This is a genomic window from Vibrio sp. FF145 (assembly GCF_041439075.1).
Lineage (GTDB): Bacteria > Pseudomonadota > Gammaproteobacteria > Enterobacterales > Vibrionaceae > Vibrio > Vibrio tasmaniensis_A.
This window is the reverse complement of record NZ_JBGONH010000036.1, coordinates 1-53750: the sequence shown is the minus strand read 5'-3', so window position 1 is coordinate 53750 and position 53750 is coordinate 1. Positions and strand designations below refer to the sequence as shown.

General features: G+C 43.4%; 38 protein-coding genes and 1 pseudogene. 24 read left to right on the top strand and 15 right to left on the bottom strand.

Annotated elements, in window-relative coordinates:
* Positions 1-168 precede the first annotated feature (168 nt).
* Positions 169-2442, bottom strand: coding sequence for an ATP-dependent Clp protease ATP-binding subunit ClpA (gene clpA / locus ACED42_RS14410; protein WP_371703035.1), 2274 nt, complete (start codon positions 2440-2442; stop codon positions 169-171).
* A gap of 39 nt (positions 2443-2481) precedes the next feature.
* Positions 2482-2802 carry an ATP-dependent Clp protease adapter ClpS gene (gene clpS / locus ACED42_RS14405; RefSeq protein WP_009846337.1) on the bottom strand — a complete coding sequence of 107 codons (321 nt, stop codon included), beginning with the start codon at positions 2800-2802 and terminating at the stop codon, positions 2482-2484.
* 589 nt (positions 2803-3391) lie between these two features.
* Here clpS and cspD point away from each other — a divergent pair.
* Complete coding sequence (gene cspD, locus ACED42_RS14400) at positions 3392-3613, top strand: cold shock domain-containing protein CspD (RefSeq protein ID WP_009846336.1); 222 nt, start codon at positions 3392-3394, stop codon at positions 3611-3613.
* 317 nt (positions 3614-3930) lie between these two features.
* Here cspD and ACED42_RS14395 read toward each other — a convergent pair whose 3' ends face one another.
* On the bottom strand, positions 3931-6156 hold the full coding sequence (locus tag ACED42_RS14395; RefSeq protein ID WP_371703033.1) for an NADP-dependent isocitrate dehydrogenase: 2226 nt from the start codon (positions 6154-6156) through the stop codon (positions 3931-3933).
* 339 nt (positions 6157-6495) lie between these two features.
* On the opposite strand from ACED42_RS14395, the gene ACED42_RS14390 reads away from it, so the two are divergent.
* Positions 6496-7224: a pseudouridine synthase gene (locus ACED42_RS14390; protein WP_102248921.1), complete on the top strand. Its 729-nt coding sequence runs from the start codon at positions 6496-6498 to the stop codon at positions 7222-7224.
* Positions 7225-7322: 98 nt separating this feature from the next.
* Here the strand turns inward: ACED42_RS14390 and ACED42_RS14385 are convergent, their stop codons facing one another.
* Together ACED42_RS14385 and ACED42_RS14380 are read right to left on the bottom strand one after the other, a co-directional pair.
* On the bottom strand, positions 7323-7988 hold the full coding sequence (locus ACED42_RS14385) for a DUF2057 family protein (protein ID WP_371703032.1): 666 nt from the start codon (positions 7986-7988) through the stop codon (positions 7323-7325).
* A 91-nt stretch (positions 7989-8079) separates the two neighbouring features.
* Positions 8080-9069: a porin gene (locus ACED42_RS14380; protein ID WP_371703031.1), complete on the bottom strand. Its 990-nt coding sequence runs from the start codon at positions 9067-9069 to the stop codon at positions 8080-8082.
* Positions 9070-9581: 512 nt separating this feature from the next.
* On the opposite strand from ACED42_RS14380, the gene dinG reads away from it, so the two are divergent.
* The 5 genes from dinG (at position 9582) to ACED42_RS14355 (ending at position 14487) form a co-directional block, all read left to right on the top strand.
* Positions 9582-11657: an ATP-dependent DNA helicase DinG gene (gene dinG / locus ACED42_RS14375; protein WP_371703029.1), complete on the top strand. Its 2076-nt coding sequence runs from the start codon at positions 9582-9584 to the stop codon at positions 11655-11657.
* A gap of 128 nt (positions 11658-11785) precedes the next feature.
* Complete coding sequence (locus ACED42_RS14370) at positions 11786-12565, top strand: TSUP family transporter (RefSeq protein ID WP_004736543.1); 780 nt, start codon at positions 11786-11788, stop codon at positions 12563-12565.
* Positions 12566-12587: 22 nt separating this feature from the next.
* Positions 12588-13136 carry a primosomal replication protein gene (locus ACED42_RS14365; protein ID WP_029406046.1) on the top strand — a complete coding sequence of 183 codons (549 nt, stop codon included), beginning with the start codon at positions 12588-12590 and terminating at the stop codon, positions 13134-13136.
* Positions 13126-13296: a pleiotropic regulatory protein RsmS gene (gene rsmS / locus ACED42_RS14360; RefSeq protein ID WP_004736541.1), complete on the top strand. Its 171-nt coding sequence runs from the start codon at positions 13126-13128 to the stop codon at positions 13294-13296. The genes ACED42_RS14365 and rsmS overlap by 11 nt, the downstream gene beginning before the upstream one ends.
* Positions 13297-13353: 57 nt before the next feature.
* Positions 13354-14487, top strand: a complete 1134-nt coding sequence (locus tag ACED42_RS14355) for a JmjC domain-containing protein (RefSeq protein ID WP_371703026.1) — start codon at positions 13354-13356, stop codon at positions 14485-14487.
* Positions 14488-14631: 144 nt separating this feature from the next.
* On the opposite strand, the gene ACED42_RS14350 is transcribed toward ACED42_RS14355, so the two are convergent.
* On the bottom strand, positions 14632-16749 hold the full coding sequence (locus tag ACED42_RS14350) for a methyl-accepting chemotaxis protein (RefSeq protein WP_017097702.1): 2118 nt from the start codon (positions 16747-16749) through the stop codon (positions 14632-14634).
* A 513-nt stretch (positions 16750-17262) separates the two neighbouring features.
* On the opposite strand from ACED42_RS14350, the gene emrD reads away from it, so the two are divergent.
* From emrD to xthA, 3 genes are all read left to right on the top strand, one after another.
* Complete coding sequence (emrD, locus tag ACED42_RS14345) at positions 17263-18468, top strand: multidrug efflux MFS transporter EmrD (protein ID WP_009846325.1); 1206 nt, start codon at positions 17263-17265, stop codon at positions 18466-18468.
* Positions 18469-18798: 330 nt separating this feature from the next.
* Positions 18799-20889: a S9 family peptidase gene (locus ACED42_RS14340; protein ID WP_371703037.1), complete on the top strand. Its 2091-nt coding sequence runs from the start codon at positions 18799-18801 to the stop codon at positions 20887-20889.
* 169 nt (positions 20890-21058) lie between these two features.
* The gene (gene xthA, locus ACED42_RS14335) at positions 21059-21865 is read left to right on the top strand and encodes an exodeoxyribonuclease III (RefSeq protein ID WP_371703024.1); all 807 of its coding nucleotides are present in this window, start codon (positions 21059-21061) and stop codon (positions 21863-21865) included.
* 90 nt (positions 21866-21955) lie between these two features.
* Here xthA and ACED42_RS14330 read toward each other — a convergent pair whose 3' ends face one another.
* The 5 genes from ACED42_RS14330 to ACED42_RS14310 all read right to left on the bottom strand — a co-directional run bounded on the left by ACED42_RS14330 (position 21956) and on the right by ACED42_RS14310 (position 28056).
* Positions 21956-24691 carry an ImpA family metalloprotease gene (locus ACED42_RS14330; protein WP_371703022.1) on the bottom strand — a complete coding sequence of 912 codons (2736 nt, stop codon included), beginning with the start codon at positions 24689-24691 and terminating at the stop codon, positions 21956-21958.
* Positions 24692-24890: 199 nt separating this feature from the next.
* Positions 24891-25568 carry an ABC transporter permease gene (locus tag ACED42_RS14325; protein WP_017097697.1) on the bottom strand — a complete coding sequence of 226 codons (678 nt, stop codon included), beginning with the start codon at positions 25566-25568 and terminating at the stop codon, positions 24891-24893.
* A 2-nt stretch (positions 25569-25570) separates the two neighbouring features.
* Positions 25571-26311: an ABC transporter permease gene (locus ACED42_RS14320; RefSeq protein WP_012603591.1), complete on the bottom strand. Its 741-nt coding sequence runs from the start codon at positions 26309-26311 to the stop codon at positions 25571-25573.
* A 79-nt stretch (positions 26312-26390) separates the two neighbouring features.
* Positions 26391-27161 (bottom strand): ABC transporter substrate-binding protein, encoded by a 771-nt coding sequence (locus tag ACED42_RS14315; RefSeq protein ID WP_102248930.1) that lies wholly within the window; start codon positions 27159-27161, stop codon positions 26391-26393.
* Between the two features lie 124 nt (positions 27162-27285).
* Positions 27286-28056, bottom strand: coding sequence for an ABC transporter ATP-binding protein (locus tag ACED42_RS14310; RefSeq protein ID WP_004736532.1), 771 nt, complete (start codon positions 28054-28056; stop codon positions 27286-27288).
* 791 nt (positions 28057-28847) lie between these two features.
* Here ACED42_RS14310 and ACED42_RS14305 point away from each other — a divergent pair.
* The 7 genes and pseudogenes from ACED42_RS14305 to ACED42_RS14275 form a co-directional block, all read left to right on the top strand.
* Positions 28848-30389: a DUF3360 family protein gene (locus ACED42_RS14305; protein WP_009846317.1), complete on the top strand. Its 1542-nt coding sequence runs from the start codon at positions 28848-28850 to the stop codon at positions 30387-30389.
* Between the two features lie 307 nt (positions 30390-30696).
* Positions 30697-32973 carry a formate C-acetyltransferase gene (gene pflB, locus ACED42_RS14300; protein ID WP_012603590.1) on the top strand — a complete coding sequence of 759 codons (2277 nt, stop codon included), beginning with the start codon at positions 30697-30699 and terminating at the stop codon, positions 32971-32973.
* Between the two features lie 200 nt (positions 32974-33173).
* Positions 33174-34175: a lipid A deacylase LpxR family protein gene (locus ACED42_RS14295; RefSeq protein ID WP_371703019.1), complete on the top strand. Its 1002-nt coding sequence runs from the start codon at positions 33174-33176 to the stop codon at positions 34173-34175.
* Positions 34176-34338: 163 nt separating this feature from the next.
* Positions 34339-35079: a pyruvate formate lyase 1-activating protein gene (pflA, locus tag ACED42_RS14290; protein ID WP_009846312.1), complete on the top strand. Its 741-nt coding sequence runs from the start codon at positions 34339-34341 to the stop codon at positions 35077-35079.
* Between the two features lie 221 nt (positions 35080-35300).
* Positions 35301-35801 (top strand): YfbU family protein, encoded by a 501-nt coding sequence (locus tag ACED42_RS14285; protein WP_009846313.1) that lies wholly within the window; start codon positions 35301-35303, stop codon positions 35799-35801.
* A 396-nt stretch (positions 35802-36197) separates the two neighbouring features.
* A complete protein-coding gene (locus tag ACED42_RS14280; RefSeq protein WP_017084001.1) occupies positions 36198-36767 on the top strand; it encodes an outer membrane protein in 570 nt (189 codons plus the stop codon).
* 18 nt (positions 36768-36785) lie between these two features.
* A pseudogene (locus tag ACED42_RS14275) lies at positions 36786-36872 on the top strand (prepilin-type N-terminal cleavage/methylation domain-containing protein); the annotation flags it as partial.
* Between the two features lie 192 nt (positions 36873-37064).
* Here the strand turns inward: ACED42_RS14275 and ACED42_RS14270 are convergent.
* Entirely contained in the window at positions 37065-37820 is a 756-nt protein-coding gene (locus tag ACED42_RS14270; protein ID WP_371703017.1) for a MipA/OmpV family protein, read from the bottom strand.
* A 354-nt stretch (positions 37821-38174) separates the two neighbouring features.
* Between ACED42_RS14270 and ACED42_RS14265 the strand changes: the two genes are divergently transcribed.
* The 3 genes from ACED42_RS14265 to ACED42_RS14255 all read left to right on the top strand — a co-directional run bounded on the left by ACED42_RS14265 (position 38175) and on the right by ACED42_RS14255 (position 43098).
* On the top strand, positions 38175-40109 hold the full coding sequence (locus ACED42_RS14265) for a PrkA family serine protein kinase (RefSeq protein WP_004736581.1): 1935 nt from the start codon (positions 38175-38177) through the stop codon (positions 40107-40109).
* A gap of 143 nt (positions 40110-40252) precedes the next feature.
* The gene (locus ACED42_RS14260; protein ID WP_017078142.1) at positions 40253-41524 is read left to right on the top strand and encodes a YeaH/YhbH family protein; all 1272 of its coding nucleotides are present in this window, start codon (positions 40253-40255) and stop codon (positions 41522-41524) included.
* A gap of 11 nt (positions 41525-41535) precedes the next feature.
* Positions 41536-43098: a SpoVR family protein gene (locus ACED42_RS14255; protein ID WP_371703014.1), complete on the top strand. Its 1563-nt coding sequence runs from the start codon at positions 41536-41538 to the stop codon at positions 43096-43098.
* 202 nt (positions 43099-43300) lie between these two features.
* Here the strand turns inward: ACED42_RS14255 and sohB are convergent, their stop codons facing one another.
* Complete coding sequence (gene sohB / locus ACED42_RS14250) at positions 43301-44362, bottom strand: protease SohB (protein WP_009849001.1); 1062 nt, start codon at positions 44360-44362, stop codon at positions 43301-43303.
* Between the two features lie 143 nt (positions 44363-44505).
* Here sohB and ACED42_RS14245 point away from each other — a divergent pair, with 143 nt between their 5' ends.
* The 4 genes from ACED42_RS14245 to ACED42_RS14230 all read left to right on the top strand — a co-directional run bounded on the left by ACED42_RS14245 (position 44506) and on the right by ACED42_RS14230 (position 50780).
* Entirely contained in the window at positions 44506-45246 is a 741-nt protein-coding gene (locus tag ACED42_RS14245) for a YciK family oxidoreductase (RefSeq protein WP_371703013.1), read from the top strand.
* 154 nt (positions 45247-45400) lie between these two features.
* Positions 45401-46126, top strand: a complete 726-nt coding sequence (gene imuA, locus ACED42_RS14240; RefSeq protein ID WP_371703011.1) for a translesion DNA synthesis-associated protein ImuA — start codon at positions 45401-45403, stop codon at positions 46124-46126.
* A 3-nt stretch (positions 46127-46129) separates the two neighbouring features.
* Positions 46130-47599 (top strand): DNA polymerase Y family protein, encoded by a 1470-nt coding sequence (locus ACED42_RS14235; protein ID WP_371703009.1) that lies wholly within the window; start codon positions 46130-46132, stop codon positions 47597-47599.
* A gap of 88 nt (positions 47600-47687) precedes the next feature.
* A complete protein-coding gene (locus ACED42_RS14230; RefSeq protein WP_371703007.1) occupies positions 47688-50780 on the top strand; it encodes an error-prone DNA polymerase in 3093 nt (1030 codons plus the stop codon).
* A 309-nt stretch (positions 50781-51089) separates the two neighbouring features.
* On the opposite strand, the gene ACED42_RS14225 is transcribed toward ACED42_RS14230, so the two are convergent.
* Entirely contained in the window at positions 51090-52031 is a 942-nt protein-coding gene (locus ACED42_RS14225) for a chemotaxis protein CheV (RefSeq protein WP_009848992.1), read from the bottom strand.
* A gap of 167 nt (positions 52032-52198) precedes the next feature.
* On the bottom strand, positions 52199-53416 hold the full coding sequence (locus tag ACED42_RS14220) for an ROK family protein (protein ID WP_017102815.1): 1218 nt from the start codon (positions 53414-53416) through the stop codon (positions 52199-52201).
* Positions 53417-53750: the final 334 nt, after the last annotated feature.

Genomic DNA, 53750 nt, shown 5'->3' with positions numbered 1-53750 from the left:
GCATCTAGCATCTAGCATCTAGCATCTAGCATCTAGCATCTAGCATCTAGCATCTAGCATCTAGCATCTAGCAAGCATAAAAAAACGCACAACCGAAGTCATGCGTTTAATATCGTAATTAACTGTACCCAGTGCTCTTTATAAGCCGTTAGTGTTTAAGAAGTATGCCTAATGCATAACCTCTTCTTTCGCACCAACATAGATGAAATCCAGTTCGTCTTTTTTCAGAGATACTTTAACCGTACCGCCGTCAACCAAACTTCCGAACAGCAACTCATTAGCAAGAGGCTTTTTAAGCTTCTCTTGAATCACACGTCCCATCGGACGAGCGCCCATGGTCTTGTCATAGCCTCTTTCAGCTAACCAATGACGAGCATCCTCAGAAACCTCTAAAGATACACCACGAGCGTCCAGTTGGACCTGAAGCTCAACAATAAACTTATCAACAACTTGACTGATCACACTTGGATCAAGGCTGTTGAACCAGATGATATTATCAAGACGGTTACGGAACTCAGGAGTAAATACCTTCTTGATTTCACTCATTGCGTCTGGCGCATGATCTTGTTGGATCAAACCGATCGATTTCTTCTCGGTTTCTGCAACACCAGCGTTGGTCGTCATCACTAGGATCACATTGCGGAAATCTGCTTTGCGACCGTTGTTGTCGGTTAGCGTACCGTTGTCCATCACCTGTAATAACAAGTTAAAGATATCTGGGTGTGCCTTCTCGATCTCATCAAGTAGCACAACAGAGTGTGGGTTCTTGATAACAGCATCGGTTAGCAGACCACCTTGATCATAACCAACATAACCAGGAGGCGCACCGATCAAGCGGCTTACCGAGTGACGCTCACCGTACTCAGACATATCAAAGCGCAGAAGCTCAATACCCATCAATTTAGACAGTTGAACAGTCACCTCTGTTTTACCGACACCAGTAGGGCCAGCAAACAAGAATGAACCAACAGGTTTATTGTCTGCTCCCAACCCTGCACGAGTTAGCTTGATCGCTTCGCTCAATACATCGATCGCTGGGTCTTGTCCGAATACCAACATTTTCATGCGGTCATCCAGTTTCTGTAACGTATCTTTGTCTGAAGATGATACTGACTTCTCAGGAATACGCGCCATTTTCGCGACCATTGACTCAATATCAGCCACGCTTACCGTTTTCTTACGACGGCTTGCTGGTGCCAAACGACTACGAGCGCCGGCTTCATCAATCACGTCAATAGCCTTATCTGGAAGGTGACGTTCATTAATGTATTTAGCTGACAGCTCCACAGCGGCACGCAACGCTTTGTTGGTGTAACGCACTTCGTGGTGAGCTTCGTATTTTGGCTTCAAACCGATAAGAATCTTAGTTGTGTCATCTAACGATGGTTCAATAATATCAATTTTCTGGAAGCGACGAGCTAAAGCACGCTCCTTCTCAAAAATACTGCTGTACTCTTGGTAAGTGGTTGAGCCAATACAACGTAATTTACCGCTGCTTAATAGCGGTTTAATTAGGTTTGCCGCATCCACCTGACCACCCGATGCTGCACCCGCACCAATAATGGTATGGATCTCATCGATGAACAGGATAGCGTCTTCTTCTTTCTCGAGTTGCTTCAGAATCGCTTTAAAGCGCTTCTCAAAGTCACCACGATATTTCGTTCCCGCAAGCAATGAACCAATATCCAAAGAGTAAATCACGCTGCTCTGAATGATTTCAGGGACTTGGCCTTCAACGATGCGCCATGCAAGACCTTCAGCGATAGCAGTTTTACCCACACCCGCCTCTCCCACTAATAGAGGGTTGTTCTTACGACGACGACACAGAACTTGAACGGTACGTTCTAGCTCTTTGTCACGACCGATTAGTGGGTCAATGTTACCTTGCTTCGCTACTTCGTTAAGGTTGGTCGCAAAATTTTCTAGACGATCTTCTGAATTAGCTTCTTCGGCATTCTCTGCACCACCAAATGAATCAGGAGATGAACCGCTATCGCCTTCATTGCTGCCTTTGGTAATACCGTGTGAAATAAAATTCACTATGTCTAAGCGGCTGATGTCGTTTTTCTTAAGAAGATACGCCGCGTGAGATTCTTGCTCACTAAAAATAGCCACAAGTACATTTGCACCAGTTACTTCGCTGCGACCTGAAGATTGAACATGAAAAACAGCGCGCTGAAGTACTCGTTGAAAGCTCAGCGTGGGCTGGGTTTCACGAGTCTCGTCGCTTTCAGGGATGAGTGGGGTCGTTTGATCGATAAAAATATCGAGCTCATTGCGAAGAGCATCGAGATCAGCCTGACAAGCTTGGAGCGCTTCCTTGGCCGCATCATTTTCTAATAATGCTAGTAGGAGGTGTTCGACAGTCATGAATTCATGTCGCTTGTCTCGCGCACGAGAAAATGCGCCATTTAAACTCGTCTCTAATTCTTTATTTAGCATAAGTACCTCCTAAGGGAACAACAGTGTTGTTCGAGCAATTTACACTTGCTCCATTGTACATAGTAGCGGATGCTCATTTTCCTTTGAGTACATCGTTACCTGCGCTACCTTTGTTTCGGCTATTTCAGCACTGTATGTGCCACAAATAGCTTTACCTTCATAATGAACCTTGAGCATCACTTCCGTTGCTTTTTCGATATCTAGTGAGAAAAATCGCTCTAGGATCTCGATTACAAAGTCCATAGGCGTGTAGTCATCGTTATGTAATACAACGTTATACATTGCCGGTGGCTTTACTTTCGTTCTCTCTTTCTCCAGTAAATCTGAGCCTGGAGATGCCCATTCAAAGTTTCTGCTCATATTAGCTTTGCTAAGGGTTATTTTTCGGAAGTCGTGAATGTTTAGTTAACTCAAATTTACCACATTCACGCATTACGGTGTACTAAGAAACTGCACCAAGAAACAGTACCAAAAAATATTCCTCTATACTGAGCCTAATCCACCATTTCCATCGCTGCAAATAAAAGATCTCGATTAACAGGATTAACATATGTGATTGATTAAAAAGACACCACAACTATTGATGGTGACGATAAGATCGTCGTTAAGTTACTATTTAGTTAATAGTATGTCGTCAATCTCGAATGTGATTTGTTATTAAAATTGATCATTTTTATACCAATTTGCTATTGACTGTACTCAATCATTAGCTACATTGGAGCTAAAAGGTTTTTCTGATACAACTTCGTAACACGATTCTAAACCTAGTAATAAGCGTTAAAAATTTATAATAAGGAATAATTACGCAGGGTAGCGTTAATTTCCGTAAGCAATGTATGAGATTCAAGCTATCAGCTGAAATTGTTTAGTTGATAGGAATAATATCAATCGAGCTTACATTGATTTGATATAACAACGTTAGTAACAAAATGCATGAGGGATGTATAGCATGGCTACAGGTACAGTAAAATGGTTTAACAATGCCAAAGGGTTTGGCTTTATTTGTCCAGAAGGTGAAGATGGCGATATTTTCGCGCACTACTCCACAATACAAATGGAAGGTTATCGAACCTTAAAGGCAGGTCAACAGGTCGATTATGAAGTAGAAAGTGGACCTAAAGGCTCCCATGCTAGCTCCGTTGTTCCTGTAGAAGGCAGCGCCGTAAAATAGGCGATTGCCAAACATGTAGACCTCTATCAGTCTTAATAAACGACTGTCAGGTAAGCAGAACATTGAAACCGCTCATTTGATACCTGTAATACAGGCTTAAATGGGCGGTTTTTCGATCTGAGAGCTAAAAGCTATTCACAGTACAATTTGTCCGAGAGATCCCTTTAGCTAGGCCTATAAAGCATTGTGAATAAAAAAGACGCTTTAACGTTATCGTTAAAGCGTCTTTCGTTTTGACTTTATCTGTGACTTAACTGCCAGACCAAGCAACTCGTTAGTAAATCATGTTCATGACTTACTAACGATGAGTCCAATCACTATGCGTCAATAAATGCGTTTAGCGTTGAGCTTGGACGCATTAGCGATGAAACCAATGTATCATCAAGTAGGTAATAACCACCTAAGTCGCCAGCTGGACCTTGAGCGTTATTCAGCTCAGCAACAATAGCTTCTTCACTTTCAGCCAATTGAGTTGCAACACCTGCGAACTCAGCAGCAAGGTCAGCATCAACCGTTTGCTCAGCCAGAGCTTTCGCCCAGTATGCTGCAAGGTAGTAGTGGCTACCACGGTTATCAAGCTCACCCACTCGACGTGAAGGAGACTTGTTGTTATCTAGGAATTCACCCGTCGCTTTATCAAGCGCGTCAGCGAGAACTTGTGCCTTAGCATTCCCCGTTACTACGCTTAGGTGCTCTAGAGATGCCGCTAGTGCCAAGAACTCACCAAGAGAATCCCAACGCAGGTGGTTTTCTTTCTCTACTTGTTGAACGTGCTTAGGAGCAGAGCCGCCAGCACCTGTTTCAAACAGGCCGCCACCGTTCATAAGTGGAACAATCGATAGCATTTTGGCTGACGTACCAAGCTCTAGAATCGGGAACAAATCTGTTAGGTAATCACGTAATACGTTACCTGTAACCGAAATAGTATCTAGACCTTCTTTGATACGAACCAGTGAGTACTGAGTAGCTTCTAAAGGAGCAAGGATCTTAATTTCAAGACCATCGGTATCATATTCAGGAAGGTAAGCGTCAACTTTCTTAATAAGCTGAGCATCATGCGCACGAGACGCGTCTAGCCAGAATACTGCAGGAACACCCGAAGCACGAGCACGAGTTACCGCTAGCTTAACCCAGTCTTGAATTGGTGCATCTTTAACCTGACACATACGGAAGATATCGCCTTCCTCTACGTCTTGCTCAAGAAGTACTGCACCTGAAGCGTCAACAACTTGAACCAGACCAGCAGCTTCAAGGATGAAAGTCTTATCGTGAGAACCGTACTCTTCCGCTTTTTGAGCCATCAGGCCAACGTTTGGTACGCTACCCATCGTTGTAGGGTCGAAAGCGCCGTTCTCTTTACAGAAATCAATGACAGCTTGGTAGATGCTTGCGTAGCTGCGATCAGGGATCATAGCTTTCGTGTCTTTTTGCTTGCCTTCTGGATCCCACATTTGACCAGAAGAGCGCAGCATTGCAGGCATAGATGCATCAACAATGATATCGCTTGGTACGTGTAGGTTGGTAATACCGCGGTCTGAATCTACCATCGCTAGTGGTGGTTGAGTCTCGTATACCGCTTGTAGGTCAGCTTCGATCGCTTCTTTCTGATCTTGAGGAAGCGCAGCAATTTTTGCGTAGACATCGCCGATGCCGTTGTTTACATCAACACCAAGCTCTTCAAACAGTTGACCGTGCTTAGCAAATACGTCTTTGTAGTAAACCTTAACCGCATGACCAAAGATCACTGGGTCAGATACTTTCATCATCGTCGCTTTCATGTGAAGAGAAAGCAGTACACCTTGCTCTTTAGCCGATGCGATTTCTTTTTCGAAGAACGCAACCAAAGCGGCCTTGTTCATCACTGACGCATCAATGATCTCTTTATCTTGCAGGGCAAAAGCAGGCTTCAGTGTTTTCTTCGCGCCATCTTTGCCAACGAATTCAATACTAACTTCTGTTGTACCTTCAATTGTTACTGACTTTTCGCTGCCGAAGAAGTCTTTGTCGTCCATACTTGAAACGTGCGACTTAGAATCTGCAGACCATGCACCCATTGAGTGTGGATTTTTCTTCGCGTAATTCTTGACAGAAAGTGGAGCACGACGATCCGAGTTACCTTCACGTAACACAGGGTTTACAGCACTGCCTTTGATTTTATCGTAAGTCGCTTTAACGGCTTTCTCTTCATCAGTGTTTGCTTCTTCTGGGTAATTAGGAAGTGCGTAACCTTTTGACTGAAGCTCTTTGATTGTTGCTTGAAGTTGAGGAACAGATGCAGAGATGTTTGGAAGCTTGATGATGTTCGCTTCAGGTGTCTTAGCTAACTCACCTAATTCTGCTAATGCATCACCAATACGTTGCTCTTCGTTCAGGTAGTCAGGGAAGTTGGCAATAATGCGCCCTGCAAGTGAAATGTCGCGAGTATCAACGTTAATACCAGAAGAAGCCGTAAAAGATTGAATGATAGGCAGCAGAGAGTAAGTTGCTAGCGCCGGAGCTTCGTCAGTAATGGTATAGATGATCGTTGGTTTTTCAGTAGGCATGAAATTTCCCTATAGTTCTTACAAGCTCACTTAAAGCAGTGAGAGTGTTATAAATTGACCAGTAAGCCACTCTGAGAGTGAAAACTGCTTACTCGATAGTCGTACTCTATCTTATTTTTCATGCAATCTTGATGACAGCATGAGCCAAATCCGTGAGTGCATTGTTTTAATAAAAGAGCCAGTTATAATAAAACACGAAGGTATAATTAAACAAATCAGGCTTAAGAGTCCATCAACTTGTTCTATTTTGTGTCTTTTAGGCGCGCAAATGATAGCTCAATTCCGTTTCTATGAAAACTTTTCGGCACACTTCGTTTACATTTTTGCAAGGTAGTTAACATGTCTACTCGCTCACGCAGCGCATCTCGTTCAGACAAACCGGCTCGTTCTGGTACCACATTAAAACAAAGCGGTAATAGACAGAATCAACACAGTGGCAAAAATGACACTGGCAGTTCACACAAAAAACCGCACTCCAGCAAACACCGATATAAAGGCAAACCTACCAATGCAAAGCCTAAGGTAGCACCCGAAGATCGCAAAGTAATTCTGTTCAATAAGCCTTTCGATACTCTCAGCCAGTTCACTGATGGCGAAGGTAGAAAAACGCTAGCGGATTTTATTCCCGTAAAAGATGTTTATGCTGCTGGTCGCTTAGACCGCGATAGTGAAGGTTTATTGGTCTTGACCAATGATGGCATCTTTCAAGCCAAGTTGACTCAGCCGAACTCAAAATCGACCAAGACTTACTGGGTACAGGTCGAAGGCGCACCTTCTGAGAAAGATTTAGATAAATTGAGAAAAGGAGTTGAACTAAAAGATGGCATGACATTGCCTGCAGAAGTAGAAGTGATGCAAGAACCTCAGGTTTGGGAAAGAACTCCTCCTGTGCGCTTCAGAGCGGCGATACCAACAACATGGTTAGCGATTACCATCATCGAAGGACGTAACCGTCAGGTAAGACGAATGACGGCAAACATAGGCTTCCCTACCCTGCGTCTAATCCGCTACTCAATGGGCAACATGAACGTGGGTCAGCTTCAGCCAGGTGAATGGAAAGAGATTTAGCTCTTACTGATACAGAAAAAGTATCGATACAGAAAAAGTACTAATATAGCAAAAGCGAGACTCTTATTAGTCTCGCTTTTTTTGTAGATGAAGATTGATTACTCTTGGTCAATCATCCATTTACGGAATTCTTTGCGTTCTTGCTTAGAAGCTTTGATATACCAAGCCTGCAATTGCTCAACATTCTGAGTCTCAGCCAGTTTCACTGGTTTCTGAGCTTTGCTACTTGCTTGTGCGGCCGTATCGTTTACCACAGAAGCTAATACTACCGCTTCAGCTGGCTTATCAAGTAACACACCATCTTTAAAATAGACTGCCTTACTTGCATTGTGCTCAGCCAGTCGAGACTCTAGACCGCCAAACGGTGCAAAACCGGGCTTACGTTCAATGACATCCTGTTGATATTTAATGGCTACATCATCCTGCAAAACTACCCATGATGGATTCACAGCTTCAAAGATCTTCTCAGCTTCCATATAGCTACGTACTTTTGGAGACTTAATTTCAACCTCTTCACCAGTAACATCAAAATTCAATACATAAGGTGCCGAAGAATAAACACCGCTGTTACCAAACTTTTTATCAAAGCGAACTAAAACCTGGTTAAAACCCTCATTAATTTGGTTTTCACTGATTTTATTTTGAGCAGCTTGACCATTAATGTACAGAATTGATACGCCTTTCTGAGGCGTTAGAGTTGCCGCACTTACACTGCCAAAAACGCTTGTAAGTAAGCCCAAAGCTAACAGTACTTTCTTCATCATGTCTCTCTTTAAAATCTAATAAAGTGTTCTTTATCCTAACAAAAAAGCCACCCTAAGGTGGCTTTTTTTCTAAAACTCGATTACGAGGTCATTAGAATGATGCTTCAACACCAATTGCTAGACCAGTATCTGTTTTGTAGAACTTTTCACCTTTGTCGTTAACACGTTTTGAATCGTAATCGATACCACCAACTTCCGCGTACACTTTAGTGTTTGGTGCAACTGCGTAGGTAGAGTTAACGAACCAACGATCTTCGTCTTTAACATCTTGATCGTGGTCACCAATTGAGTAACCAGTGTTGAAGCCCCAAAGACCCATAGTGTAGCCAGCAGCGAATGCGATTACTGAGTTGTCATCGTTAGCTGCATCAGAAGTTGTTCCGTAGTAAGCTGTAGACAGGTAAACATTCTCGATACCAGAGAATACTAGCTCAGCACCGTAACCTTGATGGTCGTCTTTTACTTTACTTGTAGCGCTAGCATCAAAATTAGCAACGAATGCAGAAACATCGAATTCAGCAAAACGGTAACCCATACGAGCATCGAAGTACTCAGTATTTCCACCTTCAGCACCGTCAGTTTTTAGTTTGTCTTGAACGTAACCTAGAGTTGCGTAAAGAGCGCCATTATCGTAGTCGTAACGAATAGCTTCGTCAGCACATTCTTGAGTTGCGTTGTCTAGAAGTTTAGAGATGCCGTAAGCTTCATCTTTACCGATACCTAGATCATCAACAGCAGTACATAGGCGACCAAACTTAATTGAACCTAGAGTGTTGTGGTATGCCGCTACGTATGTATCGCCATTTTTAGTAGCTGTAGCGTTTGCGTCCGAAGAACCGTTAAATTCCCAGTAAGCGCCAACTTTCCACTCTTCGTTTACCATGTACTTGATATCAAAACCGAAGTCAGCATCTTCGATTTTTTGTTCCATTGAAGAACCTTTTTCGAATTCGTTGCTGTATACAACTTCGATGTCGCCTTTAAGGTCAACAGAAACGCCGTCTTGGTTGTAAATTTCGATTGCTGCGTTTGCAGAACCAGCTGCTGTCATAACTGCTAGAGCTAATAGAGTCTTTTTCATAATAAATCCACTGCCTTTTCTAAGAATGGGAGATCCTTGCCCGGTTCCCTTTTATTTTTTATGACTGGTCATTACTACTCTTTGGTAGTTAATCACCGCCACTAAATTTCGTGGTCTAGATTGCAAAAGATTATCCTGCGTGTCAAATAAACTAAAAACAAACCTAAAAAAACAAAAATACATAAAAATCATAGGTTTACATTTTTTTTCATCATTTTACGAGCAACTTACCCTTAAATTTAAAGGGAAATATAATAGCCCAAACAAAGAACAACTCAGTATAATACTCCGCCAATTTAGGTTTAAATCGTAATTAACAGAACTTAACGCCTGCATCGTGCGATTTTTTAATATATATATTTCGTAACATAAATAAAATCGTTAAGTTCCTGAAGGTTCAGTTTTTTTTTGTGAACGAGATCTACCTTTGATTCAAAAGCAAGCTATTTTGCGGTAAATGTACCGACTAGTGATATGTGCTACTATCCTCGCTCCGTTACGTAGGTCACAGTATGCTAACTACTAAAATTCAAAATTCTATACGCACCAGTTATCAAAACCTCCAAGATCAGTTGGATAACTTTGTACCTCGACGTGCTCAAAATTACCTTGTTGCAGAAATAGCGAAGACACTTTGTGGTCAATACCACAAAAGTAATCGCATGATTGTTGCTGAAGCAGGTACCGGGATCGGGAAGTCACTGGCTTATTTAATGGCAACAATTCCTGTCGCCGTGCTCAACAATCGTAAAATCGTCATTTCAACAGCGACCGTTGCGCTACAAGAACAACTCGTCAATAAAGATCTCCCTCTATATAGACGACTTACTGATAGAGAGTTTTCTTTCATCTTAGCGAAAGGAAGGCAGCGTTATTGTTGTACAGAGAAGTTGGCCGCTGCGTGTGGGGTTGATGGTGGTCAAATGGCCATGTTCGAGTCCAAACCAAAAAAGAAAGACATCGAGCAACTGCAAACCATGTACCGCAGCCTCACCCAAGGTAAATGGGATGGTGACCGTGATTCGTGGCCAAAACCTATCGACAACATGATTTGGCAGATGATTGTCAGTGATAAGCACAGCTGTAACAACAGTATGCCTACGCACCGAGACTGCCCTTTCCAAAAAGCGCGTTCAGAGCTAGATAAAGCAGACGTGATTATCGCCAATCACAGTTTAGTGATGGCTGATGCGGACCTAGGCGGCGGTGTGATACTGCCAGAACCAGAAAATAGCATCTATATATTTGATGAAGCTCACCACTTGCCACACGTAGCGAGAGATCACTCCTCTGCTGCCGCAAGCTTAAAAGGTGCGGCCTCTTGGTTAGAGCGTTTGAATCAATCGATCACTAAGCTTTCGGGGCTAGCAGACGAGAAACGTGTTCATAGATTTAGAAATGAGTTGCAAGACTCAGTACATCAACTGATCCCGACTCTGACTAAAATGAGCAAACAGTTTGACGCTAGCCACTTCGAAGATGGCTTGTATCGCTTCGAGCATGGTGACTTACCTGAATGGTTAGAAAGCGAATCGAAAGATCTCAAACAATTAACGCAAAAGGCGAGCCAAGCCGTAGCAAAAATTGCAGACTTGATTGCAGAACGAGTTAAAGACGGAGAGCTTTCAGCAAAGCTTGCAGAGCCTGCGCTTGCAGAAATTGGCTTTTATATACAAAGAACAGAAAACCTTGCTCAAGTATGGCGATTAATGGCTGAACCTAAGAGAGAAAAAGGGGCGCCTTTGGCTCGCTGGCTTGAATTAAGCAAAGAAAGCGAGGGAGACTTTGTTGTTAATGTCTCACCATTAGAAGTCGGTTGGCAACTGGACCAACAGATTTGGAGTCGTTGTGTTGGTGCAGTGTTAGTATCTGCGACCATGAGAGCACTCAACTCTTTCAGCTTTTTTTGTCATCAATCAGGTATCAGTCAAAAAGCCGAAGACGGTGTACAATTTCTTGCTTTGGCATCGCCGTTTGATTATCAGAACCAAGCTGAGCTGGTTGTTCCTGCAATGAAGTACGAACCACAAGCACCTCAGTTTACTGAATATCTTATTGAAATATTGCCTAAGGTAATAGAAGACAACAAAGCCAATCTCGTTTTATTCTCTTCTTACTGGCAAATGAATAAAGTTGCAGAAGCTTTGGCAACAGATTTCGTTAAAAAGTCGTGGGCATTGCAGGTTCAAGGTGATACTTCACGAACCGAAATCCTAAAAAAACATAAAAAGCTGATAGACCAAGGTAAAACCAGCGTCCTTTTTGGAACGGGTAGCTTTTCTGAAGGTCTTGATCTACCGGGTGAGCTACTTGAAAACCTCGTGATTACCAAGATTCCTTTTGGTGTTCCTACCTCTCCTGTAGAGCGAGCACATTCAGAATATATTGAATCACGCGGCGGTAATCCTTTTATGCAGATTACTGTTCCAGAAGCGAGTAAAAAGCTTATTCAATCTGTGGGTAGATTGCTGCGCAAAGAACGAGATTCTGGTAGAGTCACGATCCTTGATAGACGCATAGTCACGAAGCGATACGGGAAATCCCTACTCGATTCGCTACCGCCTTTTAAAAGAACAATAAAATACTAATTTTACTGCCCTCAAGGTAGTTATGGGCCTGTCATCGCTAGGCCCTTGCATTCACAACCCAACATGACTAATCCATTGATTATTCATGTGGCTGCCCTAACAGCCGATAACGAGAACACTAGCTATTTATGGAAATGATTGAGCCAACCATGTTGGTCATACTTGCCTTGGTTGCATTTGCAGCAGGCTTTATCGATGCTGTCGCCGGTGGCGGAGGGATGTTAACCGTCCCAGCTTTGCTATCGCTTGGTTTACCGCCACACATTGCACTTGGAACTAATAAGCTGGCCGCAACGTTTGCCTCATCAACTGCCGCTTTTACTTACTATCGAAAGAAACTGTTCAAACCTGAATGTTGGACCAATGCATTCATATCGACATTAATAGGTGCAACAATCGGCACCCTGACTGTTGATGCCATTAGTACAGAGTGGTTAGAGAAGGTATTGCCATTAGTTATTCTGGCCGCTGCTGTCTATACCATTTTTCATAAGACTCCGGATGTGAGCCATAATGTGTCTCCTAAACCGTGTCCAGTACTTAAAAGAAAACAAAAGTACCAAGGATTCATTCTTGGCTTTTATGATGGTGTTGCAGGCCCAGGTACTGGCGCGTTTTGGACTGTGAGTTCTATGGCGCTTTATCGCTTAAATATCTTACTGGCTTCTGGTTTGTCTAAAGCGATGAACTTCACTAGCAACTTCACCTCTTTGGTGACCTTTGCGATTCTCGGTCATATTGATTGGGTTCTAGGTTTAACCATGGGGCTTTGTTTGATGGCTGGTGCATTTGTTGGAGCACATTCTGCTATTCGCTTTGGTGCTACATTTATACGACCTGTCTTTGTGACTGTTGTGAGTGTTCTTGCGATTAAACTGGCTTACGAAGCGTGGTTTGTAAACTTATAGCCACCAGCCAATGGGAAGCGAAATGAACCATTTTTCAAATCTTAAAAGTGTACTGGATACCTTAATTGGGCACAGTTCTCAGGTCGACAAAGCCCGTGGTGCTTATCATCAAGCCTTGTTTGACCGAACCTTATTTAAGTGCAGCTCTTCTATTTTAATGCCCTACGCACTTGAAACTCAAGCAACGTACAACACCATTATTCGTGAACAAGCGACAAATCAACTGACCGCATCTCGGGCCAACTACCTGACGGAAAAGCTGACTAACCAGATAGCTGCAATCCAAAGGGAGCTCGCTAACCATGATTTACGCTTAGACCGAAAAAGTAAGTCAGGCAAAAATCTCAACGACCTATACAACGAACTCGCTCAGCACCAAGATTGGCAAAAGCGACTGGTCGATTTAGTACGAGTACGAAAGTTAGCGTTTGATTCTGCGCCTCGCCACAGTAAGAAAAAAGCGGACGAGGCTTGGCAATTAGCAAAAGAACGATTAGAACGCTGTGAAGACTCAATGAAAAATATTGAGAGACTGATTAACTTAGAGAACCCTAAGCGAAATGAACACTGATAACACATCATCACCACTGGATAATGCGCCAGAAGAAGTTAAGTTAGCTGTCGACCTGATCTATCTGCTCGAAAGCAACGAAATCGACCCAAAAGTGGCGTTAGAAGCAATTAAGATTGTCCAACAAGATTTACAAGCCAAACTAGCATCTAGCATCTAGCATCTAGCATCTAGCATCTAGCATCTAGCATCTAGCATAAAAACATACAGGATTCACATGTACCAACTTAGCTTTTCTATGCCCGAATTTCTTGAAAACTACTGGCATAAAAAACCAACCATTTTAAAAGGTGGCTTCCAAAACTTCGTCGACCCAATTTCGCCGGAAGAACTTGCTGGTTTATCGATGGAAGAAGAAGTGGATTCTCGCTTTGTCTCTAACCTCGACAATCAATGGACTGCAGAACATGGTCCATTCTCAGAAGAGAAGTTTGGCGAACTCACTGAAACACATTGGCAATTGATCGTTCAAGCGGCTAACCACTGGCATCAGGGTGCCAATCAGCTGACTGAAGCGTTCCAAGCGTTACCAAACTGGTTATTCGACGATCTAATGATCTGCTATTCAGCACCAGAAGGTGGCGTAGGCCCCCATATTGATCAATACGATGTATTCATCATTCAAGGCCAAGGTAAACGCCAGTGGAAAGTCGGCGCAAAAGATATTGGCCAATACAAAGAGACCGTTCAAGCTTCTGCACTTCGTCAAATCGAAGGTTTTGACCCGATCATTGATGAAACTTTAGAGCCAGGCGATATCCTTTATATCCCACCAGGTTTCCCGCATGAAGGGAACACTTTAGAGCCGTCAATGAGCTACTCTATTGGCTACCGCTCCCCTAAAGAACAAGAGCTGATCAGCAACTTTGCCGACTTTGTACTTGCTCATGATATGGGTGATGTTCACCTGCATGATCCAGAGTTCAAAACGCAAGAAGGCTACGGCAAAATTCGTTCATCGGATTTAAGCAATCTCACTGACATGTTGAAATCTGCACTAGAGCAACCTGAAACCATCAGTGAATTCATGGGGTGTCTGCTAAGCCAATCACGCCACCAGCTAGATATCGTCGCTCCTGAGCCATTATGGACAGAAGAAGAGATCGCCCAACACTTAGAGTCAGAAGGCGAGATCTGTCGAGTATCGGGGTTAAAGGCGCTATACCATGAGAATGAAAGCAACACAGCTTACATCAATGGAGAAGTCGTTAAAGTTGAACAGGCTGATTCTTCGCTACTAAACGCACTGTGTGATGATTCGGTAATTAACTCAACAACTAATCTTTCTCCTTCAGGTGTCACTGTCGTGACGGAATTGGTGAATAAAGGTTACTGGTTTATCGAAGACTAACTTCGTTCATCGGTTTCGCGGATATCGCCAAGCCCTAGAGCATTAGAGCCCAAGAAAAATAAAAGGGACAAATGAAATCTTCATTTGTCCCTTTTTCTATTCAATTGTTAACTAAGCTTAAAAGCTATACAGTGAACAACTAGACTAAACCTTGAACTGATTAACCAATTTCTGCTGCTGTTGGGACAGTTGGTCAATTTCGCTACCCACTTGTTCAGAAGCTGCGGCTTGATCCAAGATCTTCGCACTCAAATCACGGATATTAACGACACTTTGGTTCACTTCACCGGAAACCGATTGTTGCTCTTCTGCCGCTCTCACGATCTGGTTGTTCATATCACTGATCGCTTCTATAGAAGTAAAGATCGAACCCAGATCTTCGACCGCTTTTTGAACATGTAATGCCGTGTCGTTAGCGAGAATATTACCTTCTTGTATCGCTTCAACGACATCTTGTGTGCCCGCGTGGACCTTGTCGATCACAGCTCTGATTTCACCAACCGATGACTGCGTTCGGCTCGCAAGGTTTCTTACTTCATCAGCAACGACAGCAAAACCTCGACCTTGTTCGCCTGCACGAGCCGCTTCAATCGCGGCATTCAATGCCAGTAAGTTGGTTTGCTCAGAGATTCCTTCAATCACACTTAAGATCTCAGTGATGTTACCGTTATTTTTAGCCAACTCTTCAACAATAGGCACGGCGCTCGACATACGATCCACCAGCTTTCTCATTTCACCGGCAGAAAGTTCGATAACCTGTTGGCCTTGCTGAGCAGAACGATTCGCTTCACAAGCGGCATCAACGGCTATTTCAGCATTTTGTACCACTAAGCCCGAAGTCTGAGTCATCTCTTCTGCTGCGGTCGCCACAAGATCCACTTCTTTAAACTGAGACTCACTACTTTCACGAGTACTTGATGCCGAGGCCTTCGCTTGGCTTGTCGTGCTCGCCACTTGCTCAGTGGTCTGAATCACCTCTTTAATCGTGTGTTGAAGCTTGTCTAAGAACAGGTTAAACCCTTGTGACAACTGACCAATTTCGTCTTGAGATTTCACTTCCAAGCGTTGCGTTAAATCACCTTCACCAGAAGCAATATCGTTCAGTCTCTCAACCACCTGTCGAATAGGCTTAACAATGGACAGTGAAGCAAAAGCAATGATCGCTAGACCGAAAAGAATAAAGCTAATACCCGCAATCACTTCAGTCTTAATACCTTCACTTAGCTTAGTACTAATAATGGCATCCAATTGATTCGCGTCAGCAACCACACTCTCTCTTGGAATCTCAAACAGCACACCCCAAGTTTGGTTGGCGGCAACAACAGGTGCAAATGCGAGTAACCACTCACCATTCTCACTCCATTGAGTCGTGACTTCGCCACCAAAGATAAAGTCCGTCATTAGATCGCTACTTGTATTGTTGCTTTGAAAACTCGAACCAACCGCAATACTTTGATCATCAGAAGCGATAACGGAACCGTCTAAGCTAACGACGTAAACCGCGCCTGCACCTTCAAACAAGCTTTGATCCGATTGAGTGACAACATTGGTTAAACCATCGAGCCTTAAGTCGATGCCCAAGAAACCAATCGCCACATCATCAACGATGATAGGCACCGAAATCGAAGACGTAAGCAGTTCTTGACCACCGCTACTCACAACTCTTGGCGTACTAATACACGTTTGTCCAGATGACAAAGGACAGAAAAAGCGTTCGCTATTGCTGTTATCACTCAATGTTGATTCTGATAACACGTTTGGAAGAACATTCTCACCATTATCTGCGACCTTCCAATAAGGAGCAAAACGCCCTCTTTCATTCGAGCCGACATAATCCGCATCGACATAATTCGCATCTTCAGCATCAAGTAAATCGGGCTTGAAGACTAGGTAAGCCCCTTGAATAGAATCAAAGTTCAAAACGGAACGACGAACCATTTCATCTAACGCAGTACGAAGCTCTTCACTTGGGGTAAAGTTTTCGTCTGCGTTGTTCTTTAGAAACTGAGCACTAGAAGCCAACATTTCTGCTCGATAAATAGCTTCATCGACATAACGTTGAGTTTCCTGAGCATTAAGTTGAGAAACGGATGCCAACAACTGTTGAGTTTTGTTAATCACTGATTCTGAGCTTTGAGATTTTATGACCTGTTGATTGCTCGTCGCGTTGTAGATCGAGAAACCAATGAGAGACAGTGACGTAATGATTAAACAACAACCTGCTAAGAGGGTTATTTTCCACTGTACTGATAGAGAGCGCATTTAATATCCTTATTTAAGCCAAAAGACTTCCATAACCGTAACCATCACATTAGTAACAAACTGCTATGCACAATGTGAATGAGTTAGACGAATAGCTTAGCGGATAATTACAGCACAAATTACGTGCATATAAAACGAAAGTTTATAGAAATGTTAATAAATCGTGTATTTTGTCTGTTATTGCTTTGATTTCAAGAGCTTTCAGCTTGTCAGACTTAGGCTTCTTTGTGCCTAAGCTTCCGGTCATGAATAACGCAAATTGCTTCAGAGCAGTTGCAACATTTCAAGGAAGCCTATGACTCCTTTTTATTTTATAACCTCAATAAATTCGGATTAGTTTTTATAATCCAAGCTATAGAATTTTATCTTGATCAACTTCACACTTTTTGGTTGCTAAGTAGACGCTCAATCTCTAATATCTCGCGCCTAGATTCCCAGGTTACTTTACTTATTTGGCTCTCCTTAATGGAACGCCAAGGCTTTTTACGTCCTAATTTTTGGAGAGATACGCAAATGTCCGCCACGTTTCCATTAGCGAAACTTACCTTTTTAATCGCTATCCTGACTGCCGTGGGTCAAATGACTCAAACGATGTACGTGCCTTCTATCGGTCATATGGCGGGTGAGTTCTTGGTTTCAGCATCTTCGCTTCAAGCTGTGATGGCGTGCTACCTGATCCCTTATGGTCTGTCGCAATTTGCATACGGTCCACTTTCTGATCGCCTAGGTCGCAAACCAATCATCGTCGTCGGTTTGATCATCTACATCATCGGTACTTTGGTGGCATTGTTTGCTCACGAATATGAATGGTTTTTAGCAGGTAGCTTTATACAAGGTTTGGGCATCGGTTGTGGTGGTGCGATGTCTCGTACATTGACTCGCGACTGTTTTGAAGGCGCAGAACTGCACCGCGCAAACAGCTTAATTAGCATGTGTGTGATTTTCTCACCATTGATGGCTCCTGTATTAGGTGGGTACTTAACAGAAGCTTTCGGTTGGCGTTCTAGCTACTTGTTCCTGGCGCTGTTTGGTATCGCAGTGGTGATCACCATGATGACGAGCATGATGGAAACTCTGCCAAAAGAACGACGCAAACATGAATCGGTTGCCAACAGCTACAAGTTCGTTCTATCTGACAAACGTTTCCAAGGTTTCTTATTGGTATTGGTCGCAACATTTGCAGGTGTAGCGGTATTTGAAGCTGCGGCAGGTGTATTACTTGGCGGAGTACTTGGCTTGCCAGCAACCACAGTAAGCTTGTTGTTTGTATTACCCATTCCAGGTTACTTAGTCGGTGCTGGCCTATCCAGTTACATCGCACAACGTAGCAGTGAGCGCCGCGCTCTGAATGTTGGACTAGTTGCTATCTTGGTAGGGTCTACCGTGGTGTTGATACCAGGTCTATTTAGTCAAACAACAGCATTAACTTTGATCGGTGGTGCTACGATTTACTTTTTGGGCGCTGGTATCTTATTCCCGGCGGCAACAACAGGGGCGCTTTCGCCATTCCCGTACCACGCAGGTACTGGAGGTGCAATTTTGGGTGGTATGCAAAATCTAGGTGCTGGCATCGCAACACTACTGGCCTCGTTCTTCCCAGCTCAAGACCAACTTCCGCTCGGTTGCTTGATGATTGCAATGTCATTCATCGCCATGCTTGGTTTACGTTGGGTTAATCGTAAACCTGACCATTCAAACGAAATGCCATTGGCTATCTAAAGTAAACTCTACCTCAGCTCAAACAACGAAGAGGGACAGACTGAAAAGTGTGTCCCTTTTTCATTGCACGTTTCCCCCAGCTCACATCTACCATCGATTCCATTAAACATTACTTTGATTTATTGAAAACAATAACAGACACTTACGCTGAAAGTACCAATCCAGAATCCAATTATAAATAACATCACTGGAAGAAAACTAACCACTAAAGGATGCTGGCATTAAAACGAGTAAGGTACACAATAGGATATACAGATGCGTTTCGCTTTAACCACATTAGCCGTATCGGCCGCACTTGTCGCCGGATGCAGCAATCAAGGAATAACAACCATGGACCACAACTCTCCATCGCAACTCATCGCACATCAAACCCAAGCTCCCGTAGCTAAGAAAGTCCCTCATGCAATGACGATTCATGGTGATACCCGAATCGATGATTATTACTGGATGCGTGATGATGAGCGCCAAGACCCAGAGATCTTGCAGCATCTTGAGCAAGAAAACCAGTACGCAGAGGCCGTGCTGAAACACACTGAAGCATCACAAGAACAGTTATTTGAAGAGATCAAAGGCCGAATCGCAAAAGACGACCATTCGGTTCCAGTTCGCAAAGGCAGCTACTACTACTCGAATGAAGTCACAGGTGACAACGAATACCCAGTTCACTTGCGTGAAAATGACTTTTTAGGTACAGACAAGCAAGTCATCTTAGATGTTAACGAACTAGCAAAAAACCATGAATTTTTCAGCATAGGTGGCTTAACGATCAGCCCAAGCGAAAACTTGTTGGCCTATGGCGAAGACACGCTGAGCCGCCGTATTTACACCATCAAGATTAAAGACCTCACGACAGGTGAATACCTAAAAGATGAAATTGAAGGTGCTTCGAGCACTATTGCATGGCAAAACGACAACCAAGCCTTTTACTACATCAAAAAAGATCCACAAACATTACTTGGTTATCAAGTTTACCGCCATGTGTTAGGCACACCTCAAACAAGCGATGAGCTAATCTACGAAGAAGCCGATAGCGCTTATTACACCTCTTTAAGTAAAAGCAAAGATGGTGAACAGGTCTACATTTGGCACTCGAGTACAGAAACCAGCGGTGTTTCAGTCATAGATGCCAACAACCCAAACGCTAAAGCTGAAGCTTTCTACCCACGAGAAACGGGTATCGAGTACAGCATCGCTAAGCTAGGTGATTGGTACTACATCTACACCAACTACCAAGCGGTCAACTTCCGTTTAATGAAAGTCACTGCTGAAGAGATACATGACCGCTCTAAGTGGGTCGATGTCATTCCTGCTGACGAGAATACTCAGCTTGTTGACTTCGAGCTGTTTGATGACCATCTGGTTTACGAGCAACGTGCGAATGGCTTGTCTACAGTGAAAGTTCGTCAACTTTCAACAGGGAAAGAGTTCCCACTTGAATTTAACGACACTGCTTTTGCTGCTTACCTAACCAGTAACTATGAATTAGATAACTCAAAAGTTCGCGTCTATTACAGCAGCTTAACCACGCCAGGTACTTACTATGATTTCGACCTAAGTTCAGGAGAATCCGAAGTCATGAAACAAACACCTGTATTGGGTGATTTCGAAGCGGATAACTACCAATCAGAGCGAATTATGGTAACGGCTCGCGATGGTAAGCAAGTACCTGTCTCTCTGGTTTATCGCAAAGACTTATTCAAGAAGGACGGCACTAACCCAATCTACCAATACGGCTATGGCTCTTACGGCCACACGATCGAACCAACCTTTGGCTCGGCTCGTCTCAGCTTACTAGATCGCGGATTCGTTTATGCGATCGCACATATTCGAGGTTCAGAGATGCTTGGGCGCCCTTGGTATGAGGACGGCAAAAAGCTAACCAAGCAAAACACGTTCAACGACTTTATCGATGTAACCAAAGGGCTGGTTGAAGAAGGCTACGGCGCACAAGATAAAGTGTTCGCCGTTGGTGGTTCTGCTGGCGGTCTATTGATGGGCGCAATCATCAACCAAGCACCAGAACTGTACCGTGGCATCGGAGCACATGTTCCGTTTGTAGACGTTGTCACAACCATGCTTGACGAATCGATTCCTCTCACCACCAACGAGTATGACGAATGGGGCAACCCGAACGATAAGACCTATTACGATTACATGCTAGGTTACTCACCATATGACAATGTGAAGGCTCAAAGCTACCCGAACATGTTGGTAACAACAGGCTTGCATGACTCACAAGTACAATACTTTGAACCCATGAAGTGGGTGGCGAAGCTGCGTGAGATGAAAACAGACAACAACGTGCTGCTGTTCAAAACCGATATGGAAGCCGGTCACGGTGGCGCTTCTGGTCGATTTAAGCGACTAAGAGAAGACGCACTTGAATACGCGTTCTTTTTAGACTTGCTAAAGACTCAGTAGATTCTGCGCAAAAGTGAGTCTTCACACCATTTTGTCGCCATTTAGGGGCGACAAAATGGCGACAGAAATTATTAAGCATGCTTAAATACGATTAATCATGAAACCCACCAAATCAGCAAGCCCTTGAAAAGCAAGCAATCACAAGGGTTTACGAGAGGTATAAAAACAAATGAAAGTAATTAGCTTCAACATCAATGGCCTTAGAGCCCGTCTTCATCAGCTTCAGGCTATTATCGATAAGCACCAACCTGATGTGATTGGTCTACAAGAGATCAAAGTGCACGATGAAGCCTTCCCACTAGCCGATGTTGAAGCTATGGGTTACAAGGTTTACTTCCACGGTCAAAAGGCGCACTACGGTGTGGCTATGCTGTGTAAGCAAGAGCCCATTTCGGTACAGAAAGGCTTTCCTACAGACAATGAAGATCATCAAAAGCGTATGATCATGGCGACGTTTGGAGATGACAACGGAGAAAAGGTCACTGTGCTAAATGGTTACTTCCCTCAAGGGGACAACATTAAGCATGAAACCAAATACCCGTACAAGCGCCAGTTCTACAAGGACTTAATGACGTACCTGAACGATTACCACAACAAAGATGAACAAGTGATCGTAATGGGCGACATTAATATCAGCCCTACCGATATTGATATCGGTATTGGTGAACCTAATGCGAAACGTTGGTTGAAAACCGGTAAATGTTCTTTCCAACCAGAAGAGCGCGAATGGTTAAAAACACTGATGGATTGGGGCTTTGTGGATAGCTTCCGTTTACTACACCCTGAAGTGAACGATCAATACTCATGGTTTGATTACCGCTCAAAAGGCTTCGTGGACAACCGCGGCCTGCGCATTGATGTGGTACTTGCGACTCAGAAGCTTGCTGATAAATGTACTGAAGCGGGCATCGACTACGAGCTACGCGGCATTGAAAAACCGTCAGACCACGCGCCGATTTGGTCGACGTTTAAGTAGTTACTTTTAGGTAACAAAACTTAGCCATATAAAAAAGAGAGGAGTTAATATCTCCTCTCTTTTTTCTTCGTGACTCTATCTGCCATATACCTAATTAAGCGGCCAAGCGGTCGTGCCGTCAACATCTAACGGCGTCTTAGCAAATTCATCTAAGCAATAGCCTTGATTAGATGATGCAAAATATGTCAAAGGCATGTTACTTAGACTAAGAGCAGTGACTTGTTGCTTCGCTTTATCACTGAAACTGAATCCCCACATATCTAAGTATTGTGTCATATCCCTTTCTGCAACGTAGCTTAATGCGATAAGTAACCAGTCATTGTTGGTGATGCCTTCGGCTTCCTGTTTGGTGTAATCTGAAAAACCAATCGAGCCTTTACCGTTGTTCCAAAGAGTATCACTGGCTTTCAAGCGATTAAACTCGCGTTCAATCAAGTGTAAGCGCCCTAGTAAATGCCAACCTGAATTCAATACACCTTGCTGCTCAGTCAACATCATCATTTGAATGAACATACGAGCCCCCCAACTCCAACCCGTTTGATTTTGAGCCGCCATAAAAGCGTTTGGATCTGGTTGAGTTCGGCTCTGCTGTAAAAGTTGATACTGCCCTTTAAAGTCTAGGCTTTGGCAAGACGATACCTTTGTCGTGTCTTTGTAATACTTTGATTTACTAAAATACGAATAATAGTTGGTTGTTGAGTGGCCTTCCCATCCAGCGAATCTAAAACGTCCTCTTTCCAGTCCATGACCAAGCTCGTGCAAATCACCATGCCCTAGAGGATGAAAAGACCAATAAGCATCGTAAGGGTTTCCTGAACAACCGTAACCACAAGTCGCTTGATCGGCATTCATGTGCTTCACAATATCAATGTTCGCAATTTCCCAACCCTTTGCCTCTCCGTATTGATGAATTTCAGCAATTTCATCAATTCCTGGCCCTTTGAAACCTGCAAGTGCATGAGGAAGGTTGTGTACGTAACGCTCAGTGGCGAGAGCCATATCATGCGGCTGTGCCCAATCAGAAGCTCCAATAGACTCTTTCATCTTGTCTAGCTTAGAGTGAACTTCAAATCCGGGAGTCACCAACTCAGCCCAATCAAACTTTCCTTCTTCAAGCTGCGCGACAAAGCTATCGTTGTCCGCTTTACTTCGCCAAACAGGGTGTTGGGCAACATTTTCAAAACGGAGCTCTACATCGATATCGTTGGTATCAAAATGAACTTGTAATGTCCCGCCATAGGCAGAGGTCAGGTATATCGTTTCTCCATGTTTTACGGGGTAAGTTACCGAAGTCAAAAACTTCGGCCTTGCATAGCCGTCTTTACCCGAAAACTCATGAGTCGCACCACTACGTAGTGTGTTAAGGGCAATCGACGTTGCCACTTTGTTATTATCTAATCGCGTCACTTTGATCGTCTTACCCGGTAAGGCGTATACACCCGCCGCACGGAAATTTCTCTTTGACTCTAAAGTAATATTCTTGCTGATGAGAGGGACATTCTTAAAGTTCTTGGTGCTGAAGTTCCCTAAACTCGGCTGTGCTGCATTATGTTGTCGAGTGTTGTATGTCGCGTAATCACTGTAATACGATCGAAGAAAGTCGATTCTATCTGTTACGTCTTTACCCATTGGGTACTTAACGTCTTGTCGGTAGCGATCAGCAAGTAGCAGTAACAGCTTTTCATATTCGTAGTTCTTGGATGCAAAGAGATCAATTTTTTTGCTATCAAGCGTCGTTAGGTGTGAACGAATACTGTTCGCTGCCTTATAGAACTCTTCATCCATGTTGGACTCATCTGGGCAAGATTTGTCATCACATAAATTTAAGTCAACAGTGAAACTATCGAGTTTCAGGCGCTGTAAAAGTGCTTGCTGTTTGACGATATTATCTGGCATGCGATCAATCAGTTGCGTTGAATCCCAATTTGACAGCCCTAGCCTGCGCCAATAGTTATCACCAACATACGTCATATGCATTTCTGCAAATAGTGCGTTGCCTAAGTCCGTCATACCGCCATCAAGATGCAAGTACAGCACGGGAATCTTTCTGTTGAACGCCAAACGTAACCCCGTCATTACATCGTTAATTTCGTCACCATCATTTAACTTTTGAGACAAAATCAATAAATCAGGGTTGTTCGTTTCAATACATTGGCTTAATTTGCTGCCGTCACAGGCGTTATCATCATTGATAACCATCGAAGGATTGATGTTGCTCGTTAGCCAGTTTCGCGTTGCTTTGTCATCAGGAAAATAATAAGACTGATCCATCTGAGCCAAGACAACATTCTTAGGTGAACTTGTGCCTGATGCCCAACCCACCAAGTTTTTCAACCACACTTCCATTTCTGCGTTGACTGAATCCGTTGAACGTTGCTTAGTTCGAAATGGGTTACTTGCTAACGCAGCGTAACGACTACCGCTCGATGTATAACCTGCAATACCAATCGCAAGCTCTTGGTCAGTATATCCACTCTGCATCGCTTTATTGGTTTGCAGGATGACATCGTTGAAGCCGTAAGTTGGTAAGATTATCGCGGCATCGTGTGTTGGATCCCAATGAAGATTGCGCAGCGGCGTGCCGTCTGAATTTTTAGACAGAGACTGTTTAATTTGACTGTAATCAGATTTGTATTGGGCAACGAGCGTTTGGCTGGCGTCAATAAACTCATTGGCATTAGATACAAGGGATGCATCTCCGGATTCAAGCGCTTTTTGTACCGCCGTTTTACTCGGAGGTTGAGCGGAATCACTAGAACCACCACATGCAGAAAGTAGTAGAGACGACGGAAAAATTAGACACAAAGATAAGATGTTTTTTTTCATTGTTATACGACACTCAAAAAAATTGGAGCAAGTGTATCTATGGGTTTAATGAAGTCAATTGATTCGACTAATGGGTTCGTAATTTATGGAGTGAATTTAACAAATACCACTTAAACTTATTAGAACCCGAACAATTGAATTGAAATTAAAAACGGCGCTACAAGAGCGCCGTTTATCTAAGAAAATCTGTATCGTAGAGTTAACTTAACGGTCTTAGGTAAGCAAGGAAACGCTTCTCTGCGAATTTGAAAATCGCAATGATGATAAACGTTAGCGCCATGTAGAATAGACCTGCAGTTAGGAAAGACTCGAATGGAGCGTAGTAACGAGAGTTGACCAAACGTGCAGCACCAGTTAGATCCATAATGGTTACGATACCTGCTACCGCTGAACCATGAAGCATAAAGATAACTTCGTTACTGTAAGCCGGTAATGCACGACGTAGAGCACTTGGCAAAATGATGCGGCGGTAAGTCTTTGGTGTGCTCATGCCGTACGCTTTCGCGGCTTCAACCTCACCTTTCGGTAAGCCATTAATAGCACCACGAATGATCTCTGCAGTATATGCTGATGTGTTCAGAATAAACGCAACTAAAGCACAGAACCACGCGTTTTCCCATAGTGTATCTTTTACTGGGAAGAATTGGTCCATACCGTAGTAAATCAGGTACAACTGCACCAATAACGGCGTACCACGGAAGAAATAAATGAACGACCAAGCCGGAGCGTTAATCAGCATATTTGGACTATTGCGAGCGATAGCTAATGGTATGGCTACGAATAAGCCAACAATCAAAGCGACACAAACCATCCAAGCCGTTGTCCACAAACCACCAAGGTAAATCGGCAGGCTTTCAATTATCAATGAAAAGTCCATAACTACCTCGCGTGGATACTGAATTTACGTTCAACCAACTTAAGTAAGCCCGTCGAAACACTGGTGAAGAATAAGAAGATGATTGCCACCGTCATATAGAAGGTAAATGGCATTTTGGTTGAACCCGCCGCCAGAGCGCTAACACGTACCATGTCTTCAAGGCCAATAATAGAAACCAGCGCGGTAGTTTTTAGTAAAACCAACCAGTTATTACCAAACCCCGGCAATGCGTGACGAATCATTTGCGGTAATAGAATACGACGGAATGCTAAGACAGGGCCCATGCCATAGGCCTTTGCCGCTTCCATCTCACCGCTGTCGACAGCCATTATCGCACCACGGAAGGTTTCTGCCATGTACGCGCCGAAGATGAATCCAATGGTTAAGACGCCAGCAATGAATGGGCTGACATCAATATAATCAGGTAGGTAAGCGGTCCATTCGTGGTTAGGGTCACTTGATGTGAACCACTCATTGAGCCACTCATTGATGGAATACAAACTGTTGTTTAAAAGGATTTGTCCACCAAAGAAAATCAGCATCATCAATACGAGATCGGGTATACCTCGAATAACGGTTGTGTAGAGGGTTGCAATTGCACGAGCCCAGCGATAAGGCGCGAGTTTAGCTAAGGCACCTAGCATACCAAGAACCATAGCTAAAATTAGCGACAGTAAGGCAACTTCGATTGTAAGCACCGCCCCTTTCAGGATCGACGCTTCATATCCTTGTAAATCAAACATAATGAATTCCAACAGAACTGCGAAAAAGTTGGTAAGACAGGGAGAGGTGATCCTCTCCCTTAAGAAGTGACGCTAGAGATTACTTACCGTATACGTCGTAGTTGAAGTATTTAGCAGCGATATCTTGGTAGATGCCTTTTTCACGTAGTGAAAGGATTGCGGCATCCAATTGCTTAGTCAGATCTTTGTCTTGCTTACGTAGAGCAATACCAAAACCTTCACCGAACCACTTAGGATCAGTGAGTGATGGACCAACAAACTCGTAGTCTTCACCACCCGCTTTGTTTAGTACACCTTCTTCTAGAGCAGATGCATCACCCAGTACAGCAGCAACACGACCGTTAGCTAGATCAAGGTAAGCTTCGTCAAATGAACCGTAACGAACGATTTCTACTGTGTCGCCGTAGTTATCTGTTAGGTACTTGTCGTGAGTTGTTGCACGTTGAACGGCAATTTTTTGACCACTTAGATCATCAAAGTTAAGGTCTGCACCTTTTTTAGCGATGAACTTGTTCGGGATAAGTGCGTATTTACCTGTGAAATCGATCTTTTTCTTGCGCTCTTCCGTGATAGACATTGCCGCAATGATCGCATCATATTTACGAGCAAGCAGAGAAGGAATAATACCATCCCAATCTTGTGCAACGATCTTACACTTCACCTGCATTTCAGTACAAAGCGCGTTAGCCATATCGACATCGAAGCCTTTCAACGAACCGTCAGCTTCTGTCCAGCTAAATGGAGGGTAAGCACCTTCAATACCGAAACGTACTGTTTTCCATTCTTTTGCTTGAGCTACGCCCGTTGCAGCAGTTGCAGCAAGTGCCGCGACTAATAACCACTTTTTCATATCCCTACTCCTGTGATTTAGGTTTTTATGTTTTGCTAATTTTAATATTGTGTTTGTTGTTACTTGTTGTATTTCATTGTTAACACTGTCGCCATTTACCTTAGCAACAGCATTTCAATTCTGATTAGTAAATCGATGAGATAAATTGTTGTAATCGCTCAGATTCAGGCTCAGTAAACAGTTTAGCTGGATCGCCCTGTTCTTCCACCAAGCCTTGATGTAAGAACATCACATGATTTGATACGTCACGAGCAAAAGCCATTTCATGTGTTACCACAAGCATGGTTCTTCCTTCTTCTGCTAGATCGCGCATTACACCAAGTACTTCCCCTACTAACTCAGGATCAAGTGCCGATGTTGGTTCATCAAATAGCATTACTTCAGGATCAACCGCTAACGCTCTTGCAATCGCAGCACGCTGTTGCTGTCCGCCAGATAAATGACCCGGGTAGTAATCTTTGCGTTCATATAGCCCTACTTTCTTCAGTAGCAGCTCAGCATTTTCAATCGCTTGTGCTTTAGGTACACCTAAGACGTGAACAGGCGCTTCGATAACATTTTCGAGAACGGTCAGATGAGACCACAGGTTGAAACCCTGAAAAACCATCGCCAGACGAGAACGGATTCGCTGTACTTGTTTTTCATTGGCAGGAACAGAAACACCTTGGCGGTTGTTTTTCATTTGAATTAATTCGCCATTAACCCAAATCTCGCCAGCGGTAGGTGTCTCTAAAAGGTTGATACATCTAAGGAAAGTACTTTTACCCGATCCTGAAGAACCGATAATCGATACTACATCGCCTTTATGCGCAGAAAGTGAAATTCCCTTTAAAACTTCATTTTGACCAAACGTTTTGTGTAAATCCTTTATGTCCAGCGCTGGTACATCTTTCATGCGCTTTCTCTCCCAAGTTTGTGAAAATGCAAGGTACTCCGACCTTTTCATGCGATACAAACTAGCACCACACGAAACAACATGCAACAAATTATTAACCTAATAATTGAGAATAAATAGCTATTAACTCTGACTTATTATGCAATGAATAGCGTTTTAGTCTCAATTTACTGAATGAAATGTATCAACGAGCTGTAATTGCGACTCTGTCATTGTTTAAATAAAGTTAATCAAAATGAGATTCTCGTAGCTTGATGCCTCACAAGAAAAACACGTTTTGTGAACTTAAAAACGGCGCTTCCGACAAAATCTAACACCCGCAGTAGTACACCAAACTCACTATACGAGAACGTTATTTGAAGGTCGTTGAGTGGTTAAAACTTCATAGGCAACTAAGAGACCAGTTACTAATAGTGAAACCACTCAGTAAGTAAGAGGTATCCGGCTGATGCTATGTAGAGCAAGACATGAAGAAGATAGCTAACGTCAATTTGTGAAAACTAATTACACAATTCATCAACGGTACGTTAATGAATCGCTTCGTTTTGTAGCTTTCTTTCACATAAACTCATAAAGTGATCAAGATCAATCACCCTAAAGGGTAAGCTTGTTAGACTCAGCAGCAAAGAATAAGGCATTAAAAATGCCAAACATTTCTTTTAACTTAGCTGCATAAAGCACATCAAAACCGTGCAACATAATATTAATAAGTTATAACTAAGAAATAACGCAATTACGCGAAATTTTATAATTCAATTTTAGAATTACTAACATAAAAATATGAGGAATCTATGTCAGACGTTGTGAATAATGCGAACTCTGAAGTAGAAGAGAAAAGCTATAAAGAGCTACACCGCCCTGCTTCTGAATTTGAGAGCCGCTCAGATTACTTAGATCACGAACTTCAAATCATGAAGCCTCGTCGTTTTGGCCTAAACCTTCCAGGCCGTGATTTCCGTTTTGAACTTGAAGATCTTGTTCCTGCACTTGCTGGTACCATCGGTATCATCGCGATGTACTCTGCAGTAATGATGTCTTGGGCTGATGGCCTAACTCAAGCTTGGGATCACGTAAACCTAGGTAAAGACTTCGCGATTGAAGTTGCTCGTGTAGAAATGCTGATTCCTGCACTGCTGTTCTGTATCCTTGCTTCTGGTTTCTTCAACCCTAAAGCAAACCTTGCCGGTAACCACGGCCCAATGATTCCTCTTATTGGTACCATCGCTCTCGCTGGTGCTCACCCTCTTGCATTGGCTATCCTTATCGGTGTCTTCGGTCTAATCCTAAGTTTCCTAAAAGGCGGCTCCAAGCTGGTTAACCTGACTTCGGAAGGTACCGCTGGTGGCTTGCTCATTTTCTTAGGCCTAACGGGTACCATGAGCCAAATTAACTCGATTCAAGCATGGGCGGTTGGTCTTCAATCTTCTACTGTTGAAGCGGGCAGCATGGGTTACGTTGGTTTAATCGTTCTTGCTATTACTATTGCTATCTATGCTTTCTTAGCAAAAGTGAACAAGCGTTGGTTAGCTATCCCAGTTTGTGCATTCACAGGCCTTGCTATTGCATTAGCATTGGGCGCTGGTTTCGATATCGTATTCGAAACTGAAATGGGTATCCCAAACCTAAACCCAGTTTACTGGTGGGGTTCGACTTCTGAAGGTTGGATGCTTGGCTTACCAAACGTTGAACACTTCATCGCTTCTCTACCATTCGCAATTCTTGCCGTAGCAATGTGGTCGCCAGATTTCCTAGGTCACCGTATCTTCCAAGAACTGAACTACCCTAAAAAGTCTGAAAAAGTTCTGATGGACGTTGATGACACAATGACTATGTGTTCAGTTCGTCAAATGGTGGGTACTGCGGTTGGTGGTGGTAACATCACTTCTTCTTGGGGTACTTACATGATCCCAGCAGCAATCGCGAAACGTCCAATTCCTGGCGGCGCAATCTTGCTTGGTTCTCTATGTATTATTGTTGCGATTCTTGGTTTCCCAATGGACGTTGCAGTATGGCCACCAGTGATGCGTGTTGCGCTACTTGTAGGTGTGTCTCTACCTCTACTTGAAGCGGGTATGCAAATGGTTAAGGATTCAAAGGATTCTCAAGCAGCTGGTATCTGTATCTTCGGTTCAGCGGTTGTTAACCCTGTATTAGCATGGGCTCTGACTATGCTTCTTGATAACAACGGTCTAATTGGTGATAAAGAGCGTGCGAAGCGTCTATCATTTGTAGATAAGATTGTAATCCCAGTTGGCGTTTTAGTTATCTGTTTAGTAGCAATGCTTGCAGTTGGTATGCTAGAAAGTCAATATGGCCTAAAAGCTTGGCTATAATGCTCATTACTACACAAAAGTAGTATTGGGATTAAAAAAAAGTTTGGGTGGCAACCCCTGCCACTCAAATTTTTTCAACTTTTTTTGGCATTTATTGATTTAGTTTAAGGTTTACAGAAATTTTTTAGCGTAGTCTTGAATACATAGAGTAAAGACAACATATAAAAGGTAGTGACAATATATATAACCATATGACGCTCATATGCTCATATATATTGTTATTAATAAGAGTGTACTACCCTTACGAGGGGCGCTGGCTCAACAGTGTTAATGTACGTATTTTTTCTACTAAAAAGGTAGGTATGTCATGGCAGAGCAATTTGCTAAAGCTTGGGAAGATTTTGCTGCAGGTGAGTGGCAAAGCGAAGTAAACGTTCGTGATTTCATTCAAAAGAACTACACGCCATATGAAGGCGACGAGTCTTTCCTAGTTTCTGAGGGTACTGAAGCAACTAACAAGCTTTGGTCTTCGGTAATGGAAGGTATCAAACAGGAAAACGCAACTAAAGCACCTGTAGATTTCGATACTTCTGTTATCTCTACCATTACTGCTCACGATGCAGGTTACATTGAGAAAGATCTTGAGACTATCGTTGGTCTACAAACTGAGAAGCCACTAAAACGTGCAATCATCCCTAACGGTGGTGTACGTATGGTTGAAGGTTCTTGTAAAGCATACGGTGAAACTCTTGACCCAATGGTTTCAAAAATCTACTCAGAATACCGCAAAACACACAATGCTGGCGTTTTCGATATCTACACTCCTGATATCCTAAAATGTCGTAAGTCTGGTGTTCTGACTGGTCTTCCTGATGCTTACGGCCGTGGTCGTATCATTGGTGACTACCGTCGTGTTGCACTTTACGGTATCAACTTCCTAATGAAAGACAAAGCTGCTCAATTCGCTTCTCTACAAGAGCGTTTCGAGAACGGCGAAGATCTTGCTGCTACAATGCAATTGCGTGAAGAGATCTCTGAGCAACATCGTGCTCTAGGTCAAATCAAGCAAATGGCTGAGAAATACGGTTTCGATATCTCTGAGCCAGCTCAAACTGCTCAAGAAGCTATTCAGTGGACTTACTTCGGCTACCTAGCTGCAGTTAAATCTCAAAACGGTGCTGCAATGTCTCTAGGTCGTACTTCGACTTTCCTAGACATCTACATCGAGCGTGATATCGCTGCTGGCAAAATCACAGAAGACCAAGCACAAGAGATGATCGACCACTTCGTAATGAAGCTGCGTATGGTTCGTTTCCTACGTACTCCTGAGTACGATGAGCTATTCTCTGGCGACCCAATCTGGGCTACAGAATCTATGGGTGGTATGGGTGTTGATGGTCGTACGCTAGTAACGCGTTCGAACTTCCGTTTCCTTAACTCTCTATACACTATGGGTCCTTCTCCAGAGCCAAACATCACAGTTCTTTGGTCTGAGCAACTACCTGACGGCTTCAAGCGTTTCTGTGCGAAGGTATCTATCGATACTTCTTCTATCCAGTACGAAAATGATGACCTAATGCGTCCTGACCTTGGTTCTGATGATTACGCAATCGCTTGTTGTGTATCACCAATGATCGTTGGTAAGCAAATGCAGTTCTTCGGCGCTCGTGCTAACCTTGCAAAAACTATGCTTTACGCAATCAACGGCGGCGTTGATGAGAAGCTTAAAATGCAAGTTGGCCCAGTTGGCGACAAGATCACTGACGAAGTACTTAACTACGATGACGTAATGGGTCGCCTAGACACATTCATGGATTGGTTAGCTAAGCAATACGTGACTGCGCTTAACAGCATCCACTTCATGCACGACAAGTACAGCTACGAAGCGTCTCTAATGGCTCTTCATGACCGTGACGTTCGTCGTACTATGGCTTGTGGTATCGCTGGTCTGTCTGTTGCTGCTGACTCACTGTCTGCAATCAAATTCGCGACTGTTAAACCAATCCGCGACGAAGATGGCATTGCAACTGACTTCGAAATCGAAGGCGATTACCCTAAATACGGTAACAACGACTCTCGTGTAGATGACATTGCTTGTGAACTAGTTTCTACGTTCATGAACAAGATCCGTAAGCTTAAGACTTACCGTGATTCAATCCCTACACAGTCAGTTCTTACTATCACGTCTAACGTGGTATACGGTAAGAAAACAGGTAACACTCCAGACGGTCGTCGTGCTGGTGCTCCTTTCGCTCCTGGTGCAAACCCAATGCACGGTCGTGATGAGAAAGGCGCTGTAGCTTCACTAACGTCTGTAGGTAAACTACCGTTTGCTGATGCTCAAGATGGTATCTCTTACACTTTCTCTATCGTGCCAAACGCGCTAGGTAAAGAAGAAGATAGCCAACGTGCTAACCTTGCAGGCCTAATGGATGGTTACTTCCACCACGAAGCTGGCATTGAAGGTGGTCAACACCTTAACGTGAACGTTCTTAACCGTGAAACTCTAGAAGACGCAGTTAAGCACCCTGAGAAATACCCTCAGCTAACGATTCGTGTTTCTGGTTACGCTGTACGCTTTAACTCTCTGACTACAGAGCAGCAAGCTGACGTAATCGCACGTACATTTACTGAGTCTCTATAAGCTCACGCTCAATAGACAGTAAAAACTATTAGCCTCGCCAATGTGCGGGGCTTTTTTATATCTACCCTAAATCTCATCAATAACCCTCCCCTAAGAAAGATTAGATTGGCCACAAAAAGCACACTCGCATTCACTTTTTTTCTACAAATCCACTCAAACTACGGTACTATTTCTGTTCATCATTTTAGAGTAACCGCTACATGAAATACCTTCGTTATTTACCACTGATTCTCCTCTCTTGTTCATCACTGGCATCTGAACGCTCTACGTTAACTTTTGCGTTAGACAACGATGGTATCTTTGGTGTCGACCAAGACTATACCAACGGTTTATTTCTGGGTTACACATCGTCAAGTATTACGCCATACGCTTGGGTAAAACCATTAAGCCTTTCCTATTGGGGCGCAAGCTCTTTAGATAAATGGGAAATCACCATTGGTCACAAGATGTACACGCCTTCTGACATTGAATTAGAAAAGCCATCAACCAATGATCGTCCATACGCAGGTTACCTACATACAGAATTCAACTACATCAGCTTGAACCCACAACAAGCCCAGCGTTTTAACATCACGTTTGGTACTACAGGCGAGCGCGCACTTTCCGAAGACGCTCAAAAACTGGTTCACTCAATCACTAAATCAGACGAACCTATGGGTTGGAAGTATCAAGTTGATGATGAGTACGCAGGTAGCCTTGGTTACTTAAGTCATTTCAACCTAATGCGTAATCAAGCATTAGCGAATACTGACTTCGAGATATCTAACGTATCAGAGATCAACGTTGGTAATTTTAGAAGCGACATTTCTACTGGATTTATGTTCCGTTGGGGTACTGACTTGGGCGGCAACTTTGGCGCAGCGAACATCAGCACAGAAAACCCATTCAAAGCAGGCATGATAGGTGCTTCAAATACAGGTTGGTTTACTTACGCAGGTCTTGAAGGGCGTTACCGATTTAATGACCTGACTGTCGAAGGGGATCGTTCCGGTGTTAATGATTATGCAAAGAAAAATGACCAAGATCCTGCGATCTACGATGTCACTTTAGAGAACATTCAAGCGACAGCGATACTTGGTGTTGCTTGGTATAACCAATACGTTGGTGCATCTTTCGCACTTACCGCAAAAACACCCGATTACCAAGAAGCAACAAAGTCAGTGTACGGTACTGGTGGCATCACTATGTTTGCTTTCTTCTAGCCATAGAAAAGGCTTTCACCGCCTGCTTTTCAAGTTAAATAAAGGCAATCATCTTCACAGGTGATTGCCTTTATTTTTAAAGACCTAGTTACCATTTGACCCTATTTTATGTACCGTTTTTGTAATAAAATAAACGGTATAAATTCCTATACGAGAATAGCTCATGTCTACAACTGGTCGCATTCACTCATTCGAATCTTGTGGTACTGTCGATGGCCCTGGTATCCGCTTTATTGTGTTTCTTCAAGGCTGCTTAATGCGTTGTATGTACTGCCATAATCGCGATACATGGGATCTTCATGACGGAAAGGAAGTAACGGTCGAAGAGATCATTAACGAAGCAAAATCATACCGTCATTTCATGAAAGCCTCTGGCGGTGGTATCACCTGTTCAGGTGGCGAAGCGATGCTACAACCTGAGTTTGTTCGTGATTTTTTCCGCGCGGCTCAAGCTGAAGGCATCCACACTTGTCTTGATACTAATGGCTATATTCGTAAACACACTGAAGTGGTCGATGAAGTACTAGAAGCCTCTGATCTGGTAATGCTGGATCTTAAACATATGCGAGATGAAATTCACCACGATTTCATTGGTGTATCAAACCGACGTACTCTGGATTTTGCACGCTACCTACACAAAATAGGTAAGAAGACGTGGATTCGTTATGTGATTGTTCCTGGTTACACAGATACGCCAGAAGATGCGCATCTTCTGGGTGAATTCATTAAGGACATGGATAACATCGAAAAAGTAGAACTGCTTCCATACCACAAGCTAGGTGCTCATAAGTGGGAAGCATTGGGTCACGACTACCCTCTTGAAGGTACAAATCCGCCAAGCAAAGAAAAAATGGACGAGATTGTTGCTATCCTCAGTCAATACCATTCAAACGTAAAATACTAATTTAGACTTACGTTAATAGTGATTTCAAACGCCTCAATTTCGATTGGGGCGTTTTCTTTTTTGGTTAAAACAATCCTTTCACTTTTCTTTACAACTTTTGTTTATCAATTCAAAAAATCATATTAAATCCGTGTTGAGATCATGTTTCCACTCTTAGGAATGCTGTTACTCTTACTGCAACAAAATAATATAACATTTAGTTTTTTAGTGAGGTTCCTCCCATGGAAATGACCAATGCTCAGCGTCTAATTCTATCAAATCAATACTACCTAATGTCTCAAATGGATCCTGAGAACTCAGCTAAATACCAGCGTCTACAAACGATTGTAGAACGTGGTTACGAACTCCAAATGCGTGAGCTTAACAAAGAATTTGGTTGTTTAACTGAAGCAGAATGTCGCGAAATTATCGACATTATGGAGATGTACCATGCGATGCAAGAGTCGAATAAAATGCTTGCAGATCAAGAGCGTGCGGAAGTCGACCAACGTCGTCTACAATTCCTAGGTTTCGATATCGCTTCTGAAGCACAAATCGTACATTACGTGCGTTTCCTTGTTGACTCTGAAGGACTTTACCCTCAATTTGACAAAGCAGATCACCACTTCAATAGTCAAATGCCAATGTTAGAAAAGTACCGTCGCATGCTAACAACATGGCGCAACTGCCCTCGTCAGTACCACCTATGTGCGACAGAGCTATCTCAAATCTTTAGCGCTTAATACGTTAATAGATCAGCGATAACTTTTAAAAAAATTTCAAGAAAAAGGGTTACTCATCATGAGTAACCCTTTTTTAATGTTCGCATACAAACAGAAACCGGGAATGATAAAGCGATATGGATATGACGTGAGCTTTATATACAGAAAACGTAATTAATCATGAAGATAAGATATTAAACATTGAACCATTTTCAATTAATTTCTCTGATATCGCCCATTAACCAACGAACACAAACCTAGAATTTATAACCAATTAAGTCATTCATCTTTATTAACTCCACTTCGAAACATTTAATACAAATTAAAAACCACCGATCTGTTTTGAACGGTGTTTTTTATTTTAAATAAGATAGCTAGAATGCTCCCCGAAATTTATTAACCAGAGCGATAAACAAAATGAGAAAATTCATCCTTGCATCACTAGCTATCATGTCTACTTCAGCTTTCGCAGCTAACGAAATGTACGTACTTGGTGGCGTTGGAATCAACGAAGACGACACAGGCGCACAATTCACTGTTGGTTCACAAGTTCTTGATACAAACTTTTATCTAGAATCAACCATGAATTACATCGATTCAGATAACAGCGATGTAACTTCAGACGTAAACGGCAAGCTAACTAAGTACAAAGGCAATTTGAAACACTTCAAAATGTCTTTGGCTCCAATGTATAAATATAGCTTCGATGAGTCTTTTGCTATCTACGGTAAAGTTGGTCTTGCATACTCTAACCTCAATTCTAAATTAACGACTACTGATAAAGATGGCTCAGTGTATAACAAGCATTCAAATAGCGAATGGGGTGCAACTTACGGCATCGGTGCTGAATTTAAGTCAGCGCAACCAATGTTTGGTAACTCGAAGTTTATGGCACGTGTTGGTTTTGATTGGTATGACTTCAGCTCAGGTGGTCTAAACCTAGGCAGTGACGGCACTCTAGGTCTACAGGCCGGTTTCACTTTCTAAGGTATGAAGTAGAAAAGTTTTACACTAATTGAGCTGATCATCGTTATTGCTATTCTTGGTATCTTAGTGTTAACCGCTGCCCCAAGTTTTCAAACCACTGGGTGAAGAGTTCGGTAGTACTTTGATTTATAGGGAAATCATTGATGGGTGCTAAATCTAGCCATGCCTTTCCTTGATTTGATTTGATTTGATTTGATTACTGTAATAATCGGTCGGTACTTCGCATAAATAAAAAGGGTTACTCATCATGAGTAACCCTTTGTTAATGTCCGCATTTAGAGAGAGAAACCAAAGCAACTAGAAGACGTAGGCAACACCGACGTTTGCGGCCATGTTGATGCCACTTTCAAGTATTGGGCTGTTCTCAATATCACCTTCAAGGTTGGTATAACGAACGCCACCAGTGACTCGGATATTTGGCGTCACATGCAAGTAACCACCTAAACCGATAAAGTATTGGCCATCCCAGTCTGCATCGAACTCGTTCAAATTAGTTCTCGACGCTTCTGCTGAACTCACCCCGTACAGGTGGTTATTCAGGCGCTCACTGTTATAAGCATAACCAATAGAGGGTGTAATCGCCCACCCATTGCGACGAATCGGCAAACGCCATGCGGCTTCCGCATAGATACCATTATGCCTAAATCCTAAGTCAGATCCTGCTGTCGCTTCAAACATCCCGACCAAGGTGATCACTTGGTAGCTAATGCCACCTAATACTGATGCTTTACGCTCGTCTAACTTCTGGATATCAGTATTATCAGAGTCACTTGGCTTTATTGTTCTTGGATCATAAACCGCTCTAAACACAATATTCTGTGGTGAACCTGCAGGTAGCAAGCGATAACCAGCACTGAATCCACGCATGAAAAAATGCTCACCTTCATAACCAATCATGGGGATCACCGTACGATTTGACGGCGTCTCTTTATAGACAGCAGGAGAATAAGAAGCGGCGACGCCCAGTGACCACTGTGAGATTTTTGCATGTGTTGCTGTCGAAGCTAGTAACGCAGCACTGATAGCCACTATTCTAAACCCATTATTCTTCACTACATCTACCTATTTATTGAGCAACTTTGGATAACGCAGTGCATTATATGGTACTTCATTCCAAAAAATCAATAGAGCTCAGTGATACATCTAATACACATAAATCCAGTGTGAGTATTGTTAAGCGACCTAAAATCACAAAACAAACGGTTAGATCCGCTCGAATGTAAAATAATTCGATTCCACACGCCTCAAGTTGCCTATTGCGATCGCTACGTTTTTCACACGCAAAATTGTAAATAAATACATAATTGTTAAGCAAAATTGTCGAAGCGGGTCTAACCTTAAAATGTAGGGAGAGCCTATTTTTCAATCGCTCGTCAGTTTTGACTGGTTAACAAGGGGAATGTGACTATGAGTATTTTTGACCACTATCAATCACGTTATGAAGCAGCCAAGGAAGAAGAGCTCACATTGCAAGAGTTCTTAGGGCTGTGTAAAGACGATAAAAGTGCTTACGCTAACGCTGCTGAGCGCTTATTACTCGCCATTGGCGAACCGGAGGTTATAGACACCGCTCAAGACCCCCATCTAAGTCGTATTTTCTCGAACCGTGTCATCTCACGCTACAGCGAATTTAAAGATTTCTACGGCATGGAAGATGCGATTGAACAGATTGTTTCTTACCTAAAACACGCTGCACAAGGCTTAGAAGAACGGAAGCAAATCCTTTACCTGCTTGGCCCTGTGGGCGGTGGTAAATCTTCCCTTGCTGAAAAACTCAAAGCACTGATGCAAAAGCTACCAATCTATGTGCTGTCTGCAGATGGTGAACGAAGCCCAGTGAATGATCACCCCTTCTGTCTATTTGACGTAAACGAAGATGGCGACCTTTTGAAACAAGAGTACGGAATAGAGAAACGTTACATACGCTCTATCATGTCTCCTTGGGCAGCGAAACGCCTCCATGATTTCGGTGGTGATATCTCTAGATTCAAAGTCATCAAACTGCGCCCTTCTATTCTCGACCAAGTTGCGATTGCGAAGACAGAGCCTGGTGATGAGAACAACCAAGATATCTCGTCTCTGGTTGGTAAAGTCGATATTCGTAAGCTTGAGCACTTCTCTCAAGATGATCCCGATGCCTATAGTTACTCTGGTGCGCTGTGTAAAGCCAACCAAGGTGTGATGGAATTCGTAGAGATGTTCAAGGCGCCAATCAAAGTCTTGCACCCACTTCTAACGGCAACGCAAGAAGGTAACTTCAACGGTACCGAAGGGCTCTCTGCACTGCCATTTGACGGTATGATTCTGGCTCACTCAAACGAATCCGAGTGGCAGACCTTCCGTAACAACAAAAACAACGAAGCCTTTCTCGACCGTGTGTACATTGTAAAAGTCCCTTACTGTCTGCGCGTCTCTGAAGAAGTTAAGATCTATCAAAAACTGCTTGAGCACAGTGAGCTATCCAAAGCCCCTTGTTCGCCAAGCACACTCGATCTGCTATCGCAATTCAGCATCCTATCGAGACTGAAAGAGCCTGAAAACTCTTCTCTGTTCTCAAAAATGCGGGTTTACGATGGTGAGACTCTAAAAGACACCGATCCAAAAGCGAAGAGTTACCAAGAGTACCGAGACTACGCAGGTGTTGACGAAGGCATGTCTGGGCTATCAACGCGTTTCGCCTTTAAGATCCTGTCTCGTGTATTTAACTTCGACCAAGCCGAAGTGGCGGCAAACCCGGTTCACTTGTTCTACGTGATTGAACAACAAATCGAACGTGAACAGTTCCCTCAAGAGACCGCCGAGAAGTATCTTGAGTTCTTGAAAGGATACCTAGTACCGCGTTACGTAGAATTCATTGGTAAAGAAATTCAAACCGCTTACCTAGAGTCTTACTCTGAGTACGGACAGAATATCTTCGACCGCTATGTCACCTACGCGGACTTCTGGATTCAAGACCAAGAGTACCGCGATCCAGAAACAGGACAGCTATTTGACCGTGCTTCTCTGAATGGTGAACTAGAAAAAATCGAGAAAACAGCTGGGATCAGTAACCCTAAAGACTTCCGAAATGAGATTGTGAACTTCGTGCTTCGTGCCAAAGCCAACAATAACGGTCAAAACCCAGTTTGGACGAGCTACGAGAAACTGCGCACTGTAATTGAGAAGAAAATGTTCTCCAACACAGAAGAGCTGCTTCCTGTTATTTCGTTCAATGCTAAGACCTCAACGGATGATCAGAAAAAACACGACGACTTCGTTGCTCGTATGATGGAAAAAGGCTACACCGAGAAACAAGTGAGACTGCTATCCGAGTGGTACCTAAGAGTTCGTAAATCCTCATAACCAAACTGTATTGAGCTGCTCAACTAAGCAGCTCATACAAACCAATAACTTTATACCCTAACGAACGAATAGCTTTAGTAAACTAATAACTCTTATACCCGAATAAAAAGTAGGATCGCGACATCAGCTGAGAGGGAGTTCTTATGGCACAATTTATCGATCGGAGGCTCAATGGCAAGAATAAGAGTGCTGTGAATAGACAGCGTTTCTTACGACGTCATAAAGAGCAAATCAAAGAATCTGTGGCCGATGCAGTCAACCGACGCTCAATCACCAATACTGAAACCGGTGAAGACGTCACTATTCCCCATAAAGACATCAAAGAGCCAAGCTTTCACCAAGGTCAAGGCGGCGTAAGAGAACGCGTTCACCCAGGTAATGACCAGTTCATCACGGGCGATAAAATTGAACGTCCTAAAGGTGGCGGTCAAGGTGGTGGCGCAGGCCAGGGTGACGCAAGCCCTGATGGCGAAGGCCAAGATGAATTTACATTCCAAATTTCAAAAGATGAATATCTTGATATTCTCTTTGAAGATTTAGCTCTTCCTAATCTAGAGAAGAATCAGGTCAACAAAATCACCGAATGGAAGACACATCGCTCTGGTTATCAAAGCGCGGGGATTCCTTCCAACATCGCAATCGTGCGTTCACTGCAGCAATCTCTGGCTCGTAGAACCGCGATGACAGCAGGTAAAAAGCGCGAGCTTAACCTACTGATGGAGCAGCTTGACCAAGTTAAAATGACGGAACCAGCACAACCCTTTGAAGAAAGTCGTTTAAAAGAAGAGATTGCCGAGTTACGTAAAAAAATTGAAAGCGTGCCATTTATTGACACCTTCGACCTGCGTTTTAAAAACTACGAGAAGCGCCCTATTCCATCTAGCCAAGCCGTTATGTTCTGCCTAATGGATGTATCTGGCTCAATGGATCAAGCCACCAAAGACATTGCGAAGCGCTTTTATGTCCTTCTGTATCTGTTCCTAAACCGCACCTACGAAAACGTCGATGTTGTGTTTATTCGTCACCATACTCAGGCTAAAGAAGTCGACGAGCACGAGTTTTTCTACTCCCAAGAAACCGGTGGCACCATCGTTTCTAGTGCACTGAAACTAATGAAAGAAATTGTCGCAGATCGTTATCCTGCTAATGAGTGGAACATCTATGCAGCACAAGCCTCTGATGGCGATAACTGGGCTGATGACTCTCCTCGTTGTAAAGAGCTATTAGTCAATACACTTCTGCCAACTTGCCAATATTACTCTTACATCGAAATAACACGCCGCTCTCATCAAACACTTTGGCACGAATACGAAAAACTCGAGAGTAGCTTTGACAACTTCGCCATGAAAAATATTAAAACGGTGGATGATATTTTTCCTGTGTTTAGAGAACTGTTCCAGAAAGAGACAGCGTAAGGGAGTTTGCCATGATAGCGAAATCAAACGTTGCAGAGAAAGACAAAGCTGCAAAGAAGAAAAACGACAAGATGCTGCCTGATGGTCCAGATTGGACATTCAACCTCTTGGAGAAATACCACGTAGAAATTAAGCGTGTAGCGCAGCATTACCGTTTAGACACTTACCCGAACCAGATTGAAGTGATTACCTCTGAGCAGATGATGGATGCTTACTCCAGTATTGGTATGCCCATCAATTACAACCACTGGTCTTTTGGTAAGAAATTCATCCAAACCGAACAAAACTACAAACACGGCCAAATGGGCTTAGCGTACGAAATCGTGATCAACTCAGATCCGTGTATCGCTTACTTAATGGAAGAGAACACGGTCACCATGCAAGCGTTGGTAATGGCGCACGCCTGTTACGGTCATAACTCGTTCTTTAAGGGTAATTACCTGTTCCAAACCTGGACTGATGCAAGCTCAATTATCGACTATCTATTGTTCGCGAAAAAATACATTACCGATTGCGAAGAAAAATACGGTGTGGCTGAAGTCGAGAAACTTCTCGATTCTTGTCATGCTCTCATGAACTACGGCGTAGACAGATACAAACGCCCAGAGAAGATTTCCATTGCGGAAGAAACCGCAAGACAAGAAGAACGTGAAGCGTATCTGCAATCTCAAGTGAATGAACTTTGGAGAACGGTTCCTCAGAACAAAAGTAAGGAAGAAGAAACCAAGATACGTTTCCCTAGTGAGCCTCAAGAAAACATTCTCTATTTTATTGAGAAGAACGCCCCATTGCTTGAACCTTGGCAGCGAGAGTGTGTTCGTATTGTTCGTAAGGTAAGCCAATACTTCTATCCTCAGAAACAAACTCAAGTAATGAATGAGGGTTGGGCAACCTTCTGGCATTACACCATTCTTAACCACCTTTACGACGAAGGCTTGGTGAGTGATAAGTTCATCTTAGAGTTCCTACACAGTCACACCAGTGTGGTTGCTCAACCCGCCTACAACAGCCCTTATTTCAGTGGGATAAATCCTTATGCACTTGGCTTTGCGATGTTTAGAGACATCCGACGCATCTGCGAAGAGCCCACCGATGAAGATAAAGAGTGGTTCCCTGAATTAGCCGGAAGTGATTGGTTAGAAGCAGTGCACTTTGCGATGCACAACTTCAAAGATGAAAGCTTCATCAGCCAATACCTTTCTCCAAAGATCATTCGTGATTTTAAGCTGTTCTCAGTACTCGACGACGACCGTAAAAATACCATTGAAGTCAGTGCGATTCACGATGATCCTGGCTATCGCCTGATTAGAGAAAAGCTCGCGGCGCAGTACAATCTAAGCAACCTTGAGCCAAATATTCAGGTATTTAATGTCGATGTTCGTGGTGATCGCTCAATGACACTGCAATATGTGCCTCATGACCGTATCCCGCTAGATAAAGGCTACGATGAAGTATTAAAACACCTTTATCGCTTATGGGGCTTTGATGTGATTTTGGAAGAGCTCAAAGACACAGGTCATAGAGAAATATTGACCACCTGTCCGAAACGAAATGATTATGGAGCCAAGATTTAATATCAATCACAGTAAATCAGTGATTGATATTAAACTCCGCTCCCCCTACAACATAGTGGTCACCCGCTCGGAAGTGGAGCAATAAAAAGCGCATAAGTCTGATGACTTATGCGCTTTCTTTTTAAGGCTCAAACGTCTGTAAATGAACGTAAGACACTAAGCCTAGAACTAGAACTAGAACTAGAACTAGAACTCAATAAGCTTAAACAATCGGCTTTTGACCGCGTTCAATCAGCTTCATCAGCACGCTGTCTGCAGATTTACCTGCCACGCCCGCTAGTTTGTCTGAAAGCTTTTTCTTCTGTACGTAGTGAATCGCTAGAACTGTTTTGTCCTTACATGCCGCTACGACTAAATCATCAGAAGTGCTGATCTCATCCACCAGCCCAAGTTCATGTGCTTGTGTACCAAACCAGTGTTCACCCGTTGCTACTTTTTCAAGATCTAACGCAGGACGATGATCACGGATGAAGTCTTTAAATAGGCCATGTGTCTCTTCTAGCTCTTCTTTAAACTTCTCGCGTGCTTTATCGCTGTTCTCACCAAACATAGTTAATGTACGTTTGTACTCACCCGCCGTTAACTGTTCGAACTCAATATCGTGCTTTTTAAGCAGTTTGTTGAAGTTTGGCAGTTGAGCGATAACACCAATAGAGCCAACAATAGCAAACGGTGCAGATACAATTTTGTCTGCGATACATGCCATCATGTAACCGCCACTTGCTGCGACTTTGTCTACCGATATAGTCAGAGGCAAGCCTGCTGCTTTGATACGATCAAGTTGAGAAGATGCCAAACCATAGCCGTGAACCATGCCACCGCCAGACTCAAGTTTAAGCAATACTTCATCACCTTCACGAGCCACAGCCAGAACCGCCGTTACCTCTTCACGTAATGAAGCCACTTCTTTCGCATCAATGCTGCCGTTAAAATCAAGAACGAATAGATGTGGTTCACGCTTGCTATCAAGCTCACCCTCTTTCGCTGCTTTCTTCACTTCTTTACCGCGTGATTTTACTTTCTCTTTTTCCGCTTTCTTTTCTGCTTTATCACGGGCTTTGATGAAAGCATCATCGTGTAGATGGTGCTCTAATTGTTCAATCGTCTGTTTGTGGTGTTCAGATAGGTTCGTGATTTCCAGCTCACCTTTAATCGCGCTTGATTTCCCACCCACAGATTTAGCAATCACTAAAATTGCGATGATGGCGATTACAACGGTCGCAATCTTGGCTAAAAACAAGCCGTAGTCCAACAAAAATTCCAATGTCATATCCCCTATTGTATGAATTAGTGTATTGTAACCATCTTGTCACGATTACCAAGAATTTCTCATCATTCCTGCGGTTATCTGTGTGATTAAACATCAATGGAATGACGAACATAATAAAAGAAAGAAGGATAAGCACAGTGGATTACCCAATCTCTACAGATGCCCTCAAAGATAAAGTAATTTTGGTTACAGGTGCCGGTGCTGGCATTGGTCGCCAAGCAGCACTAAGCTTCGCTCAACATGGCGCAACTGTCATTCTGTTAGGCCGCAATGTTAAAAACCTTGAATTCATTTACGATGAAATCGAAAGCGCTGGTTACCCACAACCTGCGATTATCCCATTGGATTTAAAAGGCGCGACAAAACAGAACTACATCGACATGGCTGAAACCATTGAATCACAGTTCGGTCGTTTAGATGGTCTACTGCATAACGCAGGTGTGCTTGGCACGTTAAGTCCATTCGATCAAATCGATGAAGAAACGTTTGATGGCGTCATGCAAATCAACGTTAAAGCTGAATTTCTAATGACTCAAGCGTTACTGCCTGTCATTAAGAAAGCGGAAGCGGGTCGTATTGTCTTTACCTCTTCAACGGTTGGTCACTCTGGCCGCGCGTTCTGGGGTACTTACGCAATTTCAAAGTTTGCTACAGAAGGCATGATGCAGATCTTAGCCGATGAGCTTGAAGGTACCGATATCCGCGTTAATGCGATTAATCCGGGCGGCACTCAAACACGCATGCGTGCAAAAGCGTACCCAGGTGAAGATGCGAACAAGTTAAAAACGCCACTAGACATCATCCCGCTGTATCTACACTTAATGAACCCAAGTGTGACAGACATTCATGGCCAATGTATCGATGCTCAACCTAAGTAGCTGATATTATGAGCAATAACAAAAAGTCGCTTTAATAGCGGCTTTTTTTGTATCTAAATCAACCATCTAATAGTTAGTTCACCTAATTTTCGTCATTTTGCTTTGCATCTTTTTCATTGTTAAATATACTGTATAAATATACAGGTATTTAATTATGCATAAACTAATAAAAAACTTACAAGACCGCCAGCTAATCTGGACAGGGTTACAATCAACAACGCAAGGAAGTACCACTTCAACAGGCTATTCTCAATTGGATAAACAGCTTGATGGTGGCTTTCCGACGCATGGTGTTATTGAGGTTGAATCGCAACAAGGGATCGGCGAACTTCGCCTGCTTACACCATATTTAGCTCAACAAAAATCACAAAAATCACAAAAATCACAAAAATTGGCCATATTCATTAACCCACCGGGGAAGATCTGTGCTGAGTTTTTTAGCAGCCAAGGTATTGAACTAGAGAACATCCTCGTTATCCAACCTCAGCGCGATCTCGATGCATTGTGGGCAGCAGAGCAGTGCCTCAAGAGTGGTGCCTGTCACTCGGTATTGCTATGGGGAGCGGATCTCGAAATTCACCAAACCAAGCGCCTGCAAGCGGCAAGCGAAACGGGCAAGTGTCTGCAATTTCATTTTAAAACCACCAGCCATAATCAGTTATCCCTACCCGTTTCTTTAAGCATAAAGCTGTCTTCTCACGCCCAAGGGTTGAAGGTAGAGGTAACAAAAAGAAAAGGCAGTTGGTCGTATGGTAGCTTTATTCTAGACATGACACACAACTGGCCGTTACTCACAGAGAAAGTCGTTTATGAAGACAATTCAGACCGTGCTTTGTCTGGTAACACTGTGCTGGCTTTTCCTATTGCGAAGCAAGGTTAGCGTATGTTGTGGCTTTATCTGCACTTTCCGTCTCTGCAATTGGATACCTTGTTTAACTCTAATGAATTGGGTTCGAGCGAAGACTCACGCGAACAACCCATTATCATCGTGGATGAAAAAGATCACCGTGTACTGCAAGCAAACCCAGCTGCGCTGCAATCGGGTATTTCGCTTGGTATGGGCTTAGGGTCTGCAGCTGCTTTGTGCCACAACTTACACGTCCACCCTTACAGTATTGAACTGGAGAAAAGTAAGCTTAAAGAGATCGCTCAATGGGCGTATCTGGTCACTTCCGACATGGCGTTATTGCCACCTAATGGTTTGTTGATTAAAGCCTCTAACATGCTGTCACTTTACGACGGGCTAGATAACTACTGGCATGAGCTCAAAAGCCACTTAGAAACGCTCAATATCCAGTTCAGCTTCGCTACGGGTTATTCGCCGCTTTCTGCGATCCTTTTGGGTAAGCAAGCGATCAACCAAGCAACAAACAATATTGAGCAGATGCAAACTTGGGTCAATCAACAAGCATTAATTTCCAGTGAGCTACCGACCAAGCAAGTGGAACGCCTGAACCGTGTTGGTATCAATGTCGTTGAAGACTTATTAAAACTGCCTTTGCAAGATGTCGCGCGCCGCTTTGATATCGACTTGGTGAACTATGTTGGTCGTCTTAATGGGCAGTTCAAGCACCCGATTGATTTCTATCACCCACCAGAGAGTTTCCAACAATATTTGGAGCTGCTGTTTGATATTGAAAACATCCTGTTCATCGAAAAGCCTTTGCTGAAATTGTTGAATCAGCTCGAGTGTTTTTTGAGGTTACGCGACCGAGTGGCTTTCGAGTTAACGCTGACTTTGCATCTAAGAGATAAAGATGATCACCCAGTCTCTTTTTATTCTGCGCAGGGCGATTACCTTGCGGCCAAATGGGCGAACCTAACGCATCTAACCTTAGAGTCACTGAAGATAACAGCACCCGTACAGGGGCTGACTCTCTCTTTGATTCGTCATGGAGAACCGCAAGTCGCCTATCATGATCTTTTTGATGGTAATACAGGAACACTTGCCGCGTTAGATTTGCTCTCATTACTGCAAGCTAAGTTAGGGCAAGCCTGTATTCAAACTCCCAGAATACAACATGATCCAAGGCCAGAAAAAGCCAATCAGTACTCGCTTCCAACACTGAGTAAGTCTGTGGCAAAAAAGCAAACGCCCCCAGAGAGCGAGCAACAAACCATAGATCTCAACGTCCATCAACAACGACTCCGGCCCAGTATTTTACTGCCAGAGCCCGAAGCCTTAACCGAAAGCGTCACCTTATCTCAAGGCCCTGAGCGTATTGTGTCTGGCTGGTGGGACGGAGAGAAAATCATTCGTGACTACTTTATTGCTCACAGTGAAAACGGTCGATGGTTATGGATCTTTAGAACACCCGATAAACAGTGGTTCTTGCACGGTTTGTTCAGCTAGTCAGTTTAGTAAGTCGTTCTTGCAACTTGCTTCATTTAAACGCCCTTTTCAATCATATTCATCCGCAATGGTTAAGTGAGATTACGTTATGTCTCAGCAATACTCAGAGCTATTTTGCCAAAGTAATTACTCCTTTCTAGAGGGAGCTTCGCATGCGGAAGAGCTTGTTTTACAGGCCGACTTCTTACGTTACAAAGCACTCGCGGTTACTGATGAGTGCTCAGTCGCGGGCATCGTTAAGGTTCACTCAGCAATCAAGCAACATAAACTGTCGCTCAAGCAAATTGTCGGGAGCATGTTTTGGTTAAATGAAGAGTGCCAAGTGGTTTTGCTATGCCCAAATAGAGAGGCCTATGCCGAGCTATGTCGTATTATTACCAACGCGAGACGTCGTAGCAGTAAAGGACATTATCAGCTCTCTGAGTGGGATATCATGTCGGCTAAGCACTGCTTCATTCTTTGGTTTCCTCAACAGAAAAATGAAGACGCACACTGGGGGCAATGGCTCTCCCAGCATCATTCAGGTCGGCTTTGGATCGGCTTACAACGACACCTAAAACAAACCGACCAGCAGTACACAGATTACTGCGTTGAGCTGTCACAACATCATCAACTGCCGATAACAGCGTGTGGTGGCGTGCTGATGCACAACGCGAACCGCTTACCCTTGCAGCATTCACTCACTGCGATCAAATACCAACGTCCCATTACTGAAGTGGGCAGTCACTTACTCGCTAATGCCGAGCGCTGTTTACGGAGTATCAATAAGATCTCTCATATATTCAAAGCTGAGTGGCTAGAAGAGAGCAACCGAATCGCTGAGCTGTGTGAATTTGATTTAGCCAGCTTGCGCTACGAATACCCAAGCGAGCTGATCCCTCAAGGTGAGACACCCATGAGCTACCTACGCATGTTAGTCGAAAAGGGAAAACGAGCTCGCTTCCCGCAAGGTGTACCTAATGACATTCAACAAATCATAGATAAAGAATTGAGGCTAATTGACGCGCTTGACTACCCTTTCTTTTTTCTCACCATTCACGACATCGTCATATTTGCCAAAAGCCAAGGCATTCTTTACCAAGGTCGAGGTTCAGCGGCCAATTCCGTGGTCTGTTACTGCCTAGAGATCACCTCTGTCGACCCAAGACAAATCTCAGTGCTATTTGAACGCTTCATCAGTAAAGAGCGCGATGAGCCGCCCGATATTGATGTCGATTTTGAGCACGAGCGCCGTGAAGAAGTCATCCAATACATCTACAAAAAATACGGTAGAGAACGCGCAGCACTTGCCGCAACTGTCATTTCATATCGCTTTAAAAGCGCGGTCAGAGATGTCGGCAAAGCTTTAGGGCTACAAGAAACTCAGCTTGATTACTTTATAAAGAACACCAATCGCAGGGACAAAAGCTTAGGTTGGCAGGCTCAGCTCACTCAATTGGGGCTACAGCCTGATTCTTTGAAGGGACAGCAGTTTATCCATTTGGTTAATGAGATCATCGGCTTTCCACGTCACCTGTCTCAGCATGTTGGCGGCTTCGTGATCTCTTCTGGGCCTTTGTATGAATTGGTTCCCGTCGAAAATGCGGCTATGCACGATCGAACCATAATTCAATGGGATAAAGATGATCTTGAAACATTGGGGCTGCTGAAAGTTGATGTACTCGCGTTAGGTATGCTCTCTGCGATTCGTAAATGTTTCGACCTGATCAAACGCATTCACGGGCGATCACTGACCATTGCTGAGATCACTCGCCTTAAGGACGATCCTCAGGTTTACGGCATGATTCAGCGAGCAGATACGGTCGGGATATTCCAAATTGAGTCACGTGCGCAAATGAGCATGCTGCCAAGGCTTAAGCCGAAGACTTATTACGACTTGGTGATTCAAATCGCTATCGTACGTCCTGGGCCTATTCAAGGCGATATGGTTCACCCATTCTTAAAGCGTCGAGATGGTATTGAGCCAATCAGTTATCCATCTAAAGACGTGGAGTCGGTACTGTCGCGCACCTTGGGTGTACCGATATTCCAAGAGCAAGTGATTAAACTCGCGATGGTGGCTGCAGGATTCACAGGTGGAGAGGCGGATCAGCTCAGACGCGCCATGGCTGCTTGGAAGAAAAATGGCAACGTCTTTAAGTTTAAAAACAAACTCATCGAGGGAATGCAAAAACGCGGCTATGAGACAGAGTTTGCTGAGCAGATCTTTAAACAGATATGCGGCTTTGGCGAATACGGTTTTCCAGAAAGCCATTCTGCTTCGTTTGCGGTGCTAGCCTATTGCTCAGCTTGGTTGAAATGCTACTACCCAGAATGCTTCTATGCTTCCTTGCTCAATAGCCAACCTATGGGGTTTTATAGCCCATCACAGTTGGTACAAGACGCACAACGACACAATGTGGTAGTTCTTCCGGTATGTGTGAACGCCTCACAAGACAACCACACTGTCATCGCTCATCAGAATGGTTTAGCGATTCGCTTAGGGCTGCGACAAATCAAAGGATTCAGCGAACATGGGATTCAAAGCGTGCTCGCCAATCGTCCACAATCCGGTTATCGCCACCCTAGCCAGGTGAAACAGTTATCGATGAATAAGAAAGATATCGAGCTACTGGCATCGGCCAATGCGCTACATAACGTATCGGGAGACCGCTTCCAGACTCGCTGGACAATCATGGACTCCGCTTCTGATTTACCTCTGTTTAGCCAAGTCTATGACGATGTTGGGGATGGACAAGACCAACATGCACTGCACAAACCCAATGAGATGCAAGATCTACTCGAAGACTTCACCAGTGTCGGAATTTCATTGAACAAACACCCAATCACTTTGCTAGAAGAAGCGGGACGATTAGGTCGATTCACACACATGAAGGATTTAATACAGCAAAGACACAAATCTATGGTCACGGTTGTTGGATTAGTCACAGGAAAACAAGCTCCCGGAACCGCGGCAGGTGTTACCTTTGTTACATTAGAAGATAACACGGGCAATATTAATGTCGTGGTATGGGGAGCAACCGCGCGCTCTCAACAGCAAGCTTATCTGACAGCCAAAGCGTTAAAAGTACAAGGAATATTAGAAAAGGAAGGCGAAGTTGTGCATGTTATAGCGGGTAAACTCATCGATATTACCGATGACATTATTGGTTTGAACACCAAATCCCGAGATTTTCATTAACGAATCAAGTTGCCCTCTAAGAAACGCTAGAAACGAAAAAGGGAAGCATCCGCTTCCCTTAAATTCAAGTTGTTGAGTTATACCTCAACGTCCGCTTCCGTACGTCTTTTCTTAAATTCCCTATACAGTAATAAGCTCAAAGTCATGACGACTTTAGACGTTAACCATATCATTCAGAGGAACTACCTTAGATTGTGCATGAAAAGTTACGTTAGTAGTTGAGCATATTTTGTTAAAAAACATGCTGTATCAAATACTAGCAAACGTTTTCGCCAAGGTCATTCGAAACAAACCGTACAGCTGCATTAATTACAAAATCTGACGCATTCGCTCTTGAGTTACTTCAACTAAGAGGTCTGGTTGGAATTTAGAAATAAAGCGATTACACCCTACTTTCTCAACCATGGCTTCATTGAAACTACCACTTAATGAAGTATTTAGCGTAATAAACAAGTCATGCATTCGAGGATCAGTTCGAACTTCATGAGTCAGTTTGTAGCCATCCATTTCTGGCATTTCAGCATCGGTGATCATCAACAGTATTTCTTGATTGATGTCTTTGCCTTCATCACACCACTTCTTAAGTAAAGTCAGTGCTTCTAAGCCGTCACAACATTCGATAATGTTCAAACCAAGTTGCGACAAGGTGCCTTTGATCTGGTTGCGTGCTGTTGAAGAATCATCCACGATAAGCACATTGCGGCCAACCATTTCATTCGCTAACTGCTGATCTAGAACACCGTCAGAAATCGACACGTCGTAGTCGATGATCTCCGCTAACACTTTTTCAACATCGATGATCTCAACGATTTTGTGCTGCTCTTCTTCTTGGATATGCGTGATGGCAGTTAGGTAGTTTGCTCGACCCGTAGTCTTTGGTGGCGGTTGGATTTCTGTCCATGTCGTATTCACGATATTGCGAACTTGTCCAACCAAGAAGCCTTGTACGGTTCGGTTGTATTCGGTAATGATCAAGTTGTTTTCTTGAGTCTCATCACGTGATGGTGGGAAACCAATCGCACTGCGTAAATCAATCACAGGTACAGATTCACCACGTAAAGAAGCAACACCCGTAATATGATGGTGAGAGCCTGGCAAGCGAGTGAGTACAGGCACTTTTAAGACTTCTTTCACTTTAAATACGTTAATCGCAAATAGTTGGCGACTATTTAAGCTAAATAACAAGAGTTCCAGACGGTTTTCACCGACGAGTTTAGTTCTCTGATCAACAGAATTTAAAACGCCAGACATACAACACCTTAGTGACAAATAATAACTGTGGCTACAATAGCCTAATTCGATAGGTTAAAGCAAAGCGCAAATACACAGATGCTTAAACTAAGTACAACAAATGCTGTTATACATAGTTTAAGTGCATGGAAAGGGTTAAAGGAAGGCTAAAAACGATAAAAAAAGGGTTAGCCTTCAATCACTTTCATTAACAATTGGCCATCATATAAAGCTTGTTTAACAAGCGCAGCACCTGGCATGGTGGCTTGTTTATAGAATCGAGATTCCACCAGTTCTAAATCTTGATGGTAAACCGATAAACTCTGCTCTTCGATACACTTTTGAATCGCAGGATACAACACGCTTTTAGCCTGATTGATAACACCACCTATCAAGATTTTCTCAGGATTGAAAAGGTTGATCACAATCGCTATCGCGGCACCTAAATAACGACCTAACTGTTCAATCACTTCAACAGCCAGTGGATCACCATCAGCAGCAGCAGCGCAGATCTGTTCAATTGTGACATCTTCAAACGCCGTTAGTGATGATGCCTCGCCATTAGCCAGTCTTTCTTTGACTTGCTCACGGAGAGCCTGTGAACTCGCAACCGTTTCTAAACAGCCATGATTACCACAATGACAAAGCTTGCCTTGTTTATCGATCTGAATATGACCAAGCTCACCGATGTTACCGTGGCGACCTTGCAATACTCGACCGTCGAGAATGATCCCAGCGCCTACACCGTGGTGAATCGAGATAAGAACGGAATTATCGTTATCTTGAGAGTGACCAAACAGCTTCTCTGCTAATGCCCACGCTCGGGTATCATTGGCAATAAAGACAGGTAGACCTGTTTCTTTGTAGATCTCAGGACCCAACGCTAAGTTTTTAACGTTATAGTGTGGCATCTGCAACACAATTCCCTGCTCAGAATTCACAAGCCCAGGTAGCGTAACCGCAATACTTGTTACCCTATCGAGTTGCTCGGCATAAGTTTGAAAAAACTCATCAATTTCATGCAGAAGACGCGCAAGTACATCGTCTTGGTCACGTTCATGAATATCAATCTTAGTATCGATAAGTACATCGCCGCCCAATTCATGAAGCGCGATAGTGAGATACCCACGACCAAGACGCATCGACAGAAACTGCCAACCTTCGTTATTGGTTTGCAGACCGACAGCAGGACGCCCACGAGTCGTGGCTTCTTGAACCGTCGTTTCGTGAATAAGGTGAGCTTCAATGAGTTCACGGGTAATTTTAGTAATACTCGCCGGGGCCAACTCACTTTGCTTGGACAGATCGATACGAGAAATAGGACCTTTAAGGTCAATTAGTTTATATACACGACCAGCATTGACCTGTTTGATATGATCAATATGGCCCGGTTGAGCCATGTACATTTTACGCTCCAGAAATCATCAACGCGGTAATTTTTTTACTTTGCGAAGTAATTGTGAAGTCACTTGGTATATCGCCGTGACCCGTATCACGTATATACATGAATCTTTGTGTATCTAGTCAAATAGTTCGAGAAAAGTTAGTACCTACATCGATAAATTGAGACTTAATTTTCTTAATGAAACATCGTTATTGAGCCCTGAATTCAATAATTAGATACAAATAAAGAAATATCCTCCTAGCTCCCAATAAATAATCAATTAATGCATATACTTAATTAAGGCGCGTTGACCTTTCGTGGTTAAATTTTGTTCGAGATAAAAGCGTTTTAATCGC

Excerpts from the sequence above, each read along its gene's own strand:
- xthA (WP_371703024.1), top strand. The coding sequence starts at position 21,059 with ATGAAAGTAATTAGCTTCAACATCAATGGCCTTAGAGCCCGTCTTCAT.
- ACED42_RS14370 (WP_004736543.1), top strand. The coding sequence starts at position 11,786 with ATGGAAATGATTGAGCCAACCATGTTGGTCATACTTGCCTTGGTTGCA.
- cspD (WP_009846336.1), top strand. The coding sequence starts at position 3,392 with ATGGCTACAGGTACAGTAAAATGGTTTAACAATGCCAAAGGGTTTGGC.
- ACED42_RS14295 (WP_371703019.1), top strand. The coding sequence starts at position 33,174 with ATGAAATACCTTCGTTATTTACCACTGATTCTCCTCTCTTGTTCATCA.
- ACED42_RS14220 (WP_017102815.1), bottom strand. The coding sequence starts at position 53,416 with ATGTACATGGCTCAACCGGGCCATATTGATCATATCAAACAGGTCAAT.
- ACED42_RS14285 (WP_009846313.1), top strand. The coding sequence starts at position 35,301 with ATGGAAATGACCAATGCTCAGCGTCTAATTCTATCAAATCAATACTAC.
- imuA (WP_371703011.1), top strand. The coding sequence starts at position 45,401 with ATGCATAAACTAATAAAAAACTTACAAGACCGCCAGCTAATCTGGACA.
- ACED42_RS14255 (WP_371703014.1), top strand. The coding sequence starts at position 41,536 with ATGATAGCGAAATCAAACGTTGCAGAGAAAGACAAAGCTGCAAAGAAG.
- ACED42_RS14330 (WP_371703022.1), bottom strand. The coding sequence starts at position 24,691 with ATGAAAAAAAACATCTTATCTTTGTGTCTAATTTTTCCGTCGTCTCTA.
- ACED42_RS14395 (WP_371703033.1), bottom strand. The coding sequence starts at position 6,156 with ATGCCTACTGAAAAACCAACGATCATCTATACCATTACTGACGAAGCT.
- ACED42_RS14315 (WP_102248930.1), bottom strand. The coding sequence starts at position 27,161 with ATGAAAAAGTGGTTATTAGTCGCGGCACTTGCTGCAACTGCTGCAACG.
- ACED42_RS14320 (WP_012603591.1), bottom strand. The coding sequence starts at position 26,311 with ATGTTTGATTTACAAGGATATGAAGCGTCGATCCTGAAAGGGGCGGTG.
- ACED42_RS14265 (WP_004736581.1), top strand. The coding sequence starts at position 38,175 with ATGAGTATTTTTGACCACTATCAATCACGTTATGAAGCAGCCAAGGAA.
- ACED42_RS14325 (WP_017097697.1), bottom strand. The coding sequence starts at position 25,568 with ATGGACTTTTCATTGATAATTGAAAGCCTGCCGATTTACCTTGGTGGT.
- emrD (WP_009846325.1), top strand. The coding sequence starts at position 17,263 with ATGTCCGCCACGTTTCCATTAGCGAAACTTACCTTTTTAATCGCTATC.
- ACED42_RS14235 (WP_371703009.1), top strand. The coding sequence starts at position 46,130 with ATGTTGTGGCTTTATCTGCACTTTCCGTCTCTGCAATTGGATACCTTG.
- ACED42_RS14355 (WP_371703026.1), top strand. The coding sequence starts at position 13,354 with ATGTACCAACTTAGCTTTTCTATGCCCGAATTTCTTGAAAACTACTGG.
- ACED42_RS14385 (WP_371703032.1), bottom strand. The coding sequence starts at position 7,988 with ATGATGAAGAAAGTACTGTTAGCTTTGGGCTTACTTACAAGCGTTTTT.
- rsmS (WP_004736541.1), top strand. The coding sequence starts at position 13,126 with ATGAACACTGATAACACATCATCACCACTGGATAATGCGCCAGAAGAA.
- clpA (WP_371703035.1), bottom strand. The coding sequence starts at position 2,442 with ATGCTAAATAAAGAATTAGAGACGAGTTTAAATGGCGCATTTTCTCGT.
- ACED42_RS14310 (WP_004736532.1), bottom strand. The coding sequence starts at position 28,056 with ATGAAAGATGTACCAGCGCTGGACATAAAGGATTTACACAAAACGTTT.
- ACED42_RS14280 (WP_017084001.1), top strand. The coding sequence starts at position 36,198 with ATGAGAAAATTCATCCTTGCATCACTAGCTATCATGTCTACTTCAGCT.
- dinG (WP_371703029.1), top strand. The coding sequence starts at position 9,582 with ATGCTAACTACTAAAATTCAAAATTCTATACGCACCAGTTATCAAAAC.
- ACED42_RS14340 (WP_371703037.1), top strand. The coding sequence starts at position 18,799 with ATGGACCACAACTCTCCATCGCAACTCATCGCACATCAAACCCAAGCT.
- clpS (WP_009846337.1), bottom strand. The coding sequence starts at position 2,802 with ATGAGCAGAAACTTTGAATGGGCATCTCCAGGCTCAGATTTACTGGAG.
- pflB (WP_012603590.1), top strand. The coding sequence starts at position 30,697 with ATGGCAGAGCAATTTGCTAAAGCTTGGGAAGATTTTGCTGCAGGTGAG.
- ACED42_RS14260 (WP_017078142.1), top strand. The coding sequence starts at position 40,253 with ATGGCACAATTTATCGATCGGAGGCTCAATGGCAAGAATAAGAGTGCT.
- ACED42_RS14380 (WP_371703031.1), bottom strand. The coding sequence starts at position 9,069 with ATGAAAAAGACTCTATTAGCTCTAGCAGTTATGACAGCAGCTGGTTCT.
- ACED42_RS14225 (WP_009848992.1), bottom strand. The coding sequence starts at position 52,031 with ATGTCTGGCGTTTTAAATTCTGTTGATCAGAGAACTAAACTCGTCGGT.
- ACED42_RS14390 (WP_102248921.1), top strand. The coding sequence starts at position 6,496 with ATGTCTACTCGCTCACGCAGCGCATCTCGTTCAGACAAACCGGCTCGT.
- ACED42_RS14350 (WP_017097702.1), bottom strand. The coding sequence starts at position 16,749 with ATGCGCTCTCTATCAGTACAGTGGAAAATAACCCTCTTAGCAGGTTGT.
- ACED42_RS14305 (WP_009846317.1), top strand. The coding sequence starts at position 28,848 with ATGTCAGACGTTGTGAATAATGCGAACTCTGAAGTAGAAGAGAAAAGC.
- pflA (WP_009846312.1), top strand. The coding sequence starts at position 34,339 with ATGTCTACAACTGGTCGCATTCACTCATTCGAATCTTGTGGTACTGTC.
- ACED42_RS14365 (WP_029406046.1), top strand. The coding sequence starts at position 12,588 with ATGAACCATTTTTCAAATCTTAAAAGTGTACTGGATACCTTAATTGGG.
- ACED42_RS14230 (WP_371703007.1), top strand. The coding sequence starts at position 47,688 with ATGTCTCAGCAATACTCAGAGCTATTTTGCCAAAGTAATTACTCCTTT.